Below are 55,993 nucleotides of genomic sequence, written 5' to 3'. Positions count from 1 at the left end.
GGCGCTGGTCGGTGAGAACGGCGCGGGCAAGACCACGCTGCTGCGGATCGTCGCCGGTGACCTCGCGCCCGAGGCCGGCACCGTCGCCCGCAGCGGCGGGCTCGGCGTGATGCGCCAGTTCATCGGCTCGGTCCGTGACGACACCACGGTGCAGCGCTTCCTCGTGGATCTCGCCACACCCGCCGTCCGGTCGGCGTGGGAGGCGGTGGAGGCCGCCGAGCTGACGCTCATGGAGACCGAAGACGACACCGCGCAGATGGCCTACGCCGAGGCGCTGGGCCAGTGGGGCGACGCCGGCGGGTACGAGGCCGAGGTCACCTGGGACGCCGTGACCGTGGCCGCGCTCGGCATCCCCTACGAGCGCTGCAAGTACCGCGACCTGTCCACTCTCTCCGGCGGGGAGCAGAAGCGGTTGGCCCTGGAGGCGCTGCTGCGCGGCCCCGACCAGGTGCTGCTGCTCGACGAGCCGGACAACTACCTCGACGTCCCGGGCAAGCGCTGGCTCGAGGAGCGGTTGCTGGAGACCCGCAAGACGGTGCTGTTCGTCAGCCACGACCGCGAGCTGCTGGCCCGCGTCGCCGACCGGGTGGTCACCGTGGAGGGCGGGACGGCGTGGGTGCACGGCGGCGGGTTCACCGGCTACCCCGCCGCCCGCGCCGCCCGCCACGAGCGGATGGCCGAGCTGCGCCGGCGCTGGGACGAGGAGCACGAGCGGCTGGTCGAGCTGGTGCGCACGCTGCAGCAGCAGGCAGCCAACTCCCCGGACATGGCCTCGCGCTACCGGGCGATGCAGACCCGGCTGGCGAGGTTCGAGGCGGCCGGCCCGCCTCCGGACCGGCCGCCGGAGCAGAAGGTGGCCATGCGCCTGCGGGGTGGGCGCACCGGGGTGCGGGCGGTGATGGCCGAGCAGCTGGAGCTGTCCGGGCTGATGCGGCCGTTCGACCTCGAGGTCTGGTACGGCGACCGGGTCGCCGTCCTGGGTGCGAACGGCGCGGGCAAGTCGCACTTCCTGCGGCTGCTGGCCGGCCAGGAGGTCGCCCACGCCGGCGGGTGGCGCCTGGGTGCCCGGGTGGTGCCGGGGTTCTTCGCCCAGACCCACGCCCACCCGGACTGGCAGGAGCGCACCCCGGTCGACCTGCTGTGGCACGGCGAGCCGGGGCGTGCGGGCGTCGACCGCGGCCGGGCGATGGCCGCGCTGCGCCGCTACGGCCTGGCCGACGCCGGCGACCAGCCGTTCCGGACCCTCTCCGGTGGCCAGCAGGCGCGGTTCCAGATCCTGCTGCTGGAGCTCTCGGGCGCGACCCTGCTGCTGCTCGACGAGCCGACCGACAACCTCGACGTGCTCTCGGCCGAGGCGCTGGAGGAGGCGCTGACCGCGTTCGAGGGGACGGTGCTCGCCGTCACCCACGACCGCTGGTTCGCCCGCTCCTTCGACCGGTTCCTGGTCTTCGGTGCCGACGGTCGGGTGTACGAGGCGCCGGAGCCGGTGTTCGACGAGGCGCGGGTGCAGCGCGCCCGCTGAGCCGGCTCCCTCGCGGGTACCGCCCCGGGCCCTGCGAGCAGGAAGTCCCCCTTGACCGTCGGGGTGGCACGACCCGGCAGCCGGCGTGGGAGGCGCACCGCCGGTGGATCGACGGGCAGGCCGCCCGCCGCGGCACGGTCGGCGGGATCGGGTCCCCCGGTCCGGACCGACGACCGCCGCGTCAGCCGAACGCCCGGCCCTCGCCGCGGTAGGTCGGGACGGCGCCGGTGAGGACGTCGCCGGCCAGCGTGTGCAGGACGTCGACGTGCTCGCACAGCTCCCCGGCCTTGGCGTGCCGGAACCAGACGCGGTCGCCCACCCGCAGCCGGGCGGCGTCCGGACCGCGCAGCGGGGTCTGCACCTCACCGGCCGCCTCGGCGCCCGACAGCCGCAGCCGGGCGGGGTACACCGGCCGGGGCAACCGGTCCTCGCCGGGCGGGCCGGAGGCCGCCCACCCACCCCCGGCCACGGTCACCGTCCCGGGTGTCGGGACGCGGGTCACCGGGAGGGCGAACAGCGCGGCGGGGCGGGCGGCGAAGGCCCGGTAGCCGTCGAACAGCGTCGGGCAGTAGAGCCCGGAGCCGGCCGACAGCTCGGTCACCGACGGGTCGGCCGCGGTGCGCTCGAGGCTGCCGGTGCCCCCACCGTTGACGAACCGCAGCGGCGCCACGGCGCCGACCGCCGCCACCACCGCGGCCCGCCGCCCGGCCAGCTCCCGCGCCGAGACCGCCTGCATCCCGCGGACGGCCAGGCCCCGCACCCACCGGCCCGGCGGCGCGTCGGGCACGCCGGCGATCTGCGCCTCGTAGGCCATGATCCCGACGAGCGTGAACCCCGGGCGGGCGACCACGGTGCGGGCCAGGGCCGCGGCGTCGGCCGGGTCGTGCACGGGAGAGCGGCGCACCCCCACGTGCACCCGGCCCCCCGCGGCGCGCAGCGACGCGTCGACGTCCAGGCACACGCGCACCGCGGGGCGCCGACCGGGCGGGGCGACGGCGTCGACGACATCGAGGTGGTCGGGGGAGTCCACTACGAGCGTCACCCGGGACGCCGCCGCCTCGTCGGCGAGCAGCCGGCGCAGCGCACCCCGGTCCACCGAGGGGTAGCCGACGACGGCGTCCGCGGTGACCGGGTCGTCCCCGCCGGTGAGCCAGAGGGCTTCGGCCAGCGAGTACGCAAGCACCCCCGCGAAGCCGGGGCGGGAGAGCACGCGGCGCAGCACGGCCCGGCAGCGCACCGACTTGCTGGCGACCCGGATCGGCCGACCTCCGGCGCGGGCCACCAGGTCGCCGGCGTTGGCGTCGAGGGCGTCGAGGTCGACGAGGGCCAGCGGCGGGTCGAGTCCGGCGGTGGCACGGTCCAGCCGCGCCCGGGTCGCCGCGGCGCGCAGCAGGGGCGCGGCGGTCACCCGGCGAGGGTGGCCGTCCGACAGCGGGGCGTCAACCCCGATCAGGCCGTTGACCTGCACACTCCGGGCGGGGCAGAGTCCCTGGGACCGAGTCGAGGAGGGCCGGGTGGCCGCACGGACGACGTTGCCCGGAGGCACCGCGCGCTGGCGCAACTGGTCGGGCAACCAGCGGGCCGAGGCCGCGGTGGTGCACCCCGCATCGGTGGAGGAGGTCGTCGCGGTCCTCACCGCGGCCGCCGGGGCCGGACGCCGGGTGCGGCCGGTGGGCAGCAGCCACTCGTTCTCCGCGATCGCCCGCCCGGAGGAGGTGCAGGTCGTCCTCGACGAGCTGTGCGGCGTCACGGTCGGTGCCGGCGGCCTGGTCACCGTCGGCGCCGGGACGCCGCTCTACCGGCTCAACGCCGAGCTGGCCCGCACCGGCTGGGCGCTGACCAACCTCGGCGACATCGACCGCCAGACCGTCGCCGGCGCGCTCGCGACCGGCACGCACGGCACCGGCGCCCGGTTCGGCGGGCTGGCCACCCAGGTCCGCGGCCTCGAGCTGGTGACGCCGGCCGGTGAGGTGCTCCGCTGTGACACCGCCTCCCACCCGGAGGTCTTCGGCGCCGCCCGTGTGGGCCTGGGCGCCCTCGGCGTCGTGACCGCGGTGACCCTGCAGGCGGAGCCGGCCTTCGCGCTGCACGCCGTGGAGGGCCCCGGCCGGCTCAGCGCCGCGCTGGAGGGCTTCGAGGAGCTCATGACCTGCACCGACCACGTCGAGTTCTACTGGTTCCCGCACACCGACGCGACGCTGGTGAAGTGCAACACCCGGGTGCCGCTGGCCGAGGGCCTGGACCCGCTGCCGCGCTGGCGCGCGGTCTGGGACGACGAGGTCCTGGCCAACGCCGCGTTCGCCGGGGTGGTCGCGGCCGGTCGGCGGGTGCCGGCGCTGGTGCCGCCGCTGGCCCGCGTCTCGGCCCGGGCGCTGGGTGCCCGCAGCTGGACCGACCACTCGCACCGCGTGTTCGTGAGCCGCCGGCGGGTGCGGTTCCTCGAGACGGAGTACGCCGTCCCGCGCAGGGACGCGCCCGCGGTGCTCGCCGAGCTGCGCCGCGTGCACGAGGGCGGCGACTGGCGCACCGCCTTCCCGGTGGAGGTCCGGCTGGCCGCCGCCGACGACGTCCCGCTGTCGACGGCGTCCGGCCGCGACACCGCCTACATCGCCGCGCACGTGCCGGCCGGCACCGATCCCGGGCCGTGGTTCGCCGCGGTGGAGGCGGTCGCGGGGGAGGTCGGTGGCCGGCCGCACTGGGGGAAGCTGCACGGACTGGACGCCGCGGTGCTGCGGGAGCGCTACCCGCGCTTCGACGAGTTCCTCGCCGTCCGCGACCGGCTGGACCCGGGGGGCGTGCTGGCCAACGCCCACCTCGACCGCGTGCTCGGCCCTGCGCCCGGCCGCTGAGGCTCCGGGCCCTCAGGGCGTCGGCGTGCCACCGATCCGGTCGAGCTCCTCCAGCTCCCGCGGCCCGAGCACCAGCGCGCCCGCGGCGAGGTTCTCCTCCAGGTGCGCGATCGACGACGTGCCGGGGATGAGCAGCAGGTTGGGGCTGCGGGCCAGCAGCCAGGCCAGCGCGACCTGCATGGGTGTGGCCTCCAGCCGGCGGGCCACCGTCTCCAGCGCCGCCGACTGCAGCGGGGTGAACCCGCCGAGCGGGAAGTAGGGGACGTAGGGGATCCCCTCGCGGGCCAGCGCGTCGATCATCGGGTCGTCGGCCCGGTGCACCAGGTTGTAGTGGTTCTGCACGCAGACCACCGGCGCGATCGCCTGCGCCTCGGCCAGCTGCTGCGTCGTCACGTGGCTGACCCCGAGGTGCCGGATCAGCCCCTCCTGCTGCAGGGCAGCCAGCGCCTCGAACGGCTCGACCAGGGACTGCTCCACCGGCTCGTGCGCCCCGGGCATCCGCAGGTTCACCACGTCGAGGACATCGACGCCGAGGTTGCGGCAGTTGTCCTCGACCGCCGAGCGCAGCTCCGCGGGGGAGAGGGCCGGCGGCCACCCGCCGTCCGGCGTGCGGCGGGCGCCGACCTTGGTGACGACGACCAGCTCGTCGGGGTAGGGGTGCAGCGCCTCGCGGATGATCTCGTTGGTGACGTGCGGCCCGTAGTAGTCGCTGGTGTCGACGTGGTCCACGCCGAGTTCCACCGCGCGGCGGAGGACGGCGACCGCGGCGTCCCGGTCTGCCGGCGGCCCCATGACGTGCGGGCCGGCGAGCTGCATCGCGCCGTAGCCGATGCGGTGCACCGGCCGGCCGGCGAGGGGGAACTGTCCGGACCGCTCCGCGGTGAACGTCGTCATCCGCGGCCCCTACCCCGCCTGCGCGCCGGTCAGGCGGTGGTGCCGACGACCTCCGGGGCCGGCAGCGCAGCGACGGCGGCGGGATCGACCGCCCGCCGGCTGACCGCCTGCGTCAGGACGGCGACACCGGCCCCGACCAGGGCGAGGACGGCGCCCACCCACATCGGTGCGGTGTACCCCAGGCCCGCGGAGATGACCAGGGCGCCGAGCGCGGCGCCGAGGGCGTTGGCGATGTTGAACGCGCCCTGGTTGGCCGCGGAGACGAGGCTGCCGCCGCGCACCTGTGCCGCCTCGATCACGCCGTTCTGCACGACCGGGCCCAGCGCGAAGGACACCGTCCCGAACAGCACCAGGAGCACCACCGCCGCCACCGGGGTGCGGGCGAGGAAGGCGAAGACGACCAGGACGGCGCTGGTGGCCACCAGCCCGACCGCGACGAAGGAGAAGCCGTACCGGTCGCCGAAGCGCCCACCGAGCAGCGTGCCCACGGTGGTGCCGGCACCGAACAGGGCCAGCACGGGGGTCACCCACGCCTCGGGGATGCCGCCGAGCTCGGTGAGGATCGGGCTGACGTAGCTGTAGACGGCGAACAGCGCGGCGAAGCCCACCATGGTCAGGCCCAGCACCAGCCAGACCTGGCCGCGGCGGAAGGCGTGCAGCTCGGCACGCAGGTCGCCGGGCTCGCCGACGTCCGCGGGCATCCACGCCAGCAGGCACGCGATGGTCACCAGACCGATCACCGCGATGGCGCCCAGCACCAGCCGCCAGCTGGTCTGCTGGGCCACGAAGGTGCCCAGCGGGACGCCGATGACGTTGGCCAGGGTCAGACCGGTGATCATCAGCGAGATCGCCCGCGTGGCGCGGTCGGGAGTGACCAGCCGGCGGGCGGCGACGGCCCCGACCCCGAAGAAGGCGCCGTGGGAGAGCGCGGTGAGGACGCGCGCGGCGGTCAGCGTCTCGTAGGTGGGGGCGACCGCCGACAGCGCGTTGCCGACGACGAACACGACCATGAGGCCGACGAGGGTCTGGCGGGGGGAGAAGCGCACCCCGAGCGCGGTGAGCGTCGGGGCGCCGACGACCACACCGATGGCGTAGGCCGAGATCAGCATGCCCACCGCGGAGACCGAGACCCCCAGGCCGTCGGCGATCTGGGGCAGCATCCCCATGACGACGAACTCGGTGGTGCCGATGCCGAAGGCACCGATGGCGAGGGCGAGCAGACCGCGGGGCACGAGGAGGACTCCAGGGGACGACGGCGAGTACGGGTGGGGCGCGGACTGCGTCGTCCTGCCGGGGTCGGCACCGACCCTCTCCCAGGCCAAGGCAGTGCCCCGCGTCGGCATGCCCTGAACCCCGGGTGGGCCTCCTCACAGACCCCGCACACCCGCGGACGTGCACGCGGCACATCCGCGGGTGCGCACGGGAGGTCAGGGCTTGAGGAGCACCTTGACCGCGCCGTCCTTCTTCTCGCGGAAGTTGGCGTAGGCCTCGGGTGCCTGCTCGAGCGGCACGTGGTGGGTGGCGAAGTCGTCGACGCCCAGCGGGTCGCCCTCGGTGAGGATCGGCAGGATGTCAGGCACCCAGCGCCACACGTTGGCCTGACCCATGCGCAGCTGGATCTGCTTGTCGAACATCCGCATGAGCGGCAGTGGGTCGGTCGCGCCGCCGTAGACGCCGGACAGCGAGATCGTGCCGCCGCGGCGGACCGCGTCGATCGCGGTGTTCAGGGCGGCGAGCCGGTCCACCCCGGCCACCTGCATGACCCGCTCCATGATCGCGTCGGGGATGACGGCGGTCGCCTTCTGCGCGAAGGAGGCCAGCGGCGAGCCGTGCGCCTCCATGCCGACGGCGTCGATGACCGCGTCGGCGCCGCGGCCGTCGGTCGCGTCCTGGATGGCCTGGACGACGTCGTCCTTCCGCGTCGACCGGATGACGTTCGTGCCGCGCGCCGCGGCGCGCTGGATCCGCTCCGGGACGACGTCGGAGGCGTAGACCTTCTCGATGCCCAGGTGGTGGGCGATCCGGGTGCACATGTCGCCGATCGGACCCAGCCCCAGGACCAGGAGCGTGCCGCCGGCCGGGACCGCGGCGTACTGGACCGCCTGCCAGGCGGTGGGGAGCACGTCGGAGAGGTAGACGAACCGGTCGTCGGGCAGGCCGTCGGGGACCTTGATCGGCAGCGTGTTCCCGAACGGCACCCGCAGGTACTCCGCCTGCCCGCCGGGGACGTGCCCGTAGAGCTTGGTGTAGCCGAACAGGGAGGCGCCGAAGCCCTGGTCGCGGTTCTGCGTCGTCTCGCACTGGGAGTGCAGTCCCTCCGAGCACATCCAGCACGTGCCGCAGGAGATGTTGAAGGGGACGACGACCCGGTCGCCGGGCCGCACGGCGCTCACCCCGGACCCGACCTCGCGGACGACGCCCATCGGCTCGTGGCCCATCACGTCGCCCACCGTCATGAAGGGGGCCATCACCTCGATCAGGTGCAGGTCGGACCCGCAGATGCCGCTCGAGGTCACCTCGACGACGACGTCGGTCGGGTCCTGGATTGTGGGGTCGGGGACGGTGTCCACCCGGACGTCCGCCCGGCCGTGCCAGGTCACTGCGCGCATGGGGATGTGCTCCTCGGGATCCGGGTCGGAGAGCTCCGACGGAGCCCTCCTGCCCTGCCGTGACGTGCATCGCGCGTGTCCCGCGCCGACGTCGGCGCGCCGCTCACTCTCCGGAGCGGGCGTTATACGCGCAGATGACCGTCGTGGGCGGATTCCTGTGGCGGGGATCACAAAAGCGCAGGTCAGACCCTCGGTCGAATCATCACGAAAAGATAACGGCGTGTTTACATGGACCTCGTCCGCTCCCCCGGGCACCGCACGACGTCCTGTCCCCCACGGAAGCCAGGTGTATGACTCAGCTCCACGACGACCGTCTCCTCATCGAGGGGCCGGCACCCGTCCCGGGTGGACCGACCCTCCTCGACACGGCCGCGGTCCCGTCCTCGCGGCGGACGCAGGAACCGGCGGGGGAGCCGTCGACGCAGACCACCATCCCGTCGCCGCGCCCGGGGGACGCGCAGCGGACGGGGACCGGTCAGCGCGAGCTCGCCCGGGTCGCCGACCTCGCCGACCTCAGCGGGCTGGCCGAGGCCGCCGCCCGCACCGGGATCGACACCCTCCCCGGGCTGCACGGCGCCGACCCTGCGCCGGAGCGGTCCGGTACGCCGGTGCCCGCCGGTGGCGGCCGCGGGCGGCACCGCCGGCGGGGCCTGCCGGCGCCGCCCCGCCGGCCCGCGACGTACCTCGCCGCCGCGCTCGTGGGCGCCGCCGGCCTGGGGCTGTTCAGCCTGGGCGACCGGGTGGCGCAGGCCGACCCGGCCGAGGCGGAGAGCGCCTCGGTCAGCGTGGCGGCGGAGCTCGGTCTGGACCAGCAGCCCGAGGCCGGCGTCTCCGACGCCGCCGCGCGCCTCGAGGAGATGGCGGCGAGCCGGACCGCTCGTGAGGCCGAGCAGGCCGCCGCGGCGCAGGTGCAGGCAGAGGCCGACCGGCTCGCCGCCGAGGCCGCGGCAGAGGCCGCCCGGCCCGACGCCGTCCTCCCCGTGGACGGTGCCCGGCTGTCGAGCACCTTCGGTGCCCGCTGGGGCAGACAGCACGCCGGCATCGACCTCGCCGCCCCCATGCGGACCCCCGAGTACGCGGCCATGGACGGCGTCGTCCTCGAGGCGGGCCCGGCCGGCGGCTACGGCAACGTCGTCTACGTCCAGCACCAGAACGGCGACGTCACCGTCTACGGGCACATGGAGGAGATCCTCGTGTCCCCCGGCCAGGTCGTCCGTGCCGGCGAGACGATCGCGCTGCTCGGCAACCGCGGCCAGTCCACCGGCCCGCACCTGCACTTCGAGGTGCGCCTCGGCGGTCCCGACGGCCAGAAGGTCGACCCCCTCCCGTGGCTGCGGGAGCGCGGCGTCCAGATCTGACAGACCCCGCTGCCCGCCCCCCCTCGCAGGCCCAGGGCGGGACTTCCCAGTGGGGCCACGTGACGCCCTCCTCCCGGCCGGTCCGGGCGGAGGGCGTCACGCGTTGCGGCACACTCGCGGTGTGCCGCGCGGGACGGAGGAGGCGCTGATGGGTCACGACCACGGTCAGTCCCACGGCCCGGCCACCGCCTCCGCGGCCCACCGCCGCCGGCTGGCCGTCGTCCTCGTGCTCACCGTCGCCGTCATGGCCGCCGAGGTCGCCGGTGCGCTCGTCTCCGGCTCACTGGCCCTGCTGGCCGACGCCGGGCACATGGCCACCGACGCGCTGGGCATCGGTCTCGCGCTCGGCGCGGTGACCCTGGCCCAGCGCCCACCGCGGGGACGGCGGACCTTCGGCTGGCAGCGGGTGGAGATCCTCGCCGCGGTCGCCAACGGGCTCCTGCTGGCCGGTGTCGCCGTCTACGTGTTCGTCGAGGCCGTACGTCGGATCGGCGACCCGCCGGACATCGGCTCCGGCGTGATGCTCGTCGTCGCGGCCGTGGGCCTGGTCGTCAACGGGGGCGGGCTGGCCCTGCTGCACCGCGGCCGCGGCGACTCGCTCAACGTGCGCGGGGCCTACCTCGAGGTGCTGGCCGACGCGCTGGGCTCGGTGGCGGTCGTCGTCGCCGCCGTCGTCATCGCCACCACCGGCTGGACGCCGGCCGACACCGTCGCCTCGCTCGTCATCAGCCTGCTCGTGCTGCCCCGGGCGTGGTCGCTGCTGCGCGACGCCGGCGACGTCCTCCTGGAGGCCGCGCCGCGGGGCGTGGACCTGGACTCGGTACGGGCGCACATCCTCGCGGTGGACGGCGTCGTCGGCGTGCACGACCTGCACGCCTGGACCATCACCTCCGGCTCCCCGGTGCTCTCCGCGCACGTCGTCGTCACCGACGAGGCCCTCGAGGCCGGCCACGGCGGGCGGGTGCTCGACGCCCTGTGCGCCTGCCTGGGGGACCACTTCGACATGGCGCACTGCACGTTCCAGCTGGAGGCGGCGGCCCACGCCGGGCACGAGACGCCCGTCCACGACTGACGGAGGCTCCCTACCCCGCCACCCGCGGGCTCGCGGCGGACCCCGCAGCGCCACGCGCCCGGGTGCCGCAGTGGGACAGTGGAGGCGCAGTCGGCACTGGGAGGCGCAGCGGTGGAGCACGGTCAGCACTCGGGCATGTGGGTGCCCAGCGAGCCACCGACCTGGGGGCGGATGTTCCTGCCGCACCTGGACGGCTGGTCGGTGCTGGCGGTGGCGAGCCTGCTGGGCATCGTGGGCTACCTGGTGGCGCTGGTCGTCCTGCGCCGCTCGGGGGTGGCCTGGCCGTGGTGGCGGACGGCGGCCTGGACCGCCGGCTGCCTCTCCCTGTTCTCCGTCACGGGCACCTGGCTCGACGGCTACAGCATGGTGCTGTTCAGCCTGCACATGGCCCAGCACATGGTCCTGTCGATGGTGTCGCCGATCCTGTTGCTGCTCGGCGCGCCGGTCACCCTCGCGCTGCGCACGCTGCCCCGGGGCAGGGGAGTGGCCGGCGTCCCCCGGGCGCTGCTGCTCGACGCCCTGCACAGCCGGGTGGCGCGCTTCGTCTCCCACCCGGCGTTCACGCTGCCGCTGTTCCTGGCCAGCCTCTACGGCGTCTACTTCACGCCGGTCTTCGACGCGCTCATGGCCGACCCGTTCGGGCACCAGTTCATGTTGGCCCACTTCACGGTGACCGGACTGCTGTTCTTCGGCCCGATCCTGGGCCAGGACCCGTGGCCCCGGACCACCGGACACGGCGGCCGGATGCTGGAGCTGCTCATCCCGATGCCGCTGCACGCCTTCTTCGGCGTCGCCGTGATGATGTCCAGTGCGCTGGTCGTGGAGACCTTCGCCCACCCGCCGTCCGGCTGGGGCGTCGACCCGCTCACCGACCAGGGCACCGCCGGCAGCATCGCGTGGTCCTTCGGCGAACTGCCCACGGTGTTCGTCATGGCGATCGTGCTGTTCTCGTGGATGGGCTCCGAGGAGCGCCGCGCCAGGCGGATGGACCGCGCCGCCGTCCGCACCGAGGACGCCGAGCTGCAGGCCTACAACCAGCGCCTGAAGGCGCTCGCCTCCCGGGACGGCTGAGCTCGCCGCGCCCCGCGCTGGGCACGGGGTCGTCGCCGACGCCCACGGCGGTCCCACCGTGTCGCCGGCAACGACCCCGTGACCGACGTCGGTCGGGGGGGTGGACCTCAGCCGACGTGGACGACGGTGTCGCCCTCGGCGGGGAGGTCCTCCTTGGTGGCCTTGATGAGCACCGCGGAGACCAGTGCGCCGAGCACCAGCAGCGCGGAGGCCCACGTGAAGGCCGTCGTGTACCCCTCCACCTGGGCCGTGAGGCCGAGGGTCGGGTCCTGCGGGTCCCCGCCCGAGGTCAGCGCGTCCGCGGTGTAGGCGCTGATGGCGCCCACCGACAGCGAGGCCAGGACGGCGGTGCCGATGGACGCGCCGACCTGCTGCGTGGCGTTGAGCATGGCGCTGGCCGCCCCGGCGTCGTGCGCGCCGGCGCCGACGAGCGCCAGGTTCGACAGCGGCACGAAGGTGAAGCCGAGGCCGAGGCCCAAGAGCAGCTGGCCGGGGAAGGGCAGCTGCCAGAAGCCCGTGTCCAGGCCGACGAAGGACAGCGTGAACAGCCCGGCGGCGGCGAGCAGCCCACCCAGGACCATGAGCGGCTTCGGCCCGATCCGCGGCACCAGCGCGCTGGCCGCGCCGGCGGAGACGAGGACGCCGAGCGTGGTCGGCAGCGAGGCGAGGCCGGCGACGACCGGCTCGTAGCCGAGCACCTGCTGGAAGTACAGGCTCAGGAAGAAGAACGCCCCGATGAGCCCGGCGCCCACCAGCGTCGAGGTCAGGTAGGCCCCACCGCGGTTGCGGTCGAGGACGATGCGCATCGGGAGCAGTGGGTTGCGGGTGCGCAACTCCAGCAGGACGAACAGCGCCACGAGCACGAGACCGGCGACGATGAACACCCAGGCGGGCCCGTCGGTCCACCCGCTGTCGGGCGTGACCAGCGTGGGCGTGCCCTGCGCGGCCGCCCGCGCGTTGGCCTCCGCGGCCTCGACGGAGTTCGTCTGCGACGCCTCCGCGACGCGGGTGAAGCCGTAGACGATCGAGGCCAGGCCGAGGGTGACGAGCACCGCGCCGGGGATGTCGTAGCGGGTGTCGCCGGGGGCCTTGCTCTCCGGGACGATCGGGACGGCCAGCACGACGGCCAGCAGCGCCACGGGCAGGTTCACCCAGAAGCACCAGCGCCAGTCGGCGTACTCGGTGAGCACACCGCCCAGCAGCAGGCCGACCGCGGAGCCGCCGCCGGCGATGGCGCCGTAGACGCCGAAGGCCCTGGCCCGTTCCCTGGGGTCGGTGAACAGGACGGTGAGCAGCGCCAGCGACGCTGGGGCCAGCAGCGCGCCGAAGACGCCCTGCAGCGCCCGGGCGGCGAACAGCATCCCCTCGTTCTGCGCGATGCCGCCGAGGGCGGAGGCGATGGCGAAACCGGCCGCGCCGACCAGGTAGGTGCGCTTGCGGCCCCAGAAGTCGGCGATGCGGCCGCCGAGCAGCAGGAAGCCGCCGAAGGTGAGCGTGTAGGCGGTGACGATCCACTGCTGGCTCGCCGCGGTGATGCCCAGGTCGGTGGAGACCGCCGGCAGCGCGATGTTCACGATGGTCGCGTCGAGGATGACCAGCAGGACGGTCATGGCGATGACCCCCAGGGCCAGCCACCGCCTCGGGTACGGCTCCTCGCCGATGTGGCCGGCGCCGGAGGCGCGCGTGGACGTGGGGTCGGTCATGGGTGTCCTTCGGGGGTCGTGCGGGAGCGGACGGGGACGGCACCGTCGTCGGGCGCTGGCAACCTAGCCGCCTGCGAGCATGGGCACGTGCCGGTTTCGCTGGTGTTCATCTCCGACACGCACGTCCCCAAGCGCGCGCGTGACCTACCTCATCCCGTGTGGGCCGCGATCGAGGCCGCGGACGTCGTCGTGCACGCGGGGGACTGGGTGGACGTCGCGCTGCTCGACCGGCTCGAGGAACGGTCCCGCCGGCTGGTCGCGGTCCACGGCAACAACGACCACGGGGCACTGCGCGAGCGGCTGCCCGAGGTGGCCCGCGCCCAGATCGAGGGGATCCGCCTCGCCGTCGTCCACGAGACCGGCGACAGGAAGGGCCGGGAGGCCCGCTGCGCCGCCCGGTTCCCCGACACCGACCTGCTCGTCTTCGGGCACAGCCACATCCCCTGGGACACCACCGCCGACACCGGCCTGCGGCTGCTCAACCCCGGGTCGCCGACCGACCGGCGTCGCCAGCCGCACGGCACGTTCGTCACCGCCGTGGCGGCGCACGGCGCGCTCCACGACGTGACGTTCCACCCGGTCCCGAGGTGACGGGGGAGGACGCCGCCGCGCGCTGGCGCCATCTCGCCGTGGGCCTGGTCGGCCTCGTCGCCGCCTGCGCCGCCCAGAGCGGGCTGCCCTTCCTCACCGTGGCGCTGCGGGCCCAGGGGCTGAGCCTGGCCGCGATCAGCCTGCTGGTCAGCGCGCCCGCCGCGGGACTCGTGCTGACCCTGCTGGCCTGGGGTGCCCTCGCGGACCGGCACGGCGAGCGGCTCGTGCTGACCACCGGCCTGGCGATCGCCGCGGCCGCGCTCACCGGTGCGTCGCTGTCGGGGACGCCGGTCGGCCTGGGGCTGTGGCTGCTGCTGGCCGGGGCGGGCAGCGCCTCGGTGCACGCGGCCAGCGGGCGGCTGGTGCTCGGCTGGTTCCCCGCCCGCCGGCGGGGCCTGGCGATGGGGATCCGGCAGATGGGGCAGCCCATCGGCGTCGGCCTGGCGGCGCTGGTCCTGCCGCGGCTGGCCGACGGCGGCACCGGTGGGGCGCTCGCCTCCCTCGCCGCCGGGTGCGGGCTCGCCGCCGTCCTGATCGGCGTGCTGGTCCGCGACCCGGCGCGACCGGAGCCGGCGGCCGGTGGCCCCCGCGCCGCCTCGCCCTACCGGTCGCCGGTGCTGTGGCGGGTGCACGCGGCCAGCACGCTGCTCGTCGTCCCCCAGTTCGTCGTGGCCGCCTTCGCCTTCGACTACCTGGTCCGGGAGGGCGGGTGGGCGGCGACCTCCGCCGGGACGCTGCTCGCCGTCACCCAGCTCGGCGGTGCCGCCGCCCGGCTGGGGGCCGGCGCGTGGTCGGACCGGGTGGGCAGCCGGCTCGGCCCGCTCCGTTCGACCGCCCTGGCCGGCGCCGTCGTCGGCGCCCTCCTCGCGGCGGTCGCCGCCCTGACCCCGACGGTCCTGGGCCCCGCCGCGGCCGCGGTCGCCGTGGTGCTGGCCGCGGTGGTCACGGTGAGCCCCAACGGTGTGGCGTTCACCTCGGTGGCCGAGCAGGCCGGCACCGGCTGGGCCGGCCGCGCCCTGGGCGCGCACAACACCGCGCAGAACGTGGCCGCCGCGGCGACCGTGCCGCTGGTCGCGCTGCTCGTCGAGAACGGCCCCGGGTACCCCGCCGCGTTCGCCGTGGGCGCCGTCGCCGCCGCCCTCGCCGTCGGCGTCGTGCCCGGCCGGGCCGCGGAACGCCGCGGGACCCCGGCCTCGCGGCGCGACGACGTGGTGCCGGCCCGGTGAGCGCCCGCCGGCCGTGGCCCGCGCGCGCCGTGGAGCTGCTGGCCTGCCCGGCGTGCGGCGCGCCGGTGGACGCCCTGCCGGGCGACGCCGGCCTGCGGTGCTCCGCGGGCCACGCGTTCGACCGCGCCCGGCAGGGACACGTCACGCTGCTGCCGCCGGGTCACGTGCCGCCGTCGGGTGACACGGCGGAGATGGTCGCCGACCGGGTCGCGTTCCTGGCCGCCGGGCACTACGCCGGCATCACCGGCGCCCTGGCCGACGCCGTCGTCGCGGGGGACGACGGCCCGCCGGCGACCCTGCTGGACCTCGGCGGCGGCACGGGGCAGCACCTGGCCGGGGTCCTCGACCGGCTGCCCGACGCGGTCGGTGTGGTCCTGGACTCCTCCCGGTACGCGGCGCGGCGGGCGGCCGGCGCCCACCCGCGGGCGGTCGCCGTCGTCGCCGACACCTGGACGCGGCTCCCCGTGCGGGACGCCGCCGTCGGCCGGGTGCTCGTCGTCTTCGCCCCGCGCAACGGGCCCGAGACCGCCCGCGTGCTGCGCCCGGGCGGACGGCTGGTGGTCGTCACCCCGGCCGACGACCACCTGGCCGAGCTGGTCGAGCCGCTGGGGCTGCTGCGGGTGGACCCGGACAAGTCGCGGCGCCTGGCCGCGACCCTGGAGCCGCACCTGCGGCCGGTCGCCACGGCCGGTCACCGGGAGCGGATCGAGCTGGACCGGGCCGCGGTCACCACCCTTGTCGGCATGGGCCCGCACGCCCGGCACCTGACGCCGGGCGCGCTGGCCGCCGCCGTCGCCCGGCTCCCGGAACGGTCGGCGGTGACCGTGTCGGTGGACGTGACCAGCTGGGTGCGGACCGGCTGAGCGCTCCGGTCCAGGTCACGGTTCCGCAACGGCGGCGGCCGCGGCAGCGGGCGCCCGGGCTCGGGCCCCCGGCGCGCCCCCACCGTCGACAGGAGGCTCCGCCGGGGCACCGTCTAAGCTCGCGGCCGTGACGATCGCACCGGCGCCGATCGTGAGCCGGCCGAGCCCGGCTCGCGAGGTCGAGAAGGGTTCGCGGCTCTCGAATCTGCTGCGGACCACCGACCACAAGACCATCGGCCTCATGTACCTGGCCACCTCGTTCGCATGGTTCCTGCTGGGCGGGCTGATGGCCATGCTCATCCGTGGGGAGCTGGCCCAGCCGGGTCTGCAGTTCCTCTCCCCGGAGCAGTACAACCAGCTGTTCACCATGCACGGCACGGTGATGCTGCTGATGTTCGCGACGCCGCTGTTCTTCGCGTTCGGCAACCTGATCATGCCGCTGCAGATCGGCGCCCCCGACGTCGCGTTCCCCCGGCTGAACGCCTTCTCGTACTGGCTGTTCCTGCTCGGGTCGATCGTGGCCCTGTCCGGCTTCCTGACCCCCGGTGGCGCCGCGGACTTCGGCTGGACGGCCTACACGCCGCTGTCCGACGCGACGAACTCCCCGGGTGCCGGCGGGAACCTCTGGATCACCGGCCTGGCCGTCAGCGGTCTGGGGACGATCCTCGGTGGCGTCAACTTCATCGCCACGATCGTCTGCCTGCGCGCCCCGGGCATGACGCTGTTCCGGATGCCGATCTTCACCTGGAACGCGCTGGTCACCAGCGTGCTGATCCTGCTGGCCTTCCCGATCCTCACGGCCGCGCTGCTGGCCCTGCTGGCCGACCGGAACCTCGGCGCGCTGATCTACTCGGAGGAGAACGGCGGGCCGCTGCTGTGGCAGCACCTGTTCTGGTTCTTCGGCCACCCCGAGGTCTACATCATCGCGCTGCCGTTCTTCGGCATCATCACCGAGATCATCCCGGTGTTCAGTCGCAAGCCGCTGTTCGGCTACAAGGGCATGGTCTTCGCCACCCTGGCCATCGGTGGCCTGTCGCTGACCGTGTGGGCGCACCACATGTACGCGACCGGCGCGGTGCTGCTGCCCTTCTTCGCCTTCCTGACCTACCTGATCGCCGTGCCGACCGGCATCAAGTTCTTCAACTGGATCGGCACCATGTGGCGGGGTCAGCTGACCTTCGAGACGCCGATGCTGTTTTCCGTCGGCTTCATGGTCACCTTCCTGCTGGGCGGTCTCACCGGCGTCCTGCTGGCCTCGCCGCCGCTGGACTGGCACGTGTCCGACAGCTACTTCGTCGTCGCGCACTTCCACTACGTGGTCTTCGGCACCGTGGTGTTCGCGGCCTACGCCGGGATCTACTTCTGGTTCCCGAAGATGTGCGGCCGGATGATGGACGAGCGGCTGGGCAAGCTGCACTTCTGGCTGACCTTCATCGGCTTCCACGGCACGTTCCTCGTCCAGCACTGGCTGGGCAACGAGGGCATGCCGCGCCGCTACGTCAACTACCTGCCCACCGACGGGTGGACCACGCTGAACACGGTCTCGACGATCTTCTCGTTCGTGCTCGGCGCCTCGACGATCCCGTTCCTCTACAACGTCTTCAAGTCCTGGCGGTTCGGGGCCCTCGCGGTGCGCGACGACCCCTGGGGCCACGGGAACTCGCTGGAGTGGGCGACGTCGTCCCCGCCGCCGCGGCACAACTTCACCGAGATCCCGAAGATCCGCTCGGAGCGGCCGGCGTTCGAGGCGCACTACCCGCACCTGCTCGAGCGTCTCCAGCAGGAGGCACACGCCGGCAAGCGGCACGAGCCGTACGGCGGGGTCAGCAACGTGGGCCTCACCGAGGGCCGGCGGCAGGGGCCGAACGACCCCGACCCGAGCTGAACGACCCCCAGGGCACACCACGACGACGCCCCGTCGGCCACCCGGCCGGCGGGGCGTCGCCGCGTCCGGGGCGGGCCACGGGCGCCGCACACCGGTGGGGCACGATGGCGCCGTGCCGCACCACCCCACCCTCCCGACGCCGTCCGACCCCTTCCCCGCGGACCCCCGCGCGCTGCTGACCGTCACCGGGGTGGACCACCCGGGCGTGACCGCGCGGCTGTTCACCGCCCTCGCCGAGGCCGGGGACGGACGGCGGGCGATCGAGGTGGCCGACGTCGAGCAGGTCGTGGTCCACGGTCAGCTCGTGCTGGGTGTGGAGGTCACCGCCGTCGCGCTGGACGGCGGTCCGCCCGTGGACCGGGCGGCGTTCCTGGCGCGGCTGGGCCGCCTGGGGGCCGACGTCGCCGAGGCGACCGGCATGCAGGTGCAGGTGGACCCGATCGACGAGCAGGACCGCCCGACCGGCCGGGCGCACCACGTGATCGTGCTCGGCCGTCCCGTCCCGCCCGCCGCGGTGGCCGGTGCGGCCTCGGCGATCGCCGGCATCGGCGGCAACATCGACGCCATCCGCCGGCTGTCGGACTACCCCGTCACCAGCTTCGAGCTCACCGTCAGCGGTGCCGAGTCCACCGAGCTGCGCACCGCCCTCGCGTCCGTGGCCGCCGCCACCGGTGCCGACATCGCCGTGGAGCAGGTGGGCCTGGCCCGCCGCAGCAAGCGGCTGATCGTGCTCGACGTCGACTCCACGCTCGTCCGTGGCGAGGTCATCGACGAGCTGGCGGCCCGCGCCGGGCGCGCCTCGGAGGTCGCCCGCATCACCGCCGCGGCGATGAACGGCGAGCTGGACTTCGCCGAGTCGCTGCGGGCCCGGGTCGGCGCCCTCGCCGGGCTGCCGGTCTCGGTGCTCGACGAGGTGCGCGAGCACCTGGTGCTCACCCCGGGCGCGCGGACCCTCATCCGGACGCTCAAGCGGCTCGGCTTCCGCTGCGGCATCGTCAGCGGCGGCTTCACCCAGATCACCGACCCGCTCGCCGCGGAGCTCGGGCTGGACTTCGCCGCCGCCAACACCCTGGAGGTGGCCGACGGGCGACTCACCGGTGGCCTGGTGGGGGAGATCGTCGACCGGGCCGGCAAGGCGCGCGCGCTGGCCCGCTTCGCCGACGAGTACGGGATCCCGCTGGACCAGACGGTGGCGGTGGGGGACGGCGCGAACGACCTGGACATGCTCAACGCCGCCGGGCTGGGCATCGCCTTCAACGCCAAGCCCTACGTCCGCGAGCAGGCGCACACCGCGCTGAACCAGCCCTACCTGGACGCCGTCCTGCAGGTGCTCGGCTTCACGCGCGACGAGGTGCTCGACGCGGTACCCGCGTCGTCCTCCCGGTGACACGGTCGTCCTCCGGACGAAATCGCGGCCGGGTGCCGTCCCCGACCGTCGCTGAGCAGCTGCCCGTGTCCTGATCGGGGGACCCTCCGGGCCCCCGCGACCGGTCCGCACGGTCGGCTGCCGTCCCCGGTCGTGGCGCGTCCGTCGCGGCTCCGGCCGCCGGCCGGCCGGCCGGGTACCGCGCCGAGGTCCTCAGCCGGCCCGGTGCACCGAGCCCTCGAGCTCGACGCCGGCGGCGCGGAGGTGGTCGAGGGCGGCCGCGGTGGTCTCCGGCGCGACGCCGGCGGTCAGCGGCAGCAGCACGCGGGTGGTGAAGCCCTCCCGGACGGCGTCCAGTGCGGTGGCGCGGACGCAGTGGTCGGTGGCGATGCCGACGACGTCCACGGCGTCGACGTCGTGACGGCGCAGCCAGTCCGCCAGCGGCACCCCGTCGGCCCGGCCCTCGAAGCCGGAGTAGGCGGCGGCGTACTCGCCCTTGTCGAACACCGCCTCGAGGGGTTCCCGGTCCAGGCGGGGGTGCAACTCCACGCCGCCGGTGCCGACGACGCAGTGCCGGGGCCAGGTCTCGACGAAGTCCGGCGCCTCGGCGAAGTGACCGCCCGGGTCCACGTGGTGGTCCCGGGTGGCCACCACGTGGGCGTAGTCGCCGGCGTGCCGGTGGACGTGCTCGGTGATCGCACCGGCCACCGCCTCGCCGCCGGCCACGGCGAGGCTGCCGCCCTCGCAGAAGTCGTTCTGCACGTCGACCACCACCAGTGCGCGGGTCATCCTGGAGCCCTCCCTCAGGCCGTCACCGTCTCGATCGCGCAGTCGCCGCGCGACAGCGCCCACGCCTCCTGGGGCAGCGCGGCGCGCACCCGCTCGTGGTGCGCCCTGGCCGCGGCCAGGGCCTCCCGCGGCGACGCCGGGTCACACACCCGGCCCCCGCGCACGAGCTCCACGACCAGCTGCCGGTCGCCGTCCTCGGGGGTGATCGGGCCGCTGCAGACCACCTCGGCGGTCGCCGTCCCGTCGGCGTCGTGCCGGCGGACGGCGTGCTTGCGGCCGCCCACGGAGTTCTTGCCCTCGGACCTCTTCGCCACCGGGACGCCGTCGCGCTCCACCAGCTTGTAGACCATCCCGGCCGTCGGGGCGCCGGAGCCGGTGACCAGGGACGTGCCCACGCCGTAGCCGTCGACCGGTGCGGCCATCAGGCCCGCGATCGCGTACTCGTCGAGGTCGCTGGTCACGATGATCCTCGTCTTCGTGGCGCCGAGGTCGTCCAGCAGCTGCCGGGCGTGTGTGGCCAGCGTGGGCAGGTCTCCGGAGTCCAGCCGGATCGCGCCGAGCTCCGGGCCGGCCACCTTGATCGCCGTCCGGATGCCCTGGTCGACGTCGTAGGTGTCGACCAGCAGGGTGGTGCCGACGCCGAGGGCGGCGACCTGCGCGCGGAAGGCGGCGGCCTCGTCGTCGTGCAGGAGGGTGAAGGCGTGCGCGCTGGTGCCCGCGGTCGGGACGCCGTAGCGGCGGCCGGCCTCCAGGTTGGAGGTGGCGCCGAACCCGACCAGGTGGGCGGCGCGGGCGGCGGCGACGGCGGCCTGCTCGTGGGTGCGCCGGGAGCCCATCTCGATGCAGGGCCGCTCGCACGCGGCGGCGACCATGCGCGCGGCGGCCGAGGCGATCGCGCTGTCGTGGTTGAGGACCGACAGGATCAGCGTCTCCAGCAGCACGCCCTCGGCGAAGGAGGCGCGCACGGTGAGCACCGGGGAGCCGGGGAAGAAGAACTCCCCCTCGGCGTAGCCCTCGACGTCCCCGCTGAAGGAGAAGCCGGCCAGCCAGTCCAGCAGCCGGGCGTCGGTGAGCCCCTGGTCCCGCAGGGTGGCGAGGTCCTCGTCGGAGAAGTGGAACCGGGGCAGCTCCTCCAGCAGCCGGCCGGTGCCGGCGACGACGCCGTACCGGCGGCCGTGCGGCAGGCGGCGGGCGAAGACCTCGAAGACGCAGTCGCGGTGGGCGGTCCCGTCGGCGAGGGCGGCGGCGACCATCGTGAGCTCGTACCGGTCGGTGAGCAGAGCAGGACCCGTCGGCATGGCACCGGAGCGTAGGCGGCTGCGCCGGGCGCGACCCGTCGGGCGGCGGCGTCCTAAGGTGGGGGGGTGGGCGGACCACTTGCGCCGACACGGACGCCGGAGACCACGGTCGAGGAGCGCGGCGACCTCGACCGGCCCTGGGTGACCATCGTCTGGGACGACCCGGTCAACCTCATGACGTACGTGACCTACGTGTTCCAGGAACTGTTCGGCTACGACGAGGCGACGGCGACCGCGCTCATGCTCGAGGTGCACCACGAGGGCAAGGCGATCGTGAGCTCCGGCCCCCGCGAGCGGATGGAGCACGACACCAACCGGCTGCACGCCTACGGGTTGTGGGCCAGTTTCCAGCGGGACACGTGAGCGGGCCCGCGTGAAGCCCTTCCGCCGCCGCGGCGACGAGCTCGTGGCCCGGTTCGACGAGGCCGAGGTGAGCATCGTCGGCCTGCTGCTGGACCAGCTGGAGCAGCTGCTGGACGCCGACGCGGCCGACGCCGGTTCCGACCCCGTCCTCGCGCGGCTGTTCCCCGAGGGGCACCGCGGTGACCGGCAGCTGGCCGACGAGTACCGGGAGCTCACCCGGGACGCGCTGGCGTCGGGCAAGGGCGACGACCTGGCCACGGTGCGGGCCACGCTGCCCGCCGACGGCGGCGCCGTCCGGCTGGACACCGACCAGGCACAGGCCTGGCTGCGCACCACCAACGACCTGCGCCTGGCGATGGGCACCCGGCTCGGGATCGAGGCCGACAGCGAGCCGCCGGAGGACCTCTCCTCCGAGGAGGGCCAGCAGCTGGCGGTCTACTACTGGCTCACCGGCGTCCAGGGCTCACTCGTCGACGCGCTCGTCGCCGGTCGCGCCGGCCGAAGGTGAGCAGGACCAGCGCCACGAGCAGCGCGTCGAGGACGAAGAAGACGTAGACCATCCCGTGCAGCTCGACGCCGCGGACCGCCGCACCGATCGTCGAGACCAGCACGACCGCCGAGAGCGCGGAGACCAGCAGCAGCACCAGCGCGCGCAGCGCGACGAGCAGCGCCAGCGACGCCCGGTCGGCCGCGGCGTCGCTGCTGTAGTGGCCGCTGCGCCGCCCCACCCCGCCGAGCCCGAGGGTCAGCGCCGGGGGCGCCATCAGCAGGACGCCGACGGCGACGAGCAGGGAGGACACCACGGGGAGGACCGTATCGGGCGGCCGTGCGGCGACCGCCCCGAGCCGGTGACGTACCGGAACGGCCGCCTGCGGGGCCCGCCGTGAGCCCGCGAGCGGTGCGAGCAGGGGGGCCTCCTAGACTGGGGCCGTGCTGCGCATCGACCGCGCGACCTACGACGCCATCGTGGCCCACGCCCGGGAGGACCACCCGGACGAGGCCTGTGGCGTCGTCGCCGGCCCCGAGGGCAGCGACCGCCCGCAGCGCTTCATCCCGATGCTCAACGCCGCGCGGTCGCCCACGTTCTACGAGTTCGACTCCGGGGACCTGCTGCGGCTGTACCGGGAGATGGACGACCGGGACGAGGAGCCGGTGGTCATCTACCACTCGCACACCGCCACCGAGGCCTACCCCTCGCGGACCGACATCGCCTACGCGTCCGAGCCCAACGCCCACTACGTGCTCGTCTCCACGCGGCACCACGGCGAGCAGACCGGGCTGGCCGGCGACGAGGTCGAGTTCCGCAGCTTCCGTATCGTCGACGGCGAGGTGAGCGAGGAGGACGTCGAGGTCGTCGAGTCCTACCTGTTCGGCCACTCACCGACGACGGTCGTCTACGACTGAGAGAGGGCCCCGTCCTCCCACCCCCCGGAAGCCCGGGGCGGTGTCCGGGACGGGGCCCCGAGGAATGCCCCGCGGTGAGCGGGCGTTCCCCCGTCCAGACGCACGACCCGCCGCCTGCCGGCGGGCCCGCCATCCCCCCGCTCCAGAGGAGAACAGCACGCCATGGCCATCGAGGTCCGGATCCCGACCATCCTGCGCACCCACACCGGCGGCAACAAGACCGTCGAGGGCACCGGTGACACCCTGGGCGCGCTCGTCGACGACCTCGACGCCAAGCACCCCGGCCTGAAGAACCGCCTCGTCACCGAGGAGGGCAAGCTGCACCGCTTCGTCAACGTCTACGTCAACGACGAGGACGTCCGCTTCACCGGTGCGCTCGACACCCAGGTCAAGGACGGCGACTCCGTCACGATCCTCCCGGCGGTCGCCGGCGGCTGCTGAGCGCCCGCTCGGCGTCCGCCCCCACCCGTCTCCCGGAAGAGCACCCCGATGGCCCGCTTCGCCTCCCTCGTCGACTCGCTCGGCAACACCCCGCTGGTGGGGCTGCCGAGCCTGTCGCCGGCCCCTGACGTCCGGCTGTGGGCCAAGCTGGAGGACCACAACCCCACCGGCTCCATCAAGGACCGCGCCGCGATCTCGATGATCGAGGCGGCCGAGAAGGAGGGGAAGCTCAAGCCGGGCGACACCATCCTCGAGCCGACGAGCGGGAACACCGGGATCTCGCTGGCGATGGTGGCCCGGCAGCGGGGCTACCGGCTGATCTGCGTCATGCCGGAGAACACCTCGATCGAGCGGCGTCAGCTGCTGGAGATGTACGGCGCCCAGATCATCAGCTCCCCGGCGGCCGGCGGCTCCAACCAGGCCGTCGCCGTGGCCAAGGGGCTGGCCGCCGAGCACGACGACTGGGTGATGCTCTACCAGTACGGCAACCCGGCCAACGCCGAGGCGCACTACACCGGCACCGGCCCGGAGATCCTCGCCGACCTGCCGTCGATCACGCACTTCGTCGCGGGCCTCGGCACGACCGGCACGCTCATGGGGGTCTCCCGCTACCTGCGGGAGAAGAAGCCCGAGGTGCGGGTGATCGCCGCCGAGCCCCGCTACGGCGAGCTGGTCTACGGGCTGCGCAACATCGACGAGGGTTTCGTGCCGGAGCTCTACGACCCGGAGTTGCTGGACTCCCGGTTCAGCGTCGGTCCCCAGGACGCCGTCCGCCGGACCCGCCAGCTGGTCGAGCAGGAGGGCATCTTCGCCGGCATCTCGACCGGCGCGATCCTGCACGCCGCGCTGGGCATCGCGGACAAGGAGGTGGCGGCCGGACGCCGGGCCGACATCGTCTTCATCGTCTGCGACGGCGGCTGGAAGTACCTGTCCACCGGTGCGTACGCCGGCACGCTGGAGGAGGCGACCTCCGCGCTGGAGGGCCAGCTCTGGGCGTGAGCGCCGTCTCCCCGGGCCGCCCGCTAGCCTGACCCGCGTGCCTGGGACAGTCGACCGGCCGCGGGACACCGCGTGAGGCTCACGATCGTCGGCTGCTCCGGCAGCGGGCCCGGGCCGCAGTCGCCCGCGTCCTGCTACCTCGTGGAGCACGACGGCTTCCGGCTGCTCCTCGACCTCGGCAACGGCTCCTTCGGCTCCCTGCAGGGGCTGGCCGACCCGGCGACGGTCGACGCGGTCTTCCTCTCCCACCTGCACGCCGACCACTGCCTGGACGTCGCGCCCTTCGTCGTCTGGCACCGCTACTCCGGTCGCTCCACCCGGCAGCTGGTGCCGATGTACGCCCCGGTCGGCGCCGAGCGCCGGCTGGCCCTGGCCTACGACATGGACGGCGAGGGGCTCACCGACGTCTTCGACTTCATCCCCGTCGGCGCCGGCCGGCTGGAGCTGGGGCCGTTCACCGCCGAGCTGGCCCGGACCGCGCACCCCGTCGAGTGCTACGCGATCCGGCTGACCGCCGGCGGCCGGTCCCTGGTCTACACCGGGGACACCGGCGCCAGCGACGCCGTGGTCGAGCTGGCCCGAGACGCCGACGTCCTGCTGGCCGAGGCCGCGCACCCCGACGTCCCGGGGCTGCCGCCGGCCCTGCACCTGAGCGGCCGGGAGGCCGGTGAGCACGCCGCCGCGGCCGGGGTCGGCCGGCTGCTGCTCACCCACGTGCCGCCCTGGATCGACCGCGAGGCCCAGCTGTCCGACGCGCGCGCGGTGTTCACCGAGAGCGCGCTCGTGGAGCCCGGCGCCACCTACGACGTCTGAAGGGGCAGGGCGGGTCGCACGACCGGCCGCGCCGGTCGGGCCGGGTCCCGGCCGGCGGTCGACGGCCGGCCAGGACCCGCTGCGCTGAGCCAGGACCTCCCCTTGCCGGGGCGTGCGCGGCCGGGCACGGTGGGCCGGTGGTCGACGACGAACGGGACGGCGTCCGGCTGACCAGCCTGGACGCGCCACTGGGTGACGGGCTCGGCGTGACCAAGGGCGATCTGGTCGACCACCTGGATGCGTTCGCCGACCGGCTCGTCCCGCTGCTCGCCGGCCGCCCGCTGTCGGTGGTGCGGGTGCGCCCGGGGCAGCAGCCGTTCATGCAGCGCAACGTCGCCAAGGGCGCCCCGGAGTGGGTGCGCACCGTCGCGGTGTGGTCCCAGGGCGCGCACCGCGAGGTGCACCAGGTGCTCTGCGACGACCGGCGGACCCTTTTGTGGCTGGCCAACCAGCGGGCGGTGGAGTTCCACGTGCCGTTCGTGCCGGCCGGCGGGGAGGAGCCGACGGGGATCGTCCTGGACCTCGACCCACCCGAGGGGGCCGGGTTCGAGGTGGTGGTGCGCGCGGCGGAGCTGGTGCGCACCGCCCTCGCCGATGCGGGGCTGGCCGGGGCGGTGAAGACCAGCGGCTCCAAGGGCGTGCACGTCGTGGTGCCGGTGCGCGGCGCCCACGCCGACGACGCCGCCGCCGCGACCCGGGCCCTGGCGGCGCGGGCCGAGCGGCTGGACCCGGAGCTGGCGACGACGGCCTACATCAAGGCCGACCGGCACGACCGCGTCTTCCTCGACTCCACGCGGTCGTACTCCTCGACGATCGTCGCCGCCTACAGCCCGCGGGTGCGCCCGGGCCTGCCGGTGTCGGCGCCGGTGGCGTGGGAGGACCTCCCGGCGGTGCGCCCGGGCGAGGTCACCGTCCGGACGGCGGGCGAGCGGCTGGGGGACGGCGACCCGTGGACGGCGCTGCTGCCGGACCCGCAGGAGCTGCCGGGCGACCTGGTCGCCGAGGGGCACACCATCCCGGTCGCGCGGGTGCAGGCGATGCACGAGGGGCGCCGCCGGGCCCGCGCCCGTCGCGCCGACGAGGGGGACTGACACCCCGGCGCACCGTCCACCGGGGGTGCTGCCGTCCACGGCCGCCGGGCCGGCCGGGTCACGGGCCGGCCCGGGGGTGGCGGTGTCAGCCCAGGCCCAGCTCCCGGCGCAGCTTGGCGACGTGCCCGGTGGCCTTGACGTTGTAGGAGGCCTTCTCGATGCGGCCCTCGGCGTCGACGATGAAGGTCGAGCGGATCACGCCGACGACCTCCTTGCCGTAGAGCTTCTTCGGCCCGAACGCGCCGTAGGCCCGCAGCACCTCCTTGTCGACGTCGGAGACCAGCGTGATGCCCAGGCCCTCCTCCTCGCGGAAGCGCAGCAGCTTCTCCGGCGGGTCGGGGGAGACGCCGATGATGTCCAGCCCCGCCTCGGCGAGCTCGCCGGCGGCGGCGGTGAAGTCGACGGCCTGGGTGGTGCACCCCGGGGTGAGGGCGGCCGGGTAGCAGTAGACGATCACCCGGCGTCCGCGGTGGTCGGCGAGGGAGACCGGGTTGCCGTCCGCGTCGGGCAGCGTGAACCCCGGCGCCGGGTCGCCGGGGGCGAGGCGGACGGGGGCCGTGTCGGTGCCGCTGTCGGTGTCGGTCATGCCCGGCATCCTGCCGTGCCCGTCCCACGCCCCTCCACGGGGAGCACCCCGCGCGGAGGAGGGTCAGCCGGGGAGGAACGACAGCCGCACGTGCCGCTGCGGGTTGTCGGTGTTCGTGTCGACGAAGCAGATCCGCTGCCAGGTGCCCAGCTGCAACCGTCCCTCCAGCACCGGGACGCTCGCGTGCGGCGGGACGAAGGCGGGCAGCACGTGGTCGCGGCCGTGCCCGGGGCTGCCGTGGCGGTGCCGCCAGCGGTCGTCGCGGGGGAGGAGGACGTCCACCTGGGCCAGCAGGTCCTCGTCGCTGCCCGACCCCGTCTCGATGATCGCCACCCCGGCCGTCGCGTGCGGCACGAACACGTGCAGCAGTCCGTCGCCCTCGGCGCGCACGAAGTCGGCGCACTCGTCGGTGAGGTCGACGACGGTGGGCACGCCGCCGGTGCGGACCGCTCGCAGCTCCGATCGCATGCGGTGATCCTGCCCGGCCCGGTCGGTGGGCGCCCTGCCGCACTACCCTCGGCCCCCGTGACGGCGACACCCGCGAAGACCCGCGACGACGGTCGGGCGGCCGACCAGCTCCGCCCCGTGACGATCACCCGCAGCTGGCTGGACCACGCCGAGGGGTCGGTGCTCGTGGAGTTCGGCCGGACCCGCGTGCTGTGCGCGGCCAGCGTGACCGAGGGGGTGCCGCGCTGGCGCAAGGGCTCGGGGCTGGGGTGGGTGACCGCCGAGTACTCGATGCTGCCGCGGGCCACCCACACCCGCAGCGACCGCGAGTCGGTCAAGGGCCGCATCGGGGGCCGCACCCACGAGATCAGCCGGCTGATCGGCCGGTCGCTGCGCGCCTCGATCGACCTCGCCGCGCTGGGGGAGAACAGCATCGCCATCGACTGCGACGTGCTGCAGGCCGACGGCGGCACCCGGACCGCGGCGATCACCGGTGCCTACGTCGCGCTCGCGGACGCCGTCTCCTGGCTGGGTGCCCGCCGGAAGCTGGCCCGGCCCCGGGCGGTGGTGCAGTCGGTGGCCGCGGTGAGCGTGGGCGTGATCGACGGGCAGCCGCGGCTGGACCTCGCCTACGAGGAGGACGTGCGCGCCGGCACCGACATGAACGTCGTGTGCACCGGGGACGGCAGCTTCGTGGAGGTGCAGGGCACCGCGGAGAACGGCGTCTTCGACCGGACGACGCTCGACGCGCTGCTGGACCTGGCGGTGGCCGGCTGTGCCGAGCTGACCCGCCTGCAGGCCGAGGCGCTGGCCCGGCCCGTGGGCGCCCGGTGAGCACCCGCCTGCTGCTGGCCACCCGCAACCCGGGCAAGCTGGCCGAGCTCCGGCGGCTGCTGCACTCCGCCGTCCCGGGGGTGGAGGTCGTCGGCCTGCGGGACGTCGAGGAGTACCCCGAGGCGCCCGAGACCGGCGTGACGTTCGCGGAGAACGCGCTGCTCAAGGCCCGCGAGGCGGTCCGGTACACGGGCCTGCCCGCGGTGGCCGACGACTCCGGGTTGACCGTGGACGCGCTCAACGGCATGCCGGGGGTGCTGAGTGCCCGGTGGTCGGGCCGGCACGGGGACGACGAGGCCAACACCGCGCTGCTGCTGGGCCAGCTGGCCGACGTCCCCGACGAGCGGCGGGGCGGGGCGTTCGTCTGCGCGGCCGCCATCGTGACGCCGGGTGGCGCCGAGCGGGTGCTGGAGCGCTCCTGGCGCGGCCGCGTCGTCCGGGAGGAGCGCGGCAGCAACGGGTTCGGCTACGACCCGGTGTTCCAACCCGACGGGCTGGAGCTCACCGCGGCCGAGCTGACCCCGGCGGAGAAGGACGCGCGCAGCCACCGTGGTCAGGCCTTCTCGGCGCTGGTCCCCCTGATCGCCGAGCTCCTCGGGCCCCGCTGACCGCACCCGGCGGGAGCCCCCGCCGGCTCGGCCCCGGCGACGACGCCGCTCACTGCGGGACGGCGGCGCCGTCCGTGGTGGTCGTGGAGTCGGTGGGCGCCGAGGTCGTCGTCTCCGCCGGAGCCGGGGCCGGCTCGGGCGCCGCGGTGGGGGTCGGAGCCGGAGGACACGTCACCGGCGACGTCGGGGCCGAGACCCCGGTCCACGTCGTGTTCGTGAGGGTCTCGACGACGAAGGTGCCCGTGCCGTCGACGGCGGCCTGGTCGGCGACCACGGTGACCGTGGTGACCGAGGTGGCGGTGTCCCGCACGACGGGGGAGGACAGGCCCGGGCTGGTCAGGGTGACGCGGTAGCCGGTGCGCCGCGCGTTGGTGCTGCCGGTCCAGGACACCGTCATGGACGCGGACACGCCGTCGCAGGTCGTGGCCACCGTGACGTTCGTGGGCGGAGCCACGGTCGCGGTCGCCACGCTGCCGCTGTGGTTCTCCACGTCCTCGAACAGCGCCTGCGCCGGGACCGCGGCGACGGCGACGGCGGCGGCGGTCGCGGCGGTGAGCAGCAGGGTCCGTCGGATCGCGGTCATGGTCGTTCCTCCCGGGTGGCCGATGTCACGGGTCAGCGCGCCTGACCGGCGACCTGGGTGCCGGTGAAGGTCAGGTTCACGGTCGACGACAGCCTCTGGAACCGGTTGTCGGCGGACGTCGGCAGGGAGATCGCGAAGACGAAGTGGTCCCTGCCCTGCGGCGCCAGGCTGGCGGGGGAGCTCAGCGTGTACGTACCGCTGATCGGCCCGTCGTGCAGGGTCGACTCGGTGCCCGGGCAGCTGTAGGTCGGCGCCGACGACGTCCCGCCCTGCGTCCAGGCCGCCGAGCACGTGCGGACCGACAGCCGCAGGCCGTTGACCGTGTCGGTGGTGAGCAGGTTCGACGTGCCGGCCGTGATGGCCAGCCGCACGGAGGACAGCGCCGGGGCCCCGGTGTTCACCAGGTCGACCGCGCGTGTCATCGAGTCACCGGGCACGAAGTTGCTGACACTGGCGGGGATCGGCACGGCGCCGCTGGGCTGGACGAGGTCCAGGCCGAGGGTGGCCGTCTGCACGGTCGTGGTCAGCGCGGGGGTCCTGTCGGTGAAGGCGCCGTAGGTGCCGAGGCCGGCCACCGCAGCGGCCGCGCCGATGACGGCGAGGGACGCGAGGATCTTGCGCACCGTCTGGTGACGGCGGGCGCTGGTGCTCACGTCCTCACCTCCTCGGTCGGTCGCGGGGCCGGGGCTCTCCCGGCGACGGGGTCCACGATGCGGGGTCGGCCGCACGATCCCCGCCCGGTCGGCGCAAGGAATCCGCAAGGACCCGACCTCGGGTCGGGTCCCCGGCTCCGCCTCGACGAGCACCGTCACCGGACCCGGCCCTCCACCTGCTGGGCGCGGAAGGCGAGGCCGAGGGAGGCCTGCAGACCCTGGAAGCGGTTGTCCGCCGTCGCCGGCAGGGAGACGGTGATGAGCAGCTGTGCTGCGCTGCTCAGAGTGCCCAGACTCGTGAGCGTGCTGTCGGTCAGGAAGGGCCCCGAGTAGACCGTGTACGCCGAGTTGTTGCCGCAGGTGAACGTCGGCGCCGAGGCGCTACCGCCCTCGGTCCACCGCTGGCTGCAGTAGGTCAGGGTCAGCTGCAGGCCGTTGACCGGGTCGGTGGTGAGCAGGTTCGGGGAGGTGGCCGACGTGGTCAGTCGGACACCGCCGATGGCGGCGCCGCCCTCGTTCTTGAGTGCGATGTCCTGGCTGACCGAGCTGCCCGGGTAGAAGCCGGTGCCGCTGAACGGCACGGGGGGCCCTCCGGGGGTGCTCAGGCTGATGTCGATCCTGGCTGCGCCGATGTTCGGGCTGGTCGTCGCCGGGTCGGTGAACAGACCGAACGTGCCACCACCGGCCAGGGCAGCGGACACGCAGAGCACAACCAGCGCGCCCAGGAGGGCGCCGCCCCGTCGGGGGACACGCCGGCGCACCTGGTCGATCCCCACGGTGCCTCCCGGTCGGACCTCGGTCCCCGGACCTCCCGGGGACGCGTCCGACTCTGGCGTGGCCGCCGCAGCGTCAGCGCCCGGGTTCCGCAAGGAACCCGCAAGAAGGCCCAGCCGGAGCCGGCCGCCCCCTCCTGCGCGGTCCGCGCCGGTCACATCGACGTCCGCCATGGCTCAGCGCTCCGCCACCCAGCCGACGAACCACAGCGACACCGCCGTGATCGACGGCGGGAAGGCCAGCACCACGAACGCCGCGAACGCCCGGTCCGGCCGGAAGGTGAGCCGCCGGCGCGGGCCGGTGACCCGGTGCCGGCCGGTGAGCGGCAGCGCGGTGCGCGCCACGGCGGCCTCCTCACCCGCGGTCAGCGCCACCGAGCGGGCGGCCTGCCAGGCCTCGACGCGCGCCCAGCCCGGTGCGACCCCGCAGAGCAGGGCCAGCAGGGCCGCCCCGCCGAGCACGGGCAGCAGGCCGACGACACCGAGCGGCAGCAGGCCCGCGGCGGCAGCACCGACGGTGAAGCCGGCGACGGTGACCGCGGCGAGGCAGAAGACGGCCCCGAAGGTCACCATGAGGATCGCGTATCCGGGGAGCAGGGCCTCGACCCACGAGTTGCCCATGAGCAGCATCAGCGGGATCTCGGCGGCGAGCACCAGGCCGCAGACGCCGAAGACCCGCCGCAGGTCGACCCGCGGCGGGCGCACCGCCCAGGTCTCCTCCGGCCGGCCGGTCGCCGGCAGCTGGGTCGTGGTCACGACTGCACCTCCGGTGCGATGTCGGTCCAGGCCAGGCGGCCGTGGCCGTCGGCGGCCGCGTGGCGGCCGGCGCCCGCCGGCGCCCGCGTCGGCGCCTGGGAGCGCGTCGCCTCCGCGGCCGCGGCGGCCGGCGCCCCCGGGCCCTGGACGTGGGCCGAGAGCCCGTGCCGGGTCTTCTCCCAGTAGAAGGGCCTGGTCAGCAGCTGCCAGGCGGCCTTGTACGACGCGACGGAGTGCAGCAGCCAGTAGAACGGTGACAGCAGCGCGAAGGGCACGAGGTCGTAGCTGCGCCGCTTGAAGCCGGCGAGCAGCGACAGGTAGATGATCACGCCGTTGCCGAACAGCAGGTTGGCCAGGCTGACCAGGGTCAGCCACTCCGGCAGGTCCGGCACGATCACGCCGGGCAGCAGCAGGTCGGCGAGGAAGAGCGCGTACAGCCACGGGGTGACCAGGAACACCAGCGGCGTGCCGCCGATGAGCAGCGCGAAGCCGAGGGTCTGCCGCAGTCCGACCGTGCGCACCAGGCGCACGGGGTGCCGCGTGTGCACCAGCACCGTCTGCATGTAGCCCTTGATCCAGCGGCTGCGCTGCCGGATCCAGTTGCCGACGGCCATGTTGGCCTCTTCGTAGGTCGTCGAGTTGACGACCGCGACGCGGTGCCCGCGGGCCGAGGCGCGGATGCCCAGGTCGGCGTCCTCGGTGACGTTGTACGGGTCCCAGCCGCCGAGCCGGCGGAGCAGGTCGGTGCGGAAGTGGTTGCTCGTGCCGCCCAACGGGATCGGCAGCCGCAGCTTGTCCAGGCCGGCCAGCGTGTAGTCGAACCACGAGGAGTACTCGAGGGTGAACATGCGGGTCAGCAGGTTCTCCCGGGCGTTGAAGTAGTTCAGCGCGGCCTGCACGCACACCAGGTCCTCGCCGCCCTTGCGGAAGGCGATCAGCGACTTCTTCAGCTGGTCGGGGTCCGGGCGGTCCTCGGCGTCGTAGATGACGACGAACTCGCCGCGGGCGAAGGCCAGGCCGACGTTGCACGCCCGCGGCTTGGTCCTGGGCAGCGAGTGCGGGACGACGACGATGCGGACGAGGTCCGGGGGCGCGGCGGCGAGTGCGGCGCTCAGCGTCTCGGGGTCGTCCTCCTCCAGCAGCAGCAGGATCTCCAGCTTCTCCCGCGGGTAGTCCAGCGCGGCGAGGTTGCGCATGAGGAGGCCGACGATGCCGGCCTCCTGGTAGACCGGCACGAGGATCGTGTACCGGGGCAGGTCGGTGTCCCGCAGCGCCGCGACCTCGCCGTCGGTCACCTGTTCGACGGTCTCGTAGGCGGTGCCCACGGTGCTGATCAGCGCCTTCGTGCCGACGGCGAGGGCGAGGGCGACGTTCACGACGGTGACCAGCCAGGACACCGTGGCCGAGGACCACAGGACCGCGCAGACGGTCGTGCCGACGGCCAGGGTGGCCCCGAGGGCGACCTGCGGCCGGACGAAGACCCTCGAGGCCGACTCGTCGGGACGCCGCTCGGCCAGGGAGCGCACCGCGTCGTGCACGAGCTCGTCGCGCCAGACGGTGCGCAGCGCGCGCTGCACGTCCCAGTCGGTGGTGACCACCTGGCGCACCCGCTGGATGCCGGTGCGCCGCACGACCTCCTGCGCGACGTGCGCCGACGGGCGGCCGGCGGTGGCGACGACGACCTGCGGCTCGCCGTCGGCGTCCTGCTCCACCTGCAGCGGTACCCACACCTCGCGGGCGAGCACCGCGGAGGGGAACAGCCGTGCCAGGTCGGGGTCGACCTCGACGGGGTCGACGAACGTCATGTCCGCGCCCCACACGTCGGCGAGGGCCACGTACAGCTGCCGGCGGGTCACCAGGCCGCGGGCGAGGAGCACGGCACCGAGGGGTTCGCCCACCAGCTGGTGCTGGCGGAGCGCGTCGGCGAGCTGGGTCCGGGTCAGCACACCCTGCTCGACGAGGACGTCCCCCAGCCGGCGCTCGCGGGGCGGCAGGGCCGCGCCGGGTGCCGTCGGGGCGGAGGTCACCGCCGGCGAGGAGGGGAGTGTCACGGGAAGGGAGTCGGTACGTCGGGAACCCGGGTCGAGCGGGGGCTGCCGGTCGTCACCCGGACGGGTGAGTCAGCCGGCGACCGGGGCGACCCCCGGCCGGACGCCGGGTGCGGCAGGGGTTCCGGGAACTCGTCGGCAGGTGCGGCCCGGGGCCGGAGTGCTCCGGTGCGACCACGACCCGATCGGGGGACGGACGGGCCGTCCGGGGGTGCCGCCGGGCGGCGCGGGACCACCCGCGGCGGCCCCTGGTCGCTGTCGCTGCTGCCGATCCCCCCGGCACCGCACACGGCGGGGCGACGTGCGGGAGGGGGGAGTCGAACCCCCACGCCCGAGGGCACCAGATCCTAAGTCTGGCGTGGCTGCCGTTACACCACTCCCGCTCGGGGGCCGAGTCTAGGAGGCCGCGGTCCAGGGGGGAGCCGGGGCGGCGGATCGCCCGTGCGGGTGCGCCCGACCGACGGGAACGCGCTGGACCGCGCCGCGTCTGGCAGGCTGTCGCCCGTGCCTCGCGACCCTCGACAGATCCAGCTGGAGATCGACGCCGCCCGTGAGTCGCTGGCGGCCACCCTGGACCAGCTGGTCTACCGGAGCAGCCCGCAGCGCCTCAGGGCCAAGGGGCAGGCCGCCGTCCAGCACTTCCTGCAGACGCCGGCCGGCATGGCCGCCGTCGGCGCGCTGGGCCTGCTGGTCACCCTCGTCGTCGTCCAGAAGGTCCGGCACCGCGACGACTGACCCGCCGCCGCGCGGCGGGAGGCTCAGGCCTCCGGCCGCGCGTTGGCGATCAGCGGCAGCACCACGACCTCGAGCACGCGCTCGACGTACGCGTCGTCCACCGGCTCACCGGTGAGCAGCCACCGCTGCACGATCAGCGCGCTCGTGGCCTCGGCGGTCACCGACTGCGCCAGCCCCGGGCGGACCTCGCCGCGGGCCTCGGCGCGCGCCCACATCTGCGCGTAGGCGGACCGCCACACCGCCAGCGGGCCGGAGCGGAAGGCCTCGACCAACGCCGGCTGGTGCTGCATCGCCGGCAGCAGGGAACGGATCGCCGCACCGGCGGCGCTCGAGGTGGCCCGGGCCACCTGGTGCATCAGTGCGCGCAGGTCGCCCTCGATGGTGCCGGTGTCGGCGGGCACGGCCATGACGCGGCTCATGTCGGCGATCGTGTCCACGACCAGGTCCTGCTTGGTCCGCCAGCGGCGGTAGATCGTCGCCTTCCCGACGCCCGCCTCGGAAGCGACGGCGTCCATCGTCAGCGCGGCGTACCCGACCTCGGCCAGCAGCCGCAGGATGGCCGCCCGGATCACCTCGTCGCGGCTGGGATCACGCGGGCGTCCGCCCCGGGTGGACCGCGGCGGATCCGTCATCTGTGGTGCGACCATGGGGCTGACCTTAGACATTCAAGTTGATGACGCCCGACAGGCGTGCAACGTGTTCGGAAGTGGAGGGGTTCCGCGTGCCCGCGCGCCTGTCCGCCCCCGCGGGTCGGCTCGGTCATCCTGCTGGCGTGGTGCACACCGACGGCAGGGCCCGACGCCGGGAGTACTGGCACGTCCCCGGGCACGCCGGCCGGGTGCTCCTGGGCAGCACGGACGGGGACCTGCTGGCGGAGGTGGCCCGCGCCGCGCGTGCGGCCGGACTCGTGGTGGCCGGCGGACCGGACCTGCTCGACCTCACCGACGAGGACGGCGGCCGCGGCGTCGACCGCCTGTTCCGGCGGCTCGCCCGGGAGCTGACCACCGCCGAGGCCGAGCACGTGCGCGTCGCGACCGACCCCCCGGCCCAGGGACCGGCGCTGACCGCCCGGCTGCTGAGCGCGCCGACGCTCGCCGTGGAGCTGGCCCGCCGCGGGGTGACCGCCGAGATCGGCGTCCTCGCCGAGGCCGAGCTGTGGTCGGTGTACCAGCCGATCGTCCGCCTGTCCGACCGGTCGGTCGTCGCCCACGAGGCCCTGCTGCACGGCCTGGTGGACGGCCGGGAGGTGGGCGGTGAGGACCTCTTCTTCGTCGCCGAGTCCGCCGGCTGGCTGCCGCGGCTGGACCGGATCGGCCGGGAGTCGGCCATCGCCGGAGCGGCTCCCTGGCTGGGCCACGCGGACCTGTTCGTCAACTCCGACCCGGCGTCGGTCGTCCGCCCGCAGGCCAGCCTGGCCTCCACCGAGGCGGCGCTGCACGAGGCCGGCATCGAGCCGGGCCGGCTGGTCGTGGAGGTGGGGGAGGCGTCGGCCGTCGCGGACCGGGGCCACCTGCTGTCGGTGCTCGAGCACTACCGCTCGCTGGGCTGGCGGGTCGCCCTGGACGACGTCGCAGCCGGCTGGTCGAGCCGCTCCCTGCTGTCCACCGTGCGCCCGGACGTCGTCAAGCTCGGCAGGGCCCTGGTGCAGGCCCTGCCCGACGAGGGCGCGCGGACGATGGTGCGGTCGGTGGCCGAGCTGGCCCACCGGCTGGGCGCGCACGTCGTCGCCGTGGGCGTGGAGAGCGAGCAGGTGGCCGAGGAGGTCACCGACCTGGGCGCCGACCTGGGTCAGGGCTGGTTGTTCGGGCGTCCGGTCCCGCCGCCCCCGGCGGGGCACGGGACGGCCGTCCGCCGCGCTCCGGCCGCCCGGGTGCCCGCCCGGTGATCGTCGGCTGACCACTCCCGCAGCGTGCGCGCGGCCGCACCGGTGCGCGCGGGCCCGACGACGTGTTCCGGGGGGTCCGAAGGACCCTGCCGTCGCAGCGTCGCGCCCGCGCACCGCCGCACCTGTGGTCACACCACTCGAGACGCGTCGGCCGGGGACGGATGACGGGCGCGGCTCCGCGCCGCGCGGGTGCCGCTGACGCCTGGGTCAGCGCAGGCCCCATCCGGTGAGCACCGGGCGGCGGTGCTCGTGGCCGAGGATCCCGTAGGAGCCGGCGGGCAGGGCGAACAGGCGGCCCGCCGCCGGGTCCAGGCCGAGCCACCGGGCGGTCAGCACCCGCAGGACGTGGCCGTGGGCGACGAGCATGACGTCGCCGTCGGACAGCACGGCCCGTGCCCGCTCCAGCACCCGGTCCACCCGTGCGCCGACGTCGGCCAGGGACTCACCCGGGGTGTCGCCGGCGACCGCGCCGTCCACCCAGATCGACCACTCGCGGCCCAGCTCCTCGCTGATCTCCGCCGTCGTCCGGCCCTCGTAGGCGCCGTAGTCGAGCTCGACGAGGTCCTCGTCGGTGCCGGTGGGGGTCAGCCCGGCCAGCTCGGCGGTCCGCCGGGCCCGCTGCCGGGGGCTCACCCAGACCTCGGCGAAGGTCCGGTGCCCGAGCCGGCCGGCCAGCCGGCGGGCCTGTTCCTCCCCCTCGGGGAGCAGCGGGAGGTCGGTCACCCCGGTGTGCTGGCCGCTGAGGCTCCACTCGGTCTGCCCGTGCCGGAGCACCACGATCTCGCCCATGGGGGCCTCCTGTCTCGGCGGTCGCATCGCGGAAGAGCAACCCCGGTCGTCCTCGCCGGCGCGGGGAGCGCCCCGACGGCACCCGGCCGGCGGAGCCCGCTTCCCCGGAGGGTCCATGACCACGGTCGCACCCGCTGACACGTCCGTCCTGGGCAGTGACCTACCCGTCCACCGGCACGCCGCGGCGGGCCACCGGGTCCCAGGGGGTCACCGCCAGCGGCGCAGCACCCCGACGCGGGCCCGCCGCCGGGCCGGCCGCTCCTCGCACCGTCGCGCCGGCCGCACCTGCCGGAGGGTGACGGCGCGGCGGGGGGCGGCGGGCTCGGCCGGTGGCGGGTGCGGGAGGTCGGTCGCGGCCGGCCGCACCGGGTCCTCGCCACCCAGTGGCCCGTCGAGCTCGAGCCGGTCGGCGAGCCCCGCGGTCCGCACCAGCCGCCGGGTGTCCGCGGGGGCGCCGACCACGCGGCACTGGCGGCCCGCGGGCGCCAGCGTGTCGGTGAAGACGGTGAGCGCGTGCAGTCCGGAGCAGTCCCGGAACCGCGTGCCGGCGACGTCGACCACGACCCGGCCGGTGCCGAACCGGGCGGCCTGCTGCAGGGCGGAGGTCAGCCGGCCCACGGTGGAGACCTCCGCGTCGCCGGTGACCCGGACGACGACCTGGTCGGGAGCGGGGACGAGGACGACCTGCAGGTGCGGCACGGGCTCTCCGGCGGGTTGTGCAGCGGCCGTCACGGGCTCGAACGGCTGCCGCCGACGGTAGTTCCGGCGGCCCGCCGCCACAACAGCGAGTGCTGGGGCAACTCCGCTGTGCGCTGGCGTGTCGCGCTGGACCCGCCGGGGCGGACCGGCGGGGGGCGCGGCAGCATGGCGGCGTGGACGCCGAGGACTTCAGGCAGGTCAGGGACGCCGTCCGGCAGCTGGTGCGGGACGTCGTGATCCCGCTCGAGGAGCGGATCGAGGAGGAGGACCGCATCCCCGACGAGCTGCGGGCGCGGGCTGCGGAGATGGGGCTGTTCGGGTACGCGCTGCCCGAGGAGTACGGCGGGCTCGGCGTGACCATGGCCGAGGACGTCGAGCTGGCCTTCGAGTTCGGCTACACGACGCCGGCGTTCCGGTCGCTGTTCGGCACCAACAACGGCATCGCCGGCCAGGTCGTGGCGAAGTTCGGCAGTGCGGCCCAGAAGGAGGCCTACCTCCCCCGGCTGGCCTCCGGGGAGCTCATCGGCTCCTTCGCCCTCACCGAGGCCGAGGCCGGGTCCGACCCCGCCGGACTGCGCACCACCGCCCGGCGCGACGGCGACCAGTGGGTGCTCAACGGCAGCAAGCGCTACATCACCAACGCCCCGCTGGCCGACCTGTTCGTCGTCTTCGCCCGCAGCGACCCCGCCGAGGAGGGCGGCCGCGGGATCTCCAGCTTCGTCGTCGACGCGCGGACGCCGGGGCTGACCGTCGGCCCGCACGACCGGAAGATGGGCCAGTCCGGCGCCTGGACCGCCGAGGTGTTCCTGGACGACGTCCGGGTCCCCGCCGACGCGCTGATCGGTGAGGAGGGCCGCGGCTACGCCAAGGCGCTCACCGTGCTCTCCCGCGGCCGGCTGCACATCGCCGCCCTCTGCGTCGGCATGGCCCAGCGGGTGCTGGACGAGTCCGTGGCCTACGCGGCCACCGCCCGGCAGGGCGGGGCGCCGATCGGGCGGTTCCAGCTGGTGCAGGCCCACCTCGCCGACATGCACGCCGAGCTGCTGGCCGGCCGGGCGATGGTGCGCGACGTCGCGGCCCGCTACGACACCGGCGAGGACACCGCGGTCGGGCCGTCGTCGGCGAAGCTCTTCTGCACCGAGATGGTCGGCCGCGCCGTCGACCGGGCGGTGCAGGTGCACGGCGGACTCGGGTACCTGCGCACCACCCCGGTGGAGCGGTTCTACCGCGACGCCCGGCTCTACCGGCTGTACGAGGGCACCAGCGAGGTGCAGCGGGTGATCATCGGCGGTGGGCTGCTCCGCGCCGCGGGCATGCCCCGTGGCTGAGCTGTCGCCGGCCGGGCGCTCCGCGCGCCGGGAGGTCGTCGGGGAGCTCGGGACGGCGCTGCGGGAGCTCGTCGACGCCGCCGTCCGCACCGAGGTGCCGGCCGAGGAGCTCGCCGCCGTCGCGGACGCCGCCCGCCGGCTCACCGCCCGGCTGCGGGCCCGGTCGCGTGGGCTGCACGAGGTGGCCTCCGTCGACGACCCGGAGCTGGGGGAGCGCTGGTACAGCCCGGTGTACGGACCGGGCAGCCCGGTCGCCCCACCGCTGGAGGCGACCGACACCCCCGACGGCCGCGCCACCGGTCGGGTCACCGTGGGCAAGGCGCACGAGGGCCCGCCCGGGCTGGTGCACGGCGGGGTGGTCGCGACCCTGCTCGACCACGTCCTCGCCCGCGCCGTGCGCGCCGCCGGGCGCGGCGGCCTCACCGCGACGCTCACCGTGCGCTACCGCCGTCCCGTGCCCCTGGGCGTCCCGCTGCTGGTGGCCGCGGAGGCGGGGGAGGCCGACGGCCGGAGGACCCCGGCGACCGCGCGGCTGGTCGCCGAGGACGCCCCGGACAGCGTGCTGGCCGAGGCCGAGGGCCTGTTCGTGGCGCTGCGGCCGGAGCGGGCGGCCGGTGTGTTCGCCCCGACCGGCCGGCCGATCGCCGCCTGGACCGCCCGCGAGGACCGGTCCGGCGACTAGTTCGCCCGGGGGCCCGGGGCGTTGGCCGGGTCGCCGGCGGGATCCCGCTCCGGGCCGCCGGCCGGGCGCAGCAGCGGCCCCGGCGCCCCCTCGCCGCGGCCCAGCGCGGCCACGAACTGGGTGAGCACGTCGTCGCCCTTGTGGAACGGCGCCCAGTCCAGCAGCTTGCGGGCCCGGGTGGTGTCCAGCGCCGGCGCCTGCGTGCCGAGGTCCAGCCAGCCGGGCTCGGTCGGCACCACGTGCGCGTGGAACGCCGCCGACAGTGCCGTCCGCAGCACCAGGGCCGGCACCGGCACCCGGATCGTGCCCAGCGCCCGGGCGATGTCGTCGGCGTCCATGACCGGCTCGGCGGCCACGTTGAACGGGCCGGGCGCACGGCGGTCCAGCACCCGGCCGAGCAGGTCGGCGACGTCGTCGGCGTGGACGAACGACACGTGCACCGACGGCAGCGGCAGGGGCAGCAGCCGGGCGACCGCACCGGGCACCAGGCGCGCGGCGCCGAACAGCAGCGGGCCGAGGAAGTAGCGGCCGATCTCGCTGCTGGCCGCCGGCTGGAGCACGAGGGTCGGCCGCACCACGGTCAGGGTGGTGTCCGCGCGCCGGCCCAGGAGCTCCCGCACCACGCGCTCGGCCTCGGACTTGTCCCGGCTGTACTGGGAGCTCGGGATGCCGGTGGTCGGCCAGTCCTCGGTGACCTTCTGCCCTCCGGAGCCGGCGGCGTAGGCCCCGAGGGAGGACATGTGCACGAACTGGGTCACCCCGGCCGCCGCGGCGGCCCGGGCCACCCGCCGGGTGCCCTCCACGTTCACCCGGTGCAGCCGCTCGGGTTGCCGGCCCGGCTGCAGCGCCCACGCCAGGTGCACCACCGCGTCGGCGCCCTCGAGGAACCGGGTCAGCACGTGCTCGCTGCGGGTCTCCCCGAGGTCGGCCGGGAACCACCGGACGCCGTCGTACGGCGCGCCGTCCGGCGGCCGGCGGCGGGCCAGCCCGCGCACCTCGGCCACACCGCTGCCCGGTGCGGTCAGCCGGCGCAGCAGCGCCGTCCCGACGTTGCCGGTGGCGCCGGTGACGGCGACCGTCAGGCCCTGGAGGTGGTCCCGGGTCAGTCGTTCCATACCGGGCGGCTACCCGCAGGACGGCCGGTGAACCCGGGCGCCGCGGGGGGCGGTCGGGACTACGCCGTCGCGACGTCCTCCAGGGCCCGGCCGCGCTGCTCGGGCAGCGCCCACGAGGCCGCGGCGGTGACCACGAAGAACGCGGCGAAGGTGCCGAACACCAGGCCGTTGCCGCCGGCGTCCAGCAGCGGCGGCACGCACAGCGGGGCGGCGATCGAGGCGATCCGGCCGAACCCCGCCGCGGCGCCGGCGCCGGTGCCGCGCAGCGCGGTGGGGTAGACCTCCGGCGTCACCGCGTAGACCGCCCCCCAGGCGCCGAGGTTGAAGAAGGACAGCACCATGCCGGTGACGAGCACCGCGGTGTCGCCGTCGGCCAGCGCGAACAGCCCGGCGCCCGCCGCGGAGCCGAGGAGGAACACCACCAGGGTCGGCCGGCGACCCCACCGCTCGATGAGCACCGCAGCGGCGGCGTACCCGGGCAGCTGGGCCAGGGTGATGAGCAGGGTGAAGCCGAAGGAGCGGACCAGCGAGAAGCCCGAGGCCACCAGCAGGGTGGGCAGCCAGATGAAGGCGCCGTAGTAGGCGAAGTTGATGCCGAACCACACCGTCCACAGCGCCGCCGTGCGGCCGCGGGTCCCCCGGACCCACAGTGCCCCGGGGCCGGGAGGGGACGCCGGCTCCGGCGTCGTCGACGGCACCGGCGGCACCCCGGCCGCGGACTCGAAGCGGCGCACCGCGGCCTCGGCCTCGTCGACCCGGCCGCGCAGCTCCAGGAAGCGCACCGACTCGGGCAGTCCCCGGCGCACCACGACGGCGTAGACCGCCGGGACGGCGCCCAGCGCCAGCGCCCACCGCCAGCCCGCGTCGCTGCGCGGGACGACGAAGTAGCCGATCAGCGCGGCGAGCAGCCAGCCGACCGCCCAGAACGCCTCCAGCGCCACGACCACCCGGCCACGCACCCGCGCCGGCGCGTACTCGCTGACCAGCGTGGAGGCCACCGGCAGCTCGGCGCCCAGGCCCAGACCGATGAGGAAGCGGAAGACCAGCAACGCCCCGACCGACCACGCCAGCGCGGCGGCGCCGGTGGCCAGGCCGAAGACCAGCAGGGTCAGCGCGAAGACCTGGCGGCGGCCGATCCGGTCGGCCAGCAGCCCGCCGAGGGTCGCGCCCAGCGCCATGCCGACGAAGCCGATCGAGCCGATCCACGACAGCTCCGTCGGGCTCAGGGACCACTGGACGGCGAGGGCGGCCATCACGAAGGAGATGAGGCCGACGTCCATCGCGTCCAGCGCCCAGCCGACGCCGGAGCCGACGACGAGGCGGCCGTGCTCGCGGGTGAACGGCAGCCGGTCCAGCCGCTGGGCGCGGGTGGTCGAGGTCGTCGTCGCGTCGGTGCTCATCGCGCCCGCCCTACCCCGCGCGCCTCCCGGTCACGCGGGGAGGAGGTGTGCTCAGCCGTCGCTGTCCTCACCGTCCGTGGCGTCCTCGACCTCACGCTCGGCGTCGTCGACGCCCTGCTCGACGTCCTGCTGGACGTCGTCGTCGACGACGTCGCTGCCGCAGCCGGCGGCGGTGACGGCGGCGATCGCGATGGTGAAGCCCGCGGCGGCGGTGCGCCAGCGGCGGCGGGTGGGTGCGGACACGGGGGCCTCCCGGGTGGGTCCGATGGGATCCCGGGGTGCCCGCTCGAGCCGAGGTTCATGCGGCCCGCCCGGTCAGGACGACGTCGCGGCCCGGTCCGGGGCACCGCCGCGAGCCTGCGACCACGGGGAGGACGGGGTCGGCTCTCAGACGACGTGCCCGTAGCCGGTGACCGTCAGGAACCGGATCGGCAGCTCGACCAGCTCGGCCGGCCCGTGCGGACCCTCGCCGTCGAACACGAGCGAGTCGCCGGGGTGCATCTCGTACCTGGCCTCGCCGTGCCCGTAGACCATGACCCCCTCCAGCATGTACAGGAACTCGGTGCCGGGGTGCTGGAACAGCGGGAAGACCTCGCTGGCCTCGGTGAGGGTGACCAGCAGCGGCTCGAGGCGCTTGTGCTCGCCGCGCAGTGACCCCAGCAGCTGGTACAGGTGGCCCACGTTGCTCCCGCGCCGGACGATCTGCGCGCCGTGCCCGGCGGGGGTGAACACCGCCTCGCGCTCGGCGTCCAGCCCGCGGAACAGTGCGGTGACCGGCACGGCCAACGCCTCGGCCAGCCGGGCCAGGCTGGACAGGCTGCACGAGGTCTGCGCGTTCTCGATCTTCGACAGCATCGCCTTGCTCATGCCGGTCAACCGCGCCAGCTCGGCCAGGGAGATGCCCTTGGCCAGGCGGAACTCCCGGACGCGGAGGGCGATGACGTCCTCGAGATGACCGCTCGGGGCCTCGTCGGGGGTACCGACGCCGTGGGGGACCTCCATCCGGCGAGCATAGGTCCGGGCGACGTCCACGCCGGGCCGGTCCACCCCGCGGGGGGCGGCCCCCGGCCCGGGTGGGTGGACGGTGTCCGGGGCGCCGCCGCGAGGCGCCGGGCGGGGCCCCGGCGCGGCTATGCCGCCGCCCGGGACGTCCGGGTGGCGTCGGTCAGCCACGCCACCGCCTCGGCCCGGTACGGGGCGATGCCCTTGTACTCGGCGATGTCGTCGGGCAGTTCGGCGACGATGGCGGCCAGCTGCTCGCCCCACTCCGGGATGGCGGCGATCGCCGAGAGCGGCGCCATGTAGGTGCGGATGTTGAACGTGAGCGTGCCGGTCAAGGGCAGCCGGGTCAGGTGCTCCAGCTCGATCCGCAGCTGCAGCCGGCCGTAGTCGCCGTCCCGGACCAGGTGCGGGATGTCGGTGTCCCAGTCGGGCTTGGTCTCCAGGCTGATGTCCCGGCGGGGCGAGCCGTGGGCGGAGAAGGTCCAGTTGACCCGGCGATAGGTCTGGTCCGACGTGAGGCTGCGCATGAAGCGCGTGGCCCGGCTCGTGACGCCCTCCTCGTTGAGCCGGGGAACGGGCCCGTGGATCTCGTCGAGGTGCATGCCGACGTCGAACTTCACCGACCACGCGGCCGCCCAGGTCACCAGCGCGGCGTCGAACCACAGCCGGCCGCCCCGGTCGCTGACCATCAGGATGTCGTCGGGCACCTGGCAGGCGATCCAGGTCAGCGGGTCGGTGGGCAGGGTGGCCGGGTCCCCCAGCACGAAGTCCTGCTCGATGCCGAGCAGGTCGTTGCGCCACGAGAACGCCCGGCGCGCGCCCCGGTGCTCCTCGAGGTGCATGGCGTCGGGCCGGGCGGACACCAGCTCGCGCAGCAGGTACAGCAGCATGTCCCAGCAGGCCGGCTCCATGTGGGGGAGGACCTGGCGCCGTCCGGGGTCCCGGGCCAGGATGTCCCGGCGCAGGAGCATCTGCTCCTGGTAGTCCTCGCCGAGGTCGACGACGTGTGCGCCCCAGTGGCCGGCGGGTGTCTCGACCCGTCGTCGGGCGGGCTCGACGTTGACCGCGTACCGGAAGGCACGCTCGCCGGGGGAGAAGGGCCAGGGCAGGCGGGACAGGTCGTTCACAGGTCGAGCTCCAGGACGGGGTCGGCCGCCCGCGAGACGCAGGCGAGCATGCTGGTGTGGGTCTGCCTGTCGGCGTCGTCGAGGACGAGGTCGCGGTGCTCCACGCGGCCGGCGACCACGGGGACGACGCACTGGCCGCAGACCCCCTGCCGGCACATGTGGGGCACCTCGACGCCGGCCTCGAGCGCGGCCTCGAGCAGGCTGGTGCCGCTCGGGACGGCCAGCCGGCGGCCGCTGCGGCGCAGCACGGCGGCGAAGGGCCGGCCCGGGGCCTGCTCGGGAGCCCGGAAGTGCTCCACGTGCACGCGGACCGGCGGCCAGCCGGCGTTCCGGGCCGTCTCGGTGAACAGGTCGAGGACGCCGGCCGGGCCGCAGGCGTAGGCGTGGGTGCCCCACGGCTGCCGGGTCAGCCGGTCGCGGAGGACGGCGGCGAGCGCGTCCCGTCCCTCCACCTCGACGAGGTCGTCGCCGGCCAGCTCGCGCACCCGTTCCAGGTGCGCCGCCGCGCCACGGCGGTAGCCGTAGACGACCTCGACCGGACGGCCCCAGAGCCGCGCTGCCTCGAGGTGCGACAGGATCGGCGTCACGCCGATCCCCGCCGCGACGAGCAGGGCCTTCCCCGACGCGAACTCGAGGGGGAACGTCGAGCGGGGTCCCTCGACGGTGAGCAGGTCCCCGGCGGACACCCTGTCGTGCAGCCACGCCGAGCCCTGGCCGTCACCGGTGCGCAGCACCGAGATGCGGTAGTCGGCCGGCTCGACGCCGGAGCCGGTGAGGGAGTAGGCGTTGCGTCTGCCGCCGGCGGTCACCACGAGGTGGCTGCCGGGCGTGTACCCGGTCAGCCGCCGGCCCCCGGGGTGCTCGAGGACGATCTGCCGGACGTCCGCGGTGAGCTGCTCGACCCGTGCGACCCGCAGCTGGACGGTGGCCCGAGCGCTCATCCGTGCCCTCCCGGCGCGGCGATCGCGGAGGCGAGGTAGCTGCCGCGGTGACCCGAGACGTGCTCGTGCACCTCCAGACGCCGCCGGCAACCCGGGCAGGTGACCTCGTCGCCGGCGGCTGCGGCCAGCCGGGACGTGGCCTCGCAGTGGACGCAGAAGACGCTGATCCGGTCGCGGCCGACGGCGAAGGCGGTGATCTCCTCCGGGACCAGTCCGAGGGAGCGCGCCTGCGCGGTCAGGAGGAGGACGTCGGCCTCGGGTCCGGCGACGGCCAGCCGGGATCCGACACGGAGCGTCCCGAGCCGCTGCTCCAGGTCATCGGCCCGGCCCGCCGCCCAGCCGTCGAGGAGCCACAGCTGCGCAGGCCGGCCGGCGTCCCCGGCCTGGCGCAGCCAGCCGTCGGCGACGTCCGCGGAGCCCGGGCCCAGCTGCACGACGAGGAACGACCGCCCGGTCAGGTCGAGGGGTGGGGGGGCGTCCGGCCACGTCGGGACGCTGGTCTGCCTGGCCGGGGGCAGCAGCGTCGTCACGTCGCGCTCCTCAGCCACTCGGCCGCGGCGTGCCGGTAGCGGGAGATGCCCTTGTAGTCGGCCATGTCCTGTGGCAGCTCCTCCAGGACGGCGGCGAGCCGGTCCCGCCAGGCCGGCACGAGGGCGATGTCGGCGAGGGGGAGGAGGTACGTGCGGATGAGGAACAGCACGGTGCCGGAGCTGGGCAGGCGCACCAGGTGCTGGACCTCGACCCGCAGGTGCAGGCGGGTGCCGAGGTCCTCCGACAGCACCAGCCGCCGGTCCGGGCCCCACTCGGGATAGGTCTCGGTCGCGGTGTCCAGCCGCCGGCCCACGGTCATCGTCCAGTTCGTGCGCCGGTAGGCCTCGCCGGGCTGCAGGCGCATGAGGAACCGGTGGGCCCGGTCGATCACCCCGGCCGGGTGGACGCGCGGGACCGGGCCGTGGATCTCCGGGAAGCTCATGCCGACGTCGAAGCGCATGGACCAGTCCGCGGCCGCGGTCACGACGCCGGCATCGGCCCACAGGGCCCCTTCACGCTGGTCGAGGAGGACCAGGTCGTCCTGCACCTGCGGCGCGACGAACCGCAGGGGGTCGGTGGGCAGCGTGGCGTCCTCGCCGAGGACGAACTCCTGCTCGACGTCCAGCAGCTCGTTGCGCCAGTGCCACGTGTCCCCGCCGCGGCGCTCGAGCCGGAAGGCGTCGGGACGGGCCCGCTGGAGCTCGCCCATCACGTAGAGCATCGCGTCCCAGGACGCCGGTCTCATGTGCGGCAGCTCCTGCCACCGCGACGGGTCCGCGGCCAGGACGGCCCGGCACTCGGCGCTGTCGGCCTCGTAGCAGTCGTCGACGTGCAGGACGTGCGCGCCCCAGCTGCCGGCCGCGGTCGGTGTGGGGGCGACCGCGGGTTCGACGTTGGTGCTGTACCGGTAGCGGTCGGTCGGGAAGGGGAAGGGGAACGCGGTGATGCGCTCGGGCAGCGCCCACACGCGCGGGTCGGTCGTGGTCACAGGTCGAGCTCCAGGGAGGGGCCGGTGCTGCGCGAGACGCAGCACATGACGCTGTCGGCAGCGGCCTTCTCCTCCTCGCTGAGGAAGAGGTCGCGGTGGAGGGGGCGGCCGGCGAGGACGGGCACGCGGCACTCGCCGCAGACCCCCTGCCGGCACAGGTTGGGCACGGGGACGCCGCCGCGTTCCAGGGCCTCGAGCAGGCTCACGCCGGAGGGGACGGCGATCCGTCGCCCGGAGCGGGCCAGCCGGACGTCGAAGGGGTCGCCGGGGTCCAGCGCGGCGGCGGAGAAGCGTTCGGTGTGCACCCGGTCCTCCGGCCAGCCGAGGCGCTCGGCGCGCTCCAGGACGAAGTCCAGCAGGGGGGTGGGCCCGCAGACGTAGAGGTGCGTGCCCAGTGGCGCCGAGCCCAGGGCGGACTCGATGCGGGGCAGGAACGTCGCGACGTCCGGGTGCTCCTCGAGCCGGGGGCCGGCCAACTCCCGCAGTTCGGCCAGGTGGGCACCGGCGCCCGGCCGGTACCCGTAGAGGAGGGTGAAGGAGCGCCGCCACCGCACCGCGGCGCGGGCGTGCGACAGCATGGGGGTCACGCCGATGCCGCCGGCGACGAGCAGGTGGTGGCGTGCGGTGGCGACCGGCGGGAAGGCGCTGCGGGGCGGGTCGGCGGCCACCGCGTCACCCACCTGCAGCTGGTGGACCCACCGGGAGCCACCGGTGCCGTCCGGGCACAGCAGGACGGAGATCGTGTACTCCTCCGGCGCCACCCCGGAGCCGGTGAGGGAGTAGGCGTTGCGGCGCTCGCCGCAGGCCAGCACGAGGTGGCTGCCCGGGGGGTACCCGGGCAGGGCGCTCCCGTCGCCGGCCACCAGGGTGACCGACCGGATCCCCGCCGCCGCCGCCCGGACGGCGGCCACGCGCAGCTCGAGCGGTCCCCGCCGGGCGGGTGCGCCGGCCGGCGCCCGGGCCGGCAGGGCCACGGCCGTCATGCCGTCGCCCCGAGCACGGCCACGGGGTCGGCGTCCTCGGCGTCGATCATGTACCCGAGGTAGGCGCCCATGCGCCGGGACACGTGGTGGTAGACGTGCAGGGTGCGGCCGCAGCCGCTGCACGTGCAGGTGCCGTCCACCGGTGCTGTCGTCTCCGTCTCGGTGTCGCAGTGGGCGCAGTGCACCCGTCGGAGGGGCACCCCGGTGACGAACGGGAGGATCTCGGCCGGGACGGCGCCCAGCGCCAGGACCCGGGCACGGGCCCGGAGGACGTCGGCCTCCGGGCCCGCCACGAGCAACCTCCAGCCGACGACGGCCTGCGCCGTCTCCGCCTCCAGCCACGGCAGCGCGTCCTCGCAGCCGGCGACCCGCAGGACGCTCACCGGGGTGCCGCTGCTGCGTGCCGTCGCCTCCCAGGAGGCGACGACGTCCTCCGCGTCAGGACCCAGCGCCAGCAGTGCCAGGCTGCGGGCACCGCTCGGCACGGCCGGGGGGACGGCGTCCCACCGGGGCACGCTGGTGTGCTCGATGCCCATGCCGGATCAGGGGGCGAACGACCGCTGACCGGTGTAGAAGCCCAGCGCGCGCTCGGGCGTCTCGAACCGGATGCGGGAGCCCTTGGGGAAGAAGAGCACGTCCTTGGGGCGTGCGACGACCTGCTCGCCGCTGTCGAGGTCGGTGAGGTGGAACTCCCCCTCGACGACGACCTTCATCTCGTCGTACGTGTAGGTGTACTCCAGCGGCTCGCCGGCCAGGAGCTCGAAGAACCCGGAGCACAGCTCCGAGCCCCCGGGGTTGGCGAACGTGTCGCCGATGAAGGCGTTGACGCCGGCGACCTCCATGCTCGGCAGTCCCTCGTACGTGCCGGTGGCGTGTCCGAAGACGATCGTGTCCATTGCCATGTGTCGGCCTCCTCGCGGCGGAACCGGTCGGGATGACGGCTCCTGTGGGTGGACGACATGTAACGGCAGTGGACGCAACGGTGGGTGTCCGCGCTGTAACAAGTCGGTGACCACCGGAAGGCGGCGGTGCCGGGCGCGCGCCGGTCCCGCGGGACGGGCCCGCGGGCCGGCCGCGGCACCGCGGAGGGGCGACGCGCCCGATGTCACCGGAACGTCACGTCAGGAGACCGCCACGGCAACACGTCGACCGTCTACTCCCCGGCGACAGCGACAACCCCCAGTAGACGAAAGGCGTGCCGTGGACGTCGGCAGCACTGCATTCATCCTGGCCGCAACGATGGCCGTCGCCCTCATGATCCCCGGACTGGCGCTCTTCTACGGCGGCATGGTGGGGTCCCGCGGGGTCCTCAACATGATCATGATGGTCTTCGGGGCCGTCGCGGTGGTCGGCGTCCTGTGGACGCTCTTCGGCTACTCCGCCGTGTTCGGGGACTCCTACGGAGGGGCGGGCCTGCTCGGTGACCTCACGACCTACGCGGGGCTCGGCGACTTCCTGGCCGAGGACCCGGAGGCCGCGCTGCCACCGGCGCTGGTCGCGGTCTTCCAGGCCCTCTTCATCACGATCACCACCGCACTGATCGCCGGAGCCGTCTCCGACCGGGTGCGCTTCGGGCCGTGGCTGGTCTTCGCAGGCCTCTGGGCGGCCCTGGTGTACATGCCCGTCGCGCACTGGGTCTTCGCGTTCGACGCCGCGGACGGGAGCACCGTGGGCGGCTGGATCGCCAACCGCCTGGGCGCGGTGGACTTCGCCGGCGGCACCGCCGTCCACGTCAACGCCGGTGTGGCCGCGCTGGCCCTGGTGCTCGTCGTGGGCAAGCGAGCCGGGTGGCCGCGTCAGGCCCGGCCGAACAGCCTGCCCTTCGTCGTGCTCGGCGCCGGGATCCTGTTCTTCGGCTGGTTCGGCTTCAACGGCGGCTCCGCGCTGGCGGCGGGCAACAGCGCCTCGGTGGTCATGCTGAACACCTTCAACGCCACCTGTGCCGCGCTGCTCGCCTGGCTGCTGGTCGAGCGGTTGCGGGACGGGCACGCGACCACGCTGGGGGCCATGTCCGGCGCGATCGCCGGGCTGGTCGCCATCACCCCCGCCTGCGGCGCGGTCACCCCGATGGGCGCCTTCGCCGTCGGTGCGGTCGCCGGCGCGGTCTGCCCGCTGGCCATCTCGCTGAAGTACCGCCTCGGCTACGACGACGCGCTCGACGTCGTCGGCGTGCACCTCGTGGGTGGCGTCATCGGCACGCTGCTCGTGGGGCTGCTCGGCTCGGCGGAGGCCCCCAGTGGCAGGGACGGGCTCCTCTACGGGGGTGGGCTGGGCCTGCTGGGCACCCAGGCGGTCGCCGTGGTCGCCGTGATCGGCTACTCGTTCGTGGTCACGTGGCTGATCGCCTCCGCGCTGCAGAAGACGATCGGCCTGCGGCTGTCGAAGGAGGCCGAGGTCGCCGGCATCGACCTCGACCAGCACGCCGAGGTCGCCTACGACCTCGAGGGCGGCGTGCAGACCCCCGGCGCCAAGCCGACCCCCGAGGCGGTCGTCGCCTCCGCGGAGCGGCTGGTCGCGAGCTCCGCGCCCCGCGAGGCCGGCACGGCCGGCTGACGCGTGCGCTCGACCCACCGGAGGCCGGTCCCGCGCCGCGGGGCCGGCCTCCGGTGTGTCGCTGACCGGTGCCGCCCGGGCCCGCCGTGGAGTCGCCGTGGAGCTGTGCTGCCACCGCGTCGCCCGCGTCGCCCGGCAACACAAAGACAGCGGCTCCGTAACCGTCGGGAAACGAGTGGACCGTTTACTCATGGGCGACAAGAGTTCACCACAGTGGACGCAACGCCAGGAGGCTCCCGTGTCGCTCACCGCCACCCGCCCCGAGGCACCGCCCGTGCCGAGGCCGGCCACCGCCGTCGAGTCCGATCTGGCCACCCGGGCCCGCGCCGACGGCATCGAGTTCGTCATGGCCCTGTTCGTCGACCTCACCGGCAAGCCGTGCGCCAAGCTCGTGCCCATCGAGGCGGTCGAGGAGCTGCAGGCCGAGGGCGTCGGGTTCGCCGGTTACGCGGTCGGCGCGATGGGTCAGCAGCCGCGGGACCCCGACCTCGTGGCGATCCCCGACCCGTCGTCCTACATGCCGGTCCCGTTCATCAGGCCCGGCCTGGCGATCGTCCACTGCGACCCGCACGTGGAGGGCCGGCCCTGGCCCTACGCGCCGCGGGTGGTGCTCAAGGCGCAGCTGGCCCGCGCGGCCGAGCTCGGCCTGGAGCTCAGGGTCGGCGCCGAGGTCGAGTACTTCCTCGTCGAGCGCGGCCCGGACGGCGCGCTGCGCCCGGCCGACCCCAAGGACACCGCGTCGCGGCCCTGCTACGACGCCCGTGACCTCACGCGCATGTACGACCACCTCACCGAGGTCTCCAAGGCGATCAACTCCCTGGGGTGGGGCAACTACGCCAACGACCACGAGGACGGCAACGGCCAGTTCGAGCAGAACTTCGCCTACGCCGACGCCCTGACCACCGCCGACCGGGTGGTCACCCTCCGGTACCTGCTCAGCGTGCTGGCCGAGCAGCGCGGGATGACGGCGACCTTCATGGGCAAGCCGTTCACCGACCGGACCGGCAGCGGCCTGCACATGCACCTGTCGCTGTGGCGCGACGGGCAGGCGGCCTTCCCCGACGCCGACGACCCGCGCGGGCTGGGCCTCTCCCCGCTGGCCTACTCGTTCGTCGCCGGCCTGCTCGAGCACGCGTGCGGGCTGCAGGCGGTGCTCGCCCCGACCGTCAACGCGTACAAGCGCACCGGGGCGAGCTCCACCCGGTCGGGGGCGACCTGGTCCCCGCGGACGGCGACCTACGGCGGCAACGACCGCACCCACCTGCTGCGGGTGCCCGACGGCAACCGGGTCGAGCTGCGCGGCGGCGACGGCTCGGCCAACCCCTACCTGGCCGCGGCCGCCGCGCTCGCCGCCGGGCTGGACGGCGTCCGCCGCGGGCTGGACCCGGGCGACCCCGGCGCCACCTGCAGCAGCCCCCTCCCGCCGACGCTGCTGCACGCGGTGGAGGCGATGGAGGCCGACCCGGTCGTCGCCGGCGCGCTCGACGCGGCCGGCCCGGGCGTGGCCGGCTACTTCGCCGACCTCAAGCGCGACGAGTTCTTCGAGTGGCACGGCCAGGTGACCCCCTGGGAGGTCGACCGCTACGTGACCGCCTTCTGACCCTCCCCGCGCCCGTCCGCGGAGGTGCACGGCACCTCCGACGCCCAGTACCGAGAGAGGAACGCCCACCCATGTGCGGGATCGTCGGGCTCCACCTGCGGGAGCCCTCCCTGTACCCCCGGCTCGGCGAGCTGCTGACCGGGATGCTGTGCCAGGTCACCGAGCGCGGCCCGGACTCCGCCGGTGTCGCCGTCTACGGCGACCCGCGCTGGTCCCCGCCGGGCCGGTCCACCGTCTCGCTGCTGGCCGGCGACCGGACGGCCGACGACGTCGCGACGGCGGTGCGCGCGGAACTGGCGGAGGCCGAGGTCGTCGACGCCGGCCAGACGCTGGTCGTGCACGCCGCGACCGACCCCACCACCCTGACCGCCGCCGTCCGGGAGGCGGTGCCGGGCGCCCTCGTCATCGGCGCCGGCGAGGAGGTCGCCGTCCTCAAGGGCGTGGGCTCCCCGCAGGCGCTGGCCGCCGCGTTCGGCCTCCCCGCGGCGCAGGGCTGGCAGGGCGTCGCGCACACCCGGATGGCGACCGAGTCGGCCGTCACCCCCGCGCACTGCCACCCGTTCTCCGTCGGCACCGACCAGTGCCTGGTGCACAACGGCTCGTTCGCCAACCACGCCACCATCCGGCGCGAGCTCAGGGCCGCCGGTGCGGTGTTCGACAGCGACAACGACTCCGAGGTCGGCGCCCGGTTCGTCGCCGCGCAGCTGGCCGCCGGGTACGACCTGTCGACGTCGCTGAAGCTGCTGTGCGAGCGGTTCGACGGCTTCTACACGCTGCTGGTGTCCACCAGGGACAGCTTCGCCGTCGTCCGCGACGCCATCGCCTGCAAGCCCGCGGTCGTCGCCGAGACCCCGCAGTGGGTCGCGATGGCCTCGGAGTACCGCGCCCTGGCCGGCCTGCCCGGCATCGACGACGCCCGCATCTTCGAGCCCGAGCCGGAAGAGGTCTACGCATGGCAGCGCTGAGCACGTCCCTCGACTTCGCCCCGGTGGAGCCGGCCGAGCCCGCCGTCGTCGACCTGTCGGTGACCAGCGTCCGCGAGCTCAACGCCGCGCTGCACGCCCGCGACGTCGCCGACAAGGCGCCGTCCTGGCGGGTCACGCACCCCGACGGCCGGCACAGCCTCGCCGTCGGCCTGGACGCCGACGTCGACGTCCGGATCGAGGGGCACGCCGGTTACTACTGCGCCGGGATGAACAAGTCCGCGACGGTGACCGTCGAGGGCAACGCCGGGGTCGGCGTCGCGGAGAACATGATGAGCGGCACCGTGCGGGTGCGCGGCAACGCCTCCCAGTCGGCCGGGGCCACCGCGCACGGCGGACTGCTCGTGGTCGAGGGATCCGCCGCGGCGCGCTGCGGCATCTCGATGAAGGGCGTGGACATCGTCGTCGGCGGCGACGTCGGCCACATGAGCGCCTTCATGGGTCAGGCCGGCCGGCTGGTGGTCTGCGGGGACGCCGGCGACGCGCTCGGCGACTCCCTCTACGAGGCCCGCATCTACGTGGCCGGCTCGGTCGCCTCGCTCGGTGCGGACTGCGTCGAGAAGGAGGTGCGCGAGGAGCACCTGGCCGAGCTCGCCGGCCTGCTCGCCGCCGCCGGTCTGGACGCCGACCCGCGGGACTTCCGCCGCTACGGCTCGGCCCGCCGCCTCTACAACTTCCACGTCGACAACGCCTCGGCGTACTGAGGAGCCCCACATGACGCTTCGTGAGTCGGCCACCTTCGACCGCGCCACCATCGCCGACATCCAGCGCGCCGCCGAGACCGGCATCTACGACATCCGCGGTGGCGGCGCCAAGCGCCGCGTCCCGCACTTCGACGACCTGCTCTTCCTCGGGGCGTCGATGTCGCGCTACCCGCTCGAGGGCTACCGCGAGCGGTGCGACACCGACGTCGTCCTCGGTGACCGCAACGCCACCTACCCGCTGCACCTGTCCACCCCGGTGACCATCGCCGGGATGAGCTTCGGCGCGCTCTCCGGCCGGGCGAAGGAGGCCCTCGGCCGTGGCGCCAGCGAGGTGGGGACGTCGACCACCACCGGGGACGGCGGGATGACCGAGGAGGAGCGCGGTCAGTCCAAGCACCTGGTCTACCAGTACCTGCCCTCGCGGTACGGCATGAACCCCGACCACCTGCGCATGGCCGACGCGATCGAGGTCGTGCTCGGGCAGGGCGCCAAGCCCGGCGGTGGCGGCATGCTGCTCGGCCAGAAGATCACCGAGCGGGTCGCCGGGATGCGCACCCTGCCCATCGGCGTCGACCAGCGCAGCGCCTGCCGGCACCCCGACTGGACCGGCCCCGACGACCTGGAGATCAAGATCCGGGAGCTGCGGGAGATCACCGACTGGGAGAAGCCGGTCTACGTCAAGATCGGCGCCAGCCGGACCTACTACGACGTGAAGCTGGCGGCCAAGGCCGGGGCCGACGTCATCGTGCTCGACGGCATGCAGGGCGGCACCGCCGCGACGCAGGACGTGTTCATCGAGCACGTCGGCATCCCGACGCTGGCCGCGCTGCCCCAGGCGGTGCAGGCGCTGCAGGAGGAGGGCCTGCACCGGCAGGTCCAGCTGGTGGTCTCCGGCGGCATCCGCAACGGCGCCGACCTCGCCAAGTGCATGGCCCTCGGTGCGGACGCCGTCGCGATCGGCACCGCCGCGCTCATCGCGCTCGGCGACAACTCCCCGCACCTGGACGAGGAGTACCGGGCGCTGGGCTCGGCGGCCGGCTTCTACGACGACTGGCAGGCCGGGCGCGACCCCGCCGGCATCACCACCCAGGACGACGAGCTGGCCCAGCGCCTGGACCCGGTCGTCGGCGGGCGGCGGCTGGCCAACTTCATCCGGGTGATGACGATGGAGGCCCAGATCATCGCCCGGGCCTGCGGCAAGGCCCACCTGCACTCGCTGGAGCCCGAGGACCTCGTCGCTCTCACCATCGAGGCCGCGGCCATGGCGCGGGTGCCGCTGGCCGGCACCTCGTGGGTCCCGGGCCGGTGAGGGACCTGCGGGTCGAGGTCGCGGTCGTCGGGGCCGGGCTGATGGGCGCCGCTGCCGCGTGGGAGCTGGCCCGCCGGGGGGTGTCGGTCGCGCTGGTCGAGGCGCTCGACCCCGGGCACCGGCGCGGCAGCTCGCACGGCACCTCGCGGATCATCCGGCGGGCCTACGCCGACCCGTTCTACGTGCGGCTGACCAGCCGGGCGTTCGACCGCTGGGCCGAGGCCGAGTCCGACCTCGGGGTCCCACTGCTGCAGACCACCGGCGGCCTCGACCACGGGGCGGCGCGCGACCCGGCCGGCCTGGCGGAGCTCATGCAGCGCGAGGGCGTGCGGCACGAGCTGCTCCCCGCCGCCGAGGCCGAGGCGCGCTGGCCGGGGATGCGCTTCGACGGGCCGGTGCTGTTCCACCCGGAGGCGGCGGTGCTCGACGCCGACGCCGCGGTCGCCGCGTGGGTGCGCCGGGTGGGGGAGCTCGGCGGGACGGTGCTCGGGCGGACCCGGGTCGTCGCCGTCGAGCCCCACGGGGACGGCGTCCTGGTGGGCACCGACGGACCGGCGGTCGTGGCCGACCGGGTGGTGCTCGCCGCCGGCCCGTGGCTGCCGGAGCTGGCGCGGTCGGTCGGCGTGCCGCTGGGGCTGCCGCCGCTGACGGTGACCCAGCAGCAGGTGTTCCACTTCCGGCGGCGGGACGCCTCCGTGGCCTGGCCGACGTTCGTGCACAAGGGGGAGCTCCAGCTGTTCGGGCTGCCCTCCGGCGCCGACGGTGGGCCCGAGCCGGCGTTCAAGGTCGCCCAGCACGACGGCGGCACGCCGACCACGGCGTCGGGCCGGGACGGCGTCGTCGACCCGGCGTCCCGGGAGCGCGTCGTCCGGTACGTGGCGGAGTCCCTGCCCGGCCTCGACCCCGAGCCGGTGGCCGAGGCCAGCTGCCTCTACACCGTGACCCCGACCGAGGACTTCCTGCTCGACCGGGCCGGCCCGGTGGTCGTCGTCTCGCCGTGCTCGGGCCACGGCGCGAAGTTCGCCGCCCTCGTCGGTGAGCTCGCCGCCGACCTGGCGATGGGGAGGGCCGGCGCCGAGCCCCGGTTCGCCCTCCCGGCCCTCGTCTGAGCGGAGGGGACCCGTCGGCGTCACGCCGACGGGTC

The 55,993-nt window shown here is 75.0% G+C and carries 58 protein-coding genes and 1 tRNA gene (1 of these 59 cut by a window edge); 29 read left to right on the top strand and 30 right to left on the bottom strand.

Annotation, left to right across the window (positions count from 1 at the left end; translation table 11 throughout):
• On the top strand, positions 1–1,522 hold the 3' portion of the coding sequence (locus ACI78V_RS06000) for an ABC-F family ATP-binding cassette domain-containing protein (RefSeq protein ID WP_456849883.1). Its footprint begins 98 nt before the window's first position; the window shows 1,522 of its 1,620 coding nt (coding positions 99–1,620); its start codon lies beyond the left edge, outside the window; it ends in the stop codon at positions 1,520–1,522.
• Positions 1,523–1,703: 181 nt separating this feature from the next.
• Here the strand turns inward: ACI78V_RS06000 and ACI78V_RS05995 are convergent, their stop codons facing one another.
• Entirely contained in the window at positions 1,704–2,930 is a 1,227-nt protein-coding gene (locus ACI78V_RS05995; RefSeq protein ID WP_456849882.1) for an amino acid deaminase/aldolase, read from the bottom strand.
• 106 nt (positions 2,931–3,036) lie between these two features.
• Here ACI78V_RS05995 and ACI78V_RS05990 point away from each other — a divergent pair, with 106 nt between their 5' ends.
• Positions 3,037–4,371, top strand: coding sequence for a D-arabinono-1,4-lactone oxidase (locus ACI78V_RS05990; protein ID WP_456849880.1), 1,335 nt, complete (start codon positions 3,037–3,039; stop codon positions 4,369–4,371).
• A 12-nt stretch (positions 4,372–4,383) separates the two neighbouring features.
• On the opposite strand, the gene ACI78V_RS05985 is transcribed toward ACI78V_RS05990, so the two are convergent.
• The 3 genes from ACI78V_RS05985 to ACI78V_RS05975 all read right to left on the bottom strand — a co-directional run bounded on the left by ACI78V_RS05985 (position 4,384) and on the right by ACI78V_RS05975 (position 7,874).
• Positions 4,384–5,265: an aldo/keto reductase family oxidoreductase gene (locus tag ACI78V_RS05985; protein WP_456849878.1), complete on the bottom strand. Its 882-nt coding sequence runs from the start codon at positions 5,263–5,265 to the stop codon at positions 4,384–4,386.
• 29 nt (positions 5,266–5,294) lie between these two features.
• On the bottom strand, positions 5,295–6,497 hold the full coding sequence (locus ACI78V_RS05980; protein ID WP_456849876.1) for an MFS transporter: 1,203 nt from the start codon (positions 6,495–6,497) through the stop codon (positions 5,295–5,297).
• A gap of 195 nt (positions 6,498–6,692) precedes the next feature.
• Positions 6,693–7,874, bottom strand: coding sequence for an alcohol dehydrogenase catalytic domain-containing protein (locus ACI78V_RS05975; RefSeq protein ID WP_456849874.1), 1,182 nt, complete (start codon positions 7,872–7,874; stop codon positions 6,693–6,695).
• Positions 7,875–8,164: 290 nt separating this feature from the next.
• Between ACI78V_RS05975 and ACI78V_RS05970 the strand changes: the two genes are divergently transcribed.
• The 3 genes from ACI78V_RS05970 (at position 8,165) to ACI78V_RS05960 (ending at position 11,375) form a co-directional block, all read left to right on the top strand.
• Entirely contained in the window at positions 8,165–9,232 is a 1,068-nt protein-coding gene (locus ACI78V_RS05970) for a M23 family metallopeptidase (RefSeq protein ID WP_456849872.1), read from the top strand.
• A gap of 121 nt (positions 9,233–9,353) precedes the next feature.
• On the top strand, positions 9,354–10,304 hold the full coding sequence (locus ACI78V_RS05965; RefSeq protein ID WP_456849870.1) for a cation diffusion facilitator family transporter: 951 nt from the start codon (positions 9,354–9,356) through the stop codon (positions 10,302–10,304).
• A gap of 111 nt (positions 10,305–10,415) precedes the next feature.
• Positions 10,416–11,375, top strand: a complete 960-nt coding sequence (locus tag ACI78V_RS05960) for a cytochrome c oxidase assembly protein (protein WP_456849868.1) — start codon at positions 10,416–10,418, stop codon at positions 11,373–11,375.
• 107 nt (positions 11,376–11,482) lie between these two features.
• Here ACI78V_RS05960 and ACI78V_RS05955 read toward each other — a convergent pair whose 3' ends face one another.
• Complete coding sequence (locus tag ACI78V_RS05955) at positions 11,483–13,078, bottom strand: MFS transporter (RefSeq protein ID WP_456849867.1); 1,596 nt, start codon at positions 13,076–13,078, stop codon at positions 11,483–11,485.
• A gap of 87 nt (positions 13,079–13,165) precedes the next feature.
• Here ACI78V_RS05955 and ACI78V_RS05950 point away from each other — a divergent pair, with 87 nt between their 5' ends.
• The 5 genes from ACI78V_RS05950 to serB all read left to right on the top strand — a co-directional run bounded on the left by ACI78V_RS05950 (position 13,166) and on the right by serB (position 19,030).
• Complete coding sequence (locus tag ACI78V_RS05950) at positions 13,166–13,669, top strand: metallophosphoesterase family protein (protein ID WP_456849865.1); 504 nt, start codon at positions 13,166–13,168, stop codon at positions 13,667–13,669.
• Complete coding sequence (locus tag ACI78V_RS05945) at positions 13,666–14,895, top strand: MFS transporter (RefSeq protein WP_456849863.1); 1,230 nt, start codon at positions 13,666–13,668, stop codon at positions 14,893–14,895. Before ACI78V_RS05950 ends, ACI78V_RS05945 begins: the two co-directional genes overlap by 4 nt.
• Before the next feature lie 29 nt (positions 14,896–14,924).
• Complete coding sequence (locus tag ACI78V_RS05940) at positions 14,925–15,758, top strand: putative RNA methyltransferase (protein ID WP_456850057.1); 834 nt, start codon at positions 14,925–14,927, stop codon at positions 15,756–15,758.
• Positions 15,759–15,885: 127 nt separating this feature from the next.
• Entirely contained in the window at positions 15,886–17,643 is a 1,758-nt protein-coding gene (gene ctaD / locus ACI78V_RS05935) for an aa3-type cytochrome oxidase subunit I (protein ID WP_456849861.1), read from the top strand.
• A 112-nt stretch (positions 17,644–17,755) separates the two neighbouring features.
• On the top strand, positions 17,756–19,030 hold the full coding sequence (gene serB / locus ACI78V_RS05930; RefSeq protein WP_456849859.1) for a phosphoserine phosphatase SerB: 1,275 nt from the start codon (positions 17,756–17,758) through the stop codon (positions 19,028–19,030).
• A 192-nt stretch (positions 19,031–19,222) separates the two neighbouring features.
• On the opposite strand, the gene ACI78V_RS05925 is transcribed toward serB, so the two are convergent.
• On the bottom strand, positions 19,223–19,798 hold the full coding sequence (locus ACI78V_RS05925; RefSeq protein WP_456849857.1) for an isochorismatase family protein: 576 nt from the start codon (positions 19,796–19,798) through the stop codon (positions 19,223–19,225).
• A 14-nt stretch (positions 19,799–19,812) separates the two neighbouring features.
• Positions 19,813–21,096 (bottom strand): nicotinate phosphoribosyltransferase, encoded by a 1,284-nt coding sequence (locus ACI78V_RS05920; protein WP_456849855.1) that lies wholly within the window; start codon positions 21,094–21,096, stop codon positions 19,813–19,815.
• A 66-nt stretch (positions 21,097–21,162) separates the two neighbouring features.
• Here ACI78V_RS05920 and clpS point away from each other — a divergent pair, with 66 nt between their 5' ends.
• Together clpS and ACI78V_RS05910 are read left to right on the top strand one after the other, a co-directional pair.
• Positions 21,163–21,459, top strand: a complete 297-nt coding sequence (clpS, locus tag ACI78V_RS05915; protein WP_456849853.1) for an ATP-dependent Clp protease adapter ClpS — start codon at positions 21,163–21,165, stop codon at positions 21,457–21,459.
• A gap of 10 nt (positions 21,460–21,469) precedes the next feature.
• Positions 21,470–21,967 carry a DUF2017 family protein gene (locus tag ACI78V_RS05910; protein WP_456849851.1) on the top strand — a complete coding sequence of 166 codons (498 nt, stop codon included), beginning with the start codon at positions 21,470–21,472 and terminating at the stop codon, positions 21,965–21,967.
• Here ACI78V_RS05910 and ACI78V_RS05905 read toward each other — a convergent pair.
• Positions 21,906–22,262, bottom strand: a complete 357-nt coding sequence (locus ACI78V_RS05905; RefSeq protein WP_456849849.1) for a hypothetical protein — start codon at positions 22,260–22,262, stop codon at positions 21,906–21,908. The two genes, ACI78V_RS05910 and ACI78V_RS05905, sit on opposite strands and share 62 nt — an antisense overlap.
• A gap of 127 nt (positions 22,263–22,389) precedes the next feature.
• Between ACI78V_RS05905 and ACI78V_RS05900 the strand changes: the two genes are divergently transcribed.
• From ACI78V_RS05900 to ACI78V_RS05880, 5 genes are all read left to right on the top strand, one after another.
• Complete coding sequence (locus ACI78V_RS05900; protein WP_456849847.1) at positions 22,390–22,863, top strand: Mov34/MPN/PAD-1 family protein; 474 nt, start codon at positions 22,390–22,392, stop codon at positions 22,861–22,863.
• 162 nt (positions 22,864–23,025) lie between these two features.
• Positions 23,026–23,304, top strand: coding sequence for a ubiquitin-like small modifier protein 1 (locus ACI78V_RS05895; RefSeq protein ID WP_436693918.1), 279 nt, complete (start codon positions 23,026–23,028; stop codon positions 23,302–23,304).
• 48 nt (positions 23,305–23,352) lie between these two features.
• Positions 23,353–24,303, top strand: a complete 951-nt coding sequence (locus ACI78V_RS05890; RefSeq protein ID WP_456849845.1) for a PLP-dependent cysteine synthase family protein — start codon at positions 23,353–23,355, stop codon at positions 24,301–24,303.
• Positions 24,304–24,375: 72 nt separating this feature from the next.
• Positions 24,376–25,116 (top strand): MBL fold metallo-hydrolase, encoded by a 741-nt coding sequence (locus tag ACI78V_RS05885; protein ID WP_456849843.1) that lies wholly within the window; start codon positions 24,376–24,378, stop codon positions 25,114–25,116.
• 137 nt (positions 25,117–25,253) lie between these two features.
• Positions 25,254–26,207: a DNA polymerase domain-containing protein gene (locus ACI78V_RS05880; RefSeq protein ID WP_456849841.1), complete on the top strand. Its 954-nt coding sequence runs from the start codon at positions 25,254–25,256 to the stop codon at positions 26,205–26,207.
• An 85-nt stretch (positions 26,208–26,292) separates the two neighbouring features.
• Here the strand turns inward: ACI78V_RS05880 and bcp are convergent, their stop codons facing one another.
• Both bcp and ACI78V_RS05870 read right to left on the bottom strand, forming a co-directional pair.
• Complete coding sequence (gene bcp / locus ACI78V_RS05875) at positions 26,293–26,793, bottom strand: thioredoxin-dependent thiol peroxidase (protein WP_456849839.1); 501 nt, start codon at positions 26,791–26,793, stop codon at positions 26,293–26,295.
• Positions 26,794–26,856: 63 nt separating this feature from the next.
• Positions 26,857–27,261 (bottom strand): YjbQ family protein, encoded by a 405-nt coding sequence (locus ACI78V_RS05870; RefSeq protein ID WP_456849837.1) that lies wholly within the window; start codon positions 27,259–27,261, stop codon positions 26,857–26,859.
• A gap of 57 nt (positions 27,262–27,318) precedes the next feature.
• On the opposite strand from ACI78V_RS05870, the gene rph reads away from it, so the two are divergent.
• Positions 27,319–28,074, top strand: coding sequence for a ribonuclease PH (gene rph, locus ACI78V_RS05865; protein ID WP_456849835.1), 756 nt, complete (start codon positions 27,319–27,321; stop codon positions 28,072–28,074).
• Positions 28,071–28,682: an RdgB/HAM1 family non-canonical purine NTP pyrophosphatase gene (rdgB, locus tag ACI78V_RS05860; protein WP_456849833.1), complete on the top strand. Its 612-nt coding sequence runs from the start codon at positions 28,071–28,073 to the stop codon at positions 28,680–28,682. The genes rph and rdgB overlap by 4 nt, the downstream gene beginning before the upstream one ends.
• A 49-nt stretch (positions 28,683–28,731) precedes the next feature.
• Here the strand turns inward: rdgB and ACI78V_RS05855 are convergent, their stop codons facing one another.
• The 6 genes from ACI78V_RS05855 to ACI78V_RS05830 all read right to left on the bottom strand — a co-directional run bounded on the left by ACI78V_RS05855 (position 28,732) and on the right by ACI78V_RS05830 (position 33,878).
• A complete protein-coding gene (locus ACI78V_RS05855) occupies positions 28,732–29,265 on the bottom strand; it encodes a hypothetical protein (RefSeq protein ID WP_456849831.1) in 534 nt (177 codons plus the stop codon).
• Between the two features lie 32 nt (positions 29,266–29,297).
• On the bottom strand, positions 29,298–29,918 hold the full coding sequence (locus tag ACI78V_RS05850) for a TasA family protein (protein WP_456849829.1): 621 nt from the start codon (positions 29,916–29,918) through the stop codon (positions 29,298–29,300).
• Between the two features lie 155 nt (positions 29,919–30,073).
• Positions 30,074–30,619 (bottom strand): TasA family protein, encoded by a 546-nt coding sequence (locus tag ACI78V_RS05845; RefSeq protein ID WP_456849827.1) that lies wholly within the window; start codon positions 30,617–30,619, stop codon positions 30,074–30,076.
• Positions 30,620–30,868: 249 nt separating this feature from the next.
• Entirely contained in the window at positions 30,869–31,447 is a 579-nt protein-coding gene (locus ACI78V_RS05840) for a hypothetical protein (RefSeq protein ID WP_456849825.1), read from the bottom strand.
• Positions 31,444–33,498, bottom strand: a complete 2,055-nt coding sequence (locus ACI78V_RS05835; RefSeq protein WP_456849823.1) for a glycosyltransferase — start codon at positions 33,496–33,498, stop codon at positions 31,444–31,446. Before ACI78V_RS05835 ends, ACI78V_RS05840 begins: the two co-directional genes overlap by 4 nt.
• A gap of 299 nt (positions 33,499–33,797) precedes the next feature.
• Positions 33,798–33,878: transfer RNA gene (locus tag ACI78V_RS05830), tRNA-Leu, on the bottom strand.
• A gap of 121 nt (positions 33,879–33,999) precedes the next feature.
• Between ACI78V_RS05830 and ACI78V_RS05825 the strand changes: the two genes are divergently transcribed.
• Entirely contained in the window at positions 34,000–34,230 is a 231-nt protein-coding gene (locus tag ACI78V_RS05825; protein ID WP_456849821.1) for a DUF3618 domain-containing protein, read from the top strand.
• A gap of 23 nt (positions 34,231–34,253) precedes the next feature.
• Here the strand turns inward: ACI78V_RS05825 and ACI78V_RS05820 are convergent, their stop codons facing one another.
• Positions 34,254–34,877 carry a TetR/AcrR family transcriptional regulator gene (locus ACI78V_RS05820; protein ID WP_456849819.1) on the bottom strand — a complete coding sequence of 208 codons (624 nt, stop codon included), beginning with the start codon at positions 34,875–34,877 and terminating at the stop codon, positions 34,254–34,256.
• A gap of 125 nt (positions 34,878–35,002) precedes the next feature.
• Here ACI78V_RS05820 and ACI78V_RS05815 point away from each other — a divergent pair, with 125 nt between their 5' ends.
• A complete protein-coding gene (locus ACI78V_RS05815; RefSeq protein WP_456849817.1) occupies positions 35,003–36,115 on the top strand; it encodes an EAL domain-containing protein in 1,113 nt (370 codons plus the stop codon).
• 207 nt (positions 36,116–36,322) lie between these two features.
• Here the strand turns inward: ACI78V_RS05815 and ACI78V_RS05810 are convergent, their stop codons facing one another.
• Entirely contained in the window at positions 36,323–36,904 is a 582-nt protein-coding gene (locus ACI78V_RS05810) for a histidine phosphatase family protein (protein ID WP_456849815.1), read from the bottom strand.
• 207 nt (positions 36,905–37,111) lie between these two features.
• Complete coding sequence (locus ACI78V_RS05805) at positions 37,112–37,603, bottom strand: STAS domain-containing protein (RefSeq protein WP_456849813.1); 492 nt, start codon at positions 37,601–37,603, stop codon at positions 37,112–37,114.
• Positions 37,604–37,776: 173 nt separating this feature from the next.
• On the opposite strand from ACI78V_RS05805, the gene ACI78V_RS05800 reads away from it, so the two are divergent.
• Positions 37,777–38,931 (top strand): acyl-CoA dehydrogenase family protein, encoded by a 1,155-nt coding sequence (locus tag ACI78V_RS05800; RefSeq protein ID WP_456849811.1) that lies wholly within the window; start codon positions 37,777–37,779, stop codon positions 38,929–38,931.
• Positions 38,924–39,613, top strand: coding sequence for a PaaI family thioesterase (locus ACI78V_RS05795; protein WP_456849809.1), 690 nt, complete (start codon positions 38,924–38,926; stop codon positions 39,611–39,613). Before ACI78V_RS05800 ends, ACI78V_RS05795 begins: the two co-directional genes overlap by 8 nt.
• Here ACI78V_RS05795 and ACI78V_RS05790 read toward each other — a convergent pair.
• From ACI78V_RS05790 to ACI78V_RS05740, 11 genes are all read right to left on the bottom strand, one after another.
• The gene (locus tag ACI78V_RS05790; protein ID WP_456849807.1) at positions 39,610–40,728 is read right to left on the bottom strand and encodes an NAD-dependent epimerase/dehydratase family protein; all 1,119 of its coding nucleotides are present in this window, start codon (positions 40,726–40,728) and stop codon (positions 39,610–39,612) included. The two genes, ACI78V_RS05795 and ACI78V_RS05790, sit on opposite strands and share 4 nt — an antisense overlap.
• Before the next feature lie 59 nt (positions 40,729–40,787).
• Entirely contained in the window at positions 40,788–42,128 is a 1,341-nt protein-coding gene (locus tag ACI78V_RS05785) for an MFS transporter (RefSeq protein ID WP_456849805.1), read from the bottom strand.
• 51 nt (positions 42,129–42,179) lie between these two features.
• Positions 42,180–42,371, bottom strand: a complete 192-nt coding sequence (locus tag ACI78V_RS05780; RefSeq protein ID WP_456849803.1) for a hypothetical protein — start codon at positions 42,369–42,371, stop codon at positions 42,180–42,182.
• Between the two features lie 144 nt (positions 42,372–42,515).
• Positions 42,516–43,130, bottom strand: a complete 615-nt coding sequence (locus ACI78V_RS05775; RefSeq protein WP_456849801.1) for a helix-turn-helix domain-containing protein — start codon at positions 43,128–43,130, stop codon at positions 42,516–42,518.
• 128 nt (positions 43,131–43,258) lie between these two features.
• The gene (locus tag ACI78V_RS05770) at positions 43,259–44,257 is read right to left on the bottom strand and encodes a heme-dependent oxidative N-demethylase family protein (protein WP_456849799.1); all 999 of its coding nucleotides are present in this window, start codon (positions 44,255–44,257) and stop codon (positions 43,259–43,261) included.
• The gene (locus ACI78V_RS05765; RefSeq protein ID WP_456849797.1) at positions 44,254–45,198 is read right to left on the bottom strand and encodes a PDR/VanB family oxidoreductase; all 945 of its coding nucleotides are present in this window, start codon (positions 45,196–45,198) and stop codon (positions 44,254–44,256) included. The genes ACI78V_RS05770 and ACI78V_RS05765 overlap by 4 nt, the downstream gene beginning before the upstream one ends.
• The gene (locus tag ACI78V_RS05760; RefSeq protein ID WP_456849795.1) at positions 45,195–45,728 is read right to left on the bottom strand and encodes a dimethylamine monooxygenase subunit DmmA family protein; all 534 of its coding nucleotides are present in this window, start codon (positions 45,726–45,728) and stop codon (positions 45,195–45,197) included. Before ACI78V_RS05760 ends, ACI78V_RS05765 begins: the two co-directional genes overlap by 4 nt.
• Positions 45,725–46,717 carry a heme-dependent oxidative N-demethylase family protein gene (locus ACI78V_RS05755; RefSeq protein WP_456849793.1) on the bottom strand — a complete coding sequence of 331 codons (993 nt, stop codon included), beginning with the start codon at positions 46,715–46,717 and terminating at the stop codon, positions 45,725–45,727. Before ACI78V_RS05755 ends, ACI78V_RS05760 begins: the two co-directional genes overlap by 4 nt.
• Positions 46,714–47,700 carry a PDR/VanB family oxidoreductase gene (locus ACI78V_RS05750; protein WP_456849791.1) on the bottom strand — a complete coding sequence of 329 codons (987 nt, stop codon included), beginning with the start codon at positions 47,698–47,700 and terminating at the stop codon, positions 46,714–46,716. The genes ACI78V_RS05755 and ACI78V_RS05750 overlap by 4 nt, the downstream gene beginning before the upstream one ends.
• The gene (locus ACI78V_RS05745; protein ID WP_456849789.1) at positions 47,697–48,236 is read right to left on the bottom strand and encodes a dimethylamine monooxygenase subunit DmmA family protein; all 540 of its coding nucleotides are present in this window, start codon (positions 48,234–48,236) and stop codon (positions 47,697–47,699) included. Before ACI78V_RS05745 ends, ACI78V_RS05750 begins: the two co-directional genes overlap by 4 nt.
• A 6-nt stretch (positions 48,237–48,242) precedes the next feature.
• A complete protein-coding gene (locus ACI78V_RS05740; protein WP_456849788.1) occupies positions 48,243–48,602 on the bottom strand; it encodes a cupin domain-containing protein in 360 nt (119 codons plus the stop codon).
• Between the two features lie 298 nt (positions 48,603–48,900).
• Here ACI78V_RS05740 and ACI78V_RS05735 point away from each other — a divergent pair, with 298 nt between their 5' ends.
• From ACI78V_RS05735 to ACI78V_RS05710, 6 genes are all read left to right on the top strand, one after another.
• Complete coding sequence (locus tag ACI78V_RS05735) at positions 48,901–50,253, top strand: ammonium transporter (RefSeq protein WP_456849786.1); 1,353 nt, start codon at positions 48,901–48,903, stop codon at positions 50,251–50,253.
• 238 nt (positions 50,254–50,491) lie between these two features.
• Positions 50,492–51,853 (top strand): type III glutamate--ammonia ligase, encoded by a 1,362-nt coding sequence (gene glnT / locus ACI78V_RS05730; protein WP_456849784.1) that lies wholly within the window; start codon positions 50,492–50,494, stop codon positions 51,851–51,853.
• 71 nt (positions 51,854–51,924) lie between these two features.
• Positions 51,925–52,818 carry a hypothetical protein gene (locus tag ACI78V_RS05725; protein ID WP_456849782.1) on the top strand — a complete coding sequence of 298 codons (894 nt, stop codon included), beginning with the start codon at positions 51,925–51,927 and terminating at the stop codon, positions 52,816–52,818.
• Complete coding sequence (locus ACI78V_RS05720; RefSeq protein ID WP_456849780.1) at positions 52,806–53,540, top strand: GltB/FmdC/FwdC-like GXGXG domain-containing protein; 735 nt, start codon at positions 52,806–52,808, stop codon at positions 53,538–53,540. The genes ACI78V_RS05725 and ACI78V_RS05720 overlap by 13 nt, the downstream gene beginning before the upstream one ends.
• Positions 53,541–53,550: 10 nt before the next feature.
• The gene (locus tag ACI78V_RS05715) at positions 53,551–54,849 is read left to right on the top strand and encodes an FMN-binding glutamate synthase family protein (protein WP_456849778.1); all 1,299 of its coding nucleotides are present in this window, start codon (positions 53,551–53,553) and stop codon (positions 54,847–54,849) included.
• Positions 54,846–55,958, top strand: a complete 1,113-nt coding sequence (locus ACI78V_RS05710; RefSeq protein ID WP_456849776.1) for an FAD-dependent oxidoreductase — start codon at positions 54,846–54,848, stop codon at positions 55,956–55,958. Before ACI78V_RS05715 ends, ACI78V_RS05710 begins: the two co-directional genes overlap by 4 nt.
• Positions 55,959–55,993: the final 35 nt, after the last annotated feature.

It is taken from the genome of Geodermatophilus sp. SYSU D00742 (assembly GCF_054049935.1).
Note: the sequence above shows the minus strand (reverse complement) of the source record. Positions and strands in the feature narration are given on the sequence as shown.

Coding starts and splice junctions, on each gene's coding strand:
- ACI78V_RS05985 (WP_456849878.1), bottom strand. CDS start 5,265: ATGACGACGTTCACCGCGGAGCGGTCCGGACAGTTCCCCCTCGCCGGC.
- ACI78V_RS05975 (WP_456849874.1), bottom strand. CDS start 7,874: ATGCGCGCAGTGACCTGGCACGGCCGGGCGGACGTCCGGGTGGACACC.
- ACI78V_RS05970 (WP_456849872.1), top strand. CDS start 8,165: ATGACTCAGCTCCACGACGACCGTCTCCTCATCGAGGGGCCGGCACCC.
- ACI78V_RS05955 (WP_456849867.1), bottom strand. CDS start 13,078: ATGACCGACCCCACGTCCACGCGCGCCTCCGGCGCCGGCCACATCGGC.
- ACI78V_RS05925 (WP_456849857.1), bottom strand. CDS start 19,798: ATGACCCGCGCACTGGTGGTGGTCGACGTGCAGAACGACTTCTGCGAG.
- ACI78V_RS05920 (WP_456849855.1), bottom strand. CDS start 21,096: ATGCCGACGGGTCCTGCTCTGCTCACCGACCGGTACGAGCTCACGATG.
- ACI78V_RS05895 (WP_436693918.1), top strand. CDS start 23,026: ATGGCCATCGAGGTCCGGATCCCGACCATCCTGCGCACCCACACCGGC.
- ACI78V_RS05890 (WP_456849845.1), top strand. CDS start 23,353: ATGGCCCGCTTCGCCTCCCTCGTCGACTCGCTCGGCAACACCCCGCTG.
- bcp (WP_456849839.1), bottom strand. CDS start 26,793: ATGACCGACACCGACAGCGGCACCGACACGGCCCCCGTCCGCCTCGCC.
- ACI78V_RS05870 (WP_456849837.1), bottom strand. CDS start 27,261: ATGCGATCGGAGCTGCGAGCGGTCCGCACCGGCGGCGTGCCCACCGTC.
- ACI78V_RS05855 (WP_456849831.1), bottom strand. CDS start 29,265: ATGACCGCGATCCGACGGACCCTGCTGCTCACCGCCGCGACCGCCGCC.
- ACI78V_RS05820 (WP_456849819.1), bottom strand. CDS start 34,877: ATGGTCGCACCACAGATGACGGATCCGCCGCGGTCCACCCGGGGCGGA.
- ACI78V_RS05810 (WP_456849815.1), bottom strand. CDS start 36,904: ATGGGCGAGATCGTGGTGCTCCGGCACGGGCAGACCGAGTGGAGCCTC.
- ACI78V_RS05790 (WP_456849807.1), bottom strand. CDS start 40,728: ATGGAACGACTGACCCGGGACCACCTCCAGGGCCTGACGGTCGCCGTC.
- ACI78V_RS05785 (WP_456849805.1), bottom strand. CDS start 42,128: ATGAGCACCGACGCGACGACGACCTCGACCACCCGCGCCCAGCGGCTG.
- ACI78V_RS05775 (WP_456849801.1), bottom strand. CDS start 43,130: ATGGAGGTCCCCCACGGCGTCGGTACCCCCGACGAGGCCCCGAGCGGT.
- ACI78V_RS05765 (WP_456849797.1), bottom strand. CDS start 45,198: ATGAGCGCTCGGGCCACCGTCCAGCTGCGGGTCGCACGGGTCGAGCAG.
- ACI78V_RS05750 (WP_456849791.1), bottom strand. CDS start 47,700: ATGACGGCCGTGGCCCTGCCGGCCCGGGCGCCGGCCGGCGCACCCGCC.
- ACI78V_RS05745 (WP_456849789.1), bottom strand. CDS start 48,236: ATGGGCATCGAGCACACCAGCGTGCCCCGGTGGGACGCCGTCCCCCCG.
- ACI78V_RS05740 (WP_456849788.1), bottom strand. CDS start 48,602: ATGGCAATGGACACGATCGTCTTCGGACACGCCACCGGCACGTACGAG.
- ACI78V_RS05725 (WP_456849782.1), top strand. CDS start 51,925: ATGTGCGGGATCGTCGGGCTCCACCTGCGGGAGCCCTCCCTGTACCCC.
- ACI78V_RS05720 (WP_456849780.1), top strand. CDS start 52,806: ATGGCAGCGCTGAGCACGTCCCTCGACTTCGCCCCGGTGGAGCCGGCC.
- ACI78V_RS05715 (WP_456849778.1), top strand. CDS start 53,551: ATGACGCTTCGTGAGTCGGCCACCTTCGACCGCGCCACCATCGCCGAC.